Origin of the sequence: Actinomadura sediminis (genome assembly GCF_042675525.1) — a bacterium.
Lineage (GTDB): Bacteria > Actinomycetota > Actinomycetes > Streptosporangiales > Streptosporangiaceae > Spirillospora > Spirillospora sediminis.
On sequence record NZ_JBHTJA010000023.1, the window covers coordinates 1 to 57,671 of the forward strand.

General features: G+C 73.7%; 43 protein-coding genes and 1 tRNA gene (1 of these 44 running past the window's edge). 21 read left to right on the forward strand and 23 right to left on the reverse strand.

The features are described 5' to 3' along the window. The 5 genes from ACFQ11_RS14420 to ACFQ11_RS14440 all read right to left on the reverse strand — a co-directional run. Window positions 1–1,578, reverse strand: a 1,578-nt coding sequence (locus tag ACFQ11_RS14420; protein WP_378298808.1) for a Wzz/FepE/Etk N-terminal domain-containing protein, incomplete at its 3' end; no start/stop codon positions are given. 87 nt (window positions 1,579–1,665) lie between these two features. Further along, window positions 1,666–3,096, reverse strand: a complete 1,431-nt coding sequence (locus tag ACFQ11_RS14425) for a hypothetical protein (RefSeq protein ID WP_378298809.1) — start codon at window positions 3,094–3,096, stop codon at window positions 1,666–1,668. Next, window positions 3,093–3,971, reverse strand: coding sequence for a sulfotransferase (locus ACFQ11_RS14430; RefSeq protein ID WP_378298810.1), 879 nt, complete (start codon window positions 3,969–3,971; stop codon window positions 3,093–3,095). The genes ACFQ11_RS14425 and ACFQ11_RS14430 overlap by 4 nt, the downstream gene beginning before the upstream one ends. Next, entirely contained in the window at window positions 3,968–5,176 is a 1,209-nt protein-coding gene (locus tag ACFQ11_RS14435; RefSeq protein ID WP_378298811.1) for a phosphotransferase, read from the reverse strand. Before ACFQ11_RS14435 ends, ACFQ11_RS14430 begins: the two co-directional genes overlap by 4 nt. Next, entirely contained in the window at window positions 5,173–6,612 is a 1,440-nt protein-coding gene (locus tag ACFQ11_RS14440; RefSeq protein ID WP_378298812.1) for a hypothetical protein, read from the reverse strand. Before ACFQ11_RS14440 ends, ACFQ11_RS14435 begins: the two co-directional genes overlap by 4 nt. Window positions 6,613–6,855: 243 nt before the next feature. On the opposite strand from ACFQ11_RS14440, the gene ACFQ11_RS14445 reads away from it, so the two are divergent. After that, window positions 6,856–9,657 carry a PKD domain-containing protein gene (locus ACFQ11_RS14445; RefSeq protein WP_378298813.1) on the forward strand — a complete coding sequence of 934 codons (2,802 nt, stop codon included), beginning with the start codon at window positions 6,856–6,858 and terminating at the stop codon, window positions 9,655–9,657. Window positions 9,658–9,981: 324 nt separating this feature from the next. Here ACFQ11_RS14445 and ACFQ11_RS14450 read toward each other — a convergent pair whose 3' ends face one another. The 6 genes from ACFQ11_RS14450 to ACFQ11_RS14475 form a co-directional block, all read right to left on the reverse strand. Beyond that, a complete protein-coding gene (locus ACFQ11_RS14450; protein ID WP_378298814.1) occupies window positions 9,982–11,667 on the reverse strand; it encodes a CBM96 family carbohydrate-binding protein in 1,686 nt (561 codons plus the stop codon). A 25-nt stretch (window positions 11,668–11,692) separates the two neighbouring features. Then, a complete protein-coding gene (locus tag ACFQ11_RS14455; protein WP_378298815.1) occupies window positions 11,693–12,952 on the reverse strand; it encodes a delta-60 repeat domain-containing protein in 1,260 nt (419 codons plus the stop codon). 93 nt (window positions 12,953–13,045) lie between these two features. Next, window positions 13,046–13,828 (reverse strand): WecB/TagA/CpsF family glycosyltransferase, encoded by a 783-nt coding sequence (locus ACFQ11_RS14460; protein WP_378298816.1) that lies wholly within the window; start codon window positions 13,826–13,828, stop codon window positions 13,046–13,048. Further along, window positions 13,797–14,744, reverse strand: a complete 948-nt coding sequence (locus ACFQ11_RS14465) for a sulfite exporter TauE/SafE family protein (protein ID WP_378298817.1) — start codon at window positions 14,742–14,744, stop codon at window positions 13,797–13,799. Before ACFQ11_RS14465 ends, ACFQ11_RS14460 begins: the two co-directional genes overlap by 32 nt. Before the next feature lie 158 nt (window positions 14,745–14,902). Then, entirely contained in the window at window positions 14,903–16,372 is a 1,470-nt protein-coding gene (gene cysC, locus ACFQ11_RS14470) for an adenylyl-sulfate kinase (protein WP_378298818.1), read from the reverse strand. 118 nt (window positions 16,373–16,490) lie between these two features. Then, window positions 16,491–17,345: a class I SAM-dependent methyltransferase gene (locus ACFQ11_RS14475; protein WP_378298819.1), complete on the reverse strand. Its 855-nt coding sequence runs from the start codon at window positions 17,343–17,345 to the stop codon at window positions 16,491–16,493. Between the two features lie 214 nt (window positions 17,346–17,559). Here ACFQ11_RS14475 and mfd point away from each other — a divergent pair, with 214 nt between their 5' ends. The 6 genes from mfd (at window position 17,560) to ACFQ11_RS14505 (ending at window position 26,748) form a co-directional block, all read left to right on the forward strand. Continuing rightward, window positions 17,560–21,165, forward strand: coding sequence for a transcription-repair coupling factor (gene mfd / locus ACFQ11_RS14480; protein WP_378298820.1), 3,606 nt, complete (start codon window positions 17,560–17,562; stop codon window positions 21,163–21,165). 40 nt (window positions 21,166–21,205) lie between these two features. Next, window positions 21,206–21,904, forward strand: coding sequence for a hypothetical protein (locus ACFQ11_RS14485; RefSeq protein ID WP_378298821.1), 699 nt, complete (start codon window positions 21,206–21,208; stop codon window positions 21,902–21,904). Further along, window positions 21,901–22,893: a nucleoside triphosphate pyrophosphohydrolase gene (locus ACFQ11_RS14490; protein ID WP_378298822.1), complete on the forward strand. Its 993-nt coding sequence runs from the start codon at window positions 21,901–21,903 to the stop codon at window positions 22,891–22,893. The genes ACFQ11_RS14485 and ACFQ11_RS14490 overlap by 4 nt, the downstream gene beginning before the upstream one ends. A gap of 133 nt (window positions 22,894–23,026) precedes the next feature. Then, window positions 23,027–25,450 carry a penicillin-binding protein gene (locus ACFQ11_RS14495; protein WP_378298823.1) on the forward strand — a complete coding sequence of 808 codons (2,424 nt, stop codon included), beginning with the start codon at window positions 23,027–23,029 and terminating at the stop codon, window positions 25,448–25,450. A gap of 109 nt (window positions 25,451–25,559) precedes the next feature. Further along, entirely contained in the window at window positions 25,560–26,507 is a 948-nt protein-coding gene (locus ACFQ11_RS14500) for an NADP-dependent oxidoreductase (protein ID WP_378298824.1), read from the forward strand. A gap of 43 nt (window positions 26,508–26,550) precedes the next feature. Then, a complete protein-coding gene (locus ACFQ11_RS14505) occupies window positions 26,551–26,748 on the forward strand; it encodes a hypothetical protein (protein WP_378298825.1) in 198 nt (65 codons plus the stop codon). Window positions 26,749–26,822: 74 nt separating this feature from the next. Here the strand turns inward: ACFQ11_RS14505 and ACFQ11_RS14510 are convergent, their stop codons facing one another. Next, window positions 26,823–28,220 carry a sensor histidine kinase gene (locus tag ACFQ11_RS14510; protein WP_378298826.1) on the reverse strand — a complete coding sequence of 466 codons (1,398 nt, stop codon included), beginning with the start codon at window positions 28,218–28,220 and terminating at the stop codon, window positions 26,823–26,825. Between the two features lie 314 nt (window positions 28,221–28,534). Here ACFQ11_RS14510 and eno point away from each other — a divergent pair, with 314 nt between their 5' ends. Genes eno through ACFQ11_RS14530 form a run of 4 tightly spaced genes read left to right on the forward strand, consistent with a single transcriptional unit; the run spans window position 28,535 to window position 31,864 of the window. Then, the gene (gene eno, locus ACFQ11_RS14515) at window positions 28,535–29,818 is read left to right on the forward strand and encodes a phosphopyruvate hydratase (RefSeq protein WP_378298827.1); all 1,284 of its coding nucleotides are present in this window, start codon (window positions 28,535–28,537) and stop codon (window positions 29,816–29,818) included. 13 nt (window positions 29,819–29,831) lie between these two features. Then, window positions 29,832–30,272: an FtsB family cell division protein gene (locus tag ACFQ11_RS14520; RefSeq protein ID WP_378298828.1), complete on the forward strand. Its 441-nt coding sequence runs from the start codon at window positions 29,832–29,834 to the stop codon at window positions 30,270–30,272. Between the two features lie 42 nt (window positions 30,273–30,314). Further along, a complete protein-coding gene (locus ACFQ11_RS14525) occupies window positions 30,315–30,938 on the forward strand; it encodes a DUF501 domain-containing protein (RefSeq protein WP_378298829.1) in 624 nt (207 codons plus the stop codon). Beyond that, window positions 30,935–31,864, forward strand: coding sequence for a Ppx/GppA phosphatase family protein (locus ACFQ11_RS14530; protein ID WP_378298830.1), 930 nt, complete (start codon window positions 30,935–30,937; stop codon window positions 31,862–31,864). Before ACFQ11_RS14525 ends, ACFQ11_RS14530 begins: the two co-directional genes overlap by 4 nt. Window positions 31,865–31,868: 4 nt before the next feature. Here ACFQ11_RS14530 and ACFQ11_RS14535 read toward each other — a convergent pair whose 3' ends face one another. Then, entirely contained in the window at window positions 31,869–32,630 is a 762-nt protein-coding gene (locus ACFQ11_RS14535) for a DUF2510 domain-containing protein (protein WP_378298831.1), read from the reverse strand. Window positions 32,631–32,828: 198 nt separating this feature from the next. On the opposite strand from ACFQ11_RS14535, the gene ACFQ11_RS14540 reads away from it, so the two are divergent. The 4 genes from ACFQ11_RS14540 (at window position 32,829) to ACFQ11_RS14555 (ending at window position 36,305) form a co-directional block, all read left to right on the forward strand. After that, entirely contained in the window at window positions 32,829–33,650 is an 822-nt protein-coding gene (locus ACFQ11_RS14540; protein ID WP_378298832.1) for a uracil-DNA glycosylase, read from the forward strand. Between the two features lie 88 nt (window positions 33,651–33,738). After that, window positions 33,739–35,112 carry an NAD(P)/FAD-dependent oxidoreductase gene (locus tag ACFQ11_RS14545; RefSeq protein ID WP_378298833.1) on the forward strand — a complete coding sequence of 458 codons (1,374 nt, stop codon included), beginning with the start codon at window positions 33,739–33,741 and terminating at the stop codon, window positions 35,110–35,112. Window positions 35,113–35,180: 68 nt separating this feature from the next. Then, window positions 35,181–35,253 (forward strand) — tRNA-Leu (locus tag ACFQ11_RS14550). Between the two features lie 200 nt (window positions 35,254–35,453). Further along, on the forward strand, window positions 35,454–36,305 hold the full coding sequence (locus tag ACFQ11_RS14555; protein ID WP_378298834.1) for a Bax inhibitor-1/YccA family protein: 852 nt from the start codon (window positions 35,454–35,456) through the stop codon (window positions 36,303–36,305). A 180-nt stretch (window positions 36,306–36,485) separates the two neighbouring features. On the opposite strand, the gene ACFQ11_RS14560 is transcribed toward ACFQ11_RS14555, so the two are convergent. The 3 genes from ACFQ11_RS14560 to ACFQ11_RS14570 form a co-directional block, all read right to left on the reverse strand. Then, complete coding sequence (locus ACFQ11_RS14560; protein ID WP_378298835.1) at window positions 36,486–36,713, reverse strand: DUF4287 domain-containing protein; 228 nt, start codon at window positions 36,711–36,713, stop codon at window positions 36,486–36,488. Window positions 36,714–36,910: 197 nt separating this feature from the next. Beyond that, complete coding sequence (locus ACFQ11_RS14565; RefSeq protein WP_378298836.1) at window positions 36,911–38,131, reverse strand: acetyl-CoA C-acetyltransferase; 1,221 nt, start codon at window positions 38,129–38,131, stop codon at window positions 36,911–36,913. A gap of 206 nt (window positions 38,132–38,337) precedes the next feature. Further along, window positions 38,338–39,399 carry an SGNH/GDSL hydrolase family protein gene (locus tag ACFQ11_RS14570; RefSeq protein ID WP_378298837.1) on the reverse strand — a complete coding sequence of 354 codons (1,062 nt, stop codon included), beginning with the start codon at window positions 39,397–39,399 and terminating at the stop codon, window positions 38,338–38,340. A gap of 187 nt (window positions 39,400–39,586) precedes the next feature. Between ACFQ11_RS14570 and ACFQ11_RS14575 the strand changes: the two genes are divergently transcribed. Further along, window positions 39,587–40,996 (forward strand): cystathionine beta-synthase, encoded by a 1,410-nt coding sequence (locus ACFQ11_RS14575; protein WP_378298838.1) that lies wholly within the window; start codon window positions 39,587–39,589, stop codon window positions 40,994–40,996. Window positions 40,997–41,156: 160 nt separating this feature from the next. Here the strand turns inward: ACFQ11_RS14575 and ACFQ11_RS14580 are convergent, their stop codons facing one another. Further along, the gene (locus ACFQ11_RS14580; RefSeq protein WP_378298839.1) at window positions 41,157–43,316 is read right to left on the reverse strand and encodes an MMPL family transporter; all 2,160 of its coding nucleotides are present in this window, start codon (window positions 43,314–43,316) and stop codon (window positions 41,157–41,159) included. 159 nt (window positions 43,317–43,475) lie between these two features. Here ACFQ11_RS14580 and ACFQ11_RS14585 point away from each other — a divergent pair, with 159 nt between their 5' ends. Continuing rightward, a complete protein-coding gene (locus tag ACFQ11_RS14585; protein WP_378298840.1) occupies window positions 43,476–44,624 on the forward strand; it encodes a cystathionine gamma-synthase in 1,149 nt (382 codons plus the stop codon). An 82-nt stretch (window positions 44,625–44,706) separates the two neighbouring features. Beyond that, window positions 44,707–45,855, forward strand: coding sequence for an alpha/beta hydrolase (locus ACFQ11_RS14590; protein WP_378298841.1), 1,149 nt, complete (start codon window positions 44,707–44,709; stop codon window positions 45,853–45,855). 13 nt (window positions 45,856–45,868) lie between these two features. On the opposite strand, the gene ACFQ11_RS14595 is transcribed toward ACFQ11_RS14590, so the two are convergent. Genes ACFQ11_RS14595 through ACFQ11_RS14605 form a run of 3 tightly spaced genes read right to left on the reverse strand, consistent with a single transcriptional unit; the run spans window position 45,869 to window position 49,950 of the window. Then, window positions 45,869–46,396, reverse strand: coding sequence for a hypothetical protein (locus tag ACFQ11_RS14595; RefSeq protein ID WP_378298842.1), 528 nt, complete (start codon window positions 46,394–46,396; stop codon window positions 45,869–45,871). A 26-nt stretch (window positions 46,397–46,422) separates the two neighbouring features. Further along, complete coding sequence (locus ACFQ11_RS14600; protein WP_378298843.1) at window positions 46,423–48,498, reverse strand: vWA domain-containing protein; 2,076 nt, start codon at window positions 48,496–48,498, stop codon at window positions 46,423–46,425. A gap of 42 nt (window positions 48,499–48,540) precedes the next feature. After that, a complete protein-coding gene (locus tag ACFQ11_RS14605) occupies window positions 48,541–49,950 on the reverse strand; it encodes a sigma 54-interacting transcriptional regulator (RefSeq protein WP_378298844.1) in 1,410 nt (469 codons plus the stop codon). Between the two features lie 277 nt (window positions 49,951–50,227). Here ACFQ11_RS14605 and ACFQ11_RS14610 point away from each other — a divergent pair, with 277 nt between their 5' ends. From ACFQ11_RS14610 to ilvA, 3 genes are read left to right on the forward strand one after another with little or no spacing between them, the layout of a single operon-like run. Next, on the forward strand, window positions 50,228–51,391 hold the full coding sequence (locus tag ACFQ11_RS14610) for an FIST signal transduction protein (RefSeq protein WP_378298845.1): 1,164 nt from the start codon (window positions 50,228–50,230) through the stop codon (window positions 51,389–51,391). After that, window positions 51,388–52,347, forward strand: coding sequence for an ROK family protein (locus tag ACFQ11_RS14615; protein WP_378298846.1), 960 nt, complete (start codon window positions 51,388–51,390; stop codon window positions 52,345–52,347). The genes ACFQ11_RS14610 and ACFQ11_RS14615 overlap by 4 nt, the downstream gene beginning before the upstream one ends. 30 nt (window positions 52,348–52,377) lie before the next feature. Further along, on the forward strand, window positions 52,378–53,586 hold the full coding sequence (gene ilvA / locus ACFQ11_RS14620; protein ID WP_378298847.1) for a threonine ammonia-lyase: 1,209 nt from the start codon (window positions 52,378–52,380) through the stop codon (window positions 53,584–53,586). Window positions 53,587–53,601: 15 nt separating this feature from the next. Here ilvA and ACFQ11_RS14625 read toward each other — a convergent pair whose 3' ends face one another. From ACFQ11_RS14625 to ACFQ11_RS14635, 3 genes are all read right to left on the reverse strand, one after another. Continuing rightward, window positions 53,602–55,023, reverse strand: a complete 1,422-nt coding sequence (locus ACFQ11_RS14625) for a M1 family metallopeptidase (RefSeq protein WP_378298848.1) — start codon at window positions 55,021–55,023, stop codon at window positions 53,602–53,604. Window positions 55,024–55,212: 189 nt separating this feature from the next. After that, the gene (locus tag ACFQ11_RS14630; protein ID WP_378298866.1) at window positions 55,213–56,796 is read right to left on the reverse strand and encodes a M1 family metallopeptidase; all 1,584 of its coding nucleotides are present in this window, start codon (window positions 56,794–56,796) and stop codon (window positions 55,213–55,215) included. 66 nt (window positions 56,797–56,862) lie between these two features. After that, on the reverse strand, window positions 56,863–57,671 hold the 3' portion of the coding sequence (locus ACFQ11_RS14635; RefSeq protein WP_378298849.1) for an RDD family protein. It continues 55 nt past the right edge of the window; only the last 809 of its 864 coding nucleotides appear in the window; the start codon falls outside the window, past its right edge; the stop codon is at window positions 56,863–56,865.

Sequence of the window (57,671 nt, forward strand, 5' to 3'; positions counted from 1 at the left end):
GCCCCATTCGCCGGGCGGGCCGGAACGGCGCCGGTCCCCGGCGCCGCCGCCGGGCTGCTGCGGCGCCGCCGGACGCGGCGGGGTGGCGTGCCGGACGGGCCGCGGCGGGACGCCCGAGGTCGACTCGATGACGACGCCCAGGACCGTCGAGCCCGCGTGGACGACCTCCGCGTACGCCTGCTGCAGGTCCTCGCGGGTGGTCACGCCGTCCTGCACGACGAGGACGACGGTGTCGACGAGCGTGCACAGCGCCTGCGTGTCGGCGTCGTGCACGTCGGGCGCGTTGACCAGCACGAAGTCGGCGCGGTCGCGGAGCGTGTCGACGGCGTCGCGCATCCGCGGGCCGCTGAACCGGTGCGCGGCGGCCGCCGGGTTCGCGCCGCGCGGCAGCAGCCGCAGCTGCGAGTCGGCGTGGATGAGCAGCGCCGCCGGGTCGGTCCCCTTGAGCAGGATCTCCGACAGGCCCTTGCCGGGCGGCAGCCCGAACGACGCCGCCGGGTCCGGCTCGTCGGCCGTCGCGTCCACCAGGATCGTGTCGGACCCCGCGTAGGCGAGCGCCACCGCCAGGTTCGTCCCGGTCGTCGACGTGGTCGTCGCGGGGGACGCGCCCGCCACCAGCATCGTGATCGGGGTCGCGTGGATGTTCGCGACGATCCCCGACCGCAGCCGCCGGTACGCCTCGCCCGCCGGGGTGCGCGCCCCGTCCGCCAGCGCCAGCTCCCCGCCCGCGCCGGGCGGCACGATGCTCAGCACCCGCAGGCCCATCGCCTCGACCTGCTCGGCGGTGCGCAGCCGCCGGTCGAGCCGCTCCCGGGTCAGCACCAGCGCCAGGCCCAGCAGGGCGCCCAGGACGAGACCGGCACCGCCGAACATCCCGATCCGCTTGGCGCCCGCGCCGCCCTTCGCCGACGCCGGGTTGATCACCTGGCCCGGCTCCACCGGGGTGCTGCTGACGTCGTTCTTCTGCTCGTCGATCACGCCGAGCTGGTTGGCGTAGGCGGTGATGCGCTGCCCCAGCAGGGTGCGCTGCGCGCTGGACGCGCCCGCGAGCTGCTGGTTGGCCTGCGTCATGTTCTCCTGGACCTTGGCGGCCTGCTCTTCCAGCTTCTTCAGCTTGCCGTCGATGACGGCCTGCGCGCGCTGCTGCCGGTACTTCAGGTACGCCTCGGCGAACGCGCGGGCGCCCTTCTCGGCCGCGTCGCCGCTGCCCGCCGTGTAGACGATGTTCAGGATCTGCGTGTTCGGCGGGACGACCGTCGACACGCTCGACCGCAGCGTGGAGACGTCCTCGCCCTTGAGTTTCTGCTGGACGAGCTCGGCGACCGCGTCGGTCTGCACGAGCTGCGCCTCGGTCTCCAGGTTGATCAGGTCGTCTCCGCGCCCCTCGGGGGAGTAGGGGTTGCCCTCCAGCGGCGACACCAGCACCGACGCCGTCGCCGAGTACTGGGCGGGGAGCAGGACGCCCGCGCCGACGCCGGCCGCCGTTCCCGCGACCACGAGGAAGATGAGCAGGCGCATGCGGCGCCGGAGCACCGCGACCAGTTGGCCGCGCGCCTCCGCCGAGTGCTCAACCGCCACATCGATTCCCTTCGCTCGACTCGCTCGTCCTGAGCCGGGTCGTCAACCCCATGACTTTATCTTCCGTTCACCTACGATGGACCCGTCTCAACGACCGGCGGGCTCGGCCAGAATGAGCCCCCGCGCCGGAACGGCCGTCTCGGCCAGTTCCCTTATCCCGCGCGCCACCTCGACGTCGATCGTCGTCTCCCGCTCCGCGACCACGACGGTCAGATCGCAGAACGTCGCCAGCGTCAAGGTGTCCACGCTGGCCAGTTCGGGACCCGTGACGATCACGATCTCGGCCTCCGCGCGGGCCCGGTCCACGGCCTCCCGCAGGCTCCGGTCGCCGTCGGTGATCCGCACCGTGCGCCGCACGCAGTTCGCCGTCTCCGGGAACGCCCGCGACGCCTGCACGTCCCCGTCCGTCCCGTCCTGACGCAGGACCAGCAACATGGTGGACGCGCCGCCGTTCGCGCACAACCGGGCCAGCTCCCGCGCCACCGGCAGCGCCGCCCCGGCGGGCGCACCGGCCAGCAGGACGCACCGCGCGTCCTCGTCGAACACCAGGTTCCGCAGCCGCCGGCACGTCCCGTCCCGGTCGGCCGCGTCCGGCGCCGTGCGGCCGAACACCGCGATGTCGGTGCGCAGCACGACCGCCTCCTCGTCGCGCACCCGGCGCGGCCGGCGGTCCCGCAGCAGCGCGATGCCGAGCGCGAGCGTCAGGCCCGCCGCCGCGCCGGTGGACAGCGCGACGTCCCGCCGCCGGTTCTCCGTGCGCCGCGGCAGGTTCGCGTACCGGATGATCTCGCCGCTGTCCAGGTCGGCGCCGTCGATCGCGGAGAGCTGGTTGCGGACCTCCTTGAGCTGCTTCTGGACCGCCTGCCGCCGGGTCCGCGTCGTCAGCTGCGACTGCGACGCGTTCTCGTCCGGGAACGTCTTGAGCTGCTCCTCCAGCACCGCCTCGCGCCGCACGAGCGACTCGCGGTTGCGCTGCCGGACGCCGCCGAGGATCTGGTGCCGCAGGTTCAGGTAGGACTCGCCGACGATCGCGGCGCCGTCCCGCGCCTGCTCCGGCGTCGGCGCCACCACGCCGACCTCCAGCACCCGCGTGTTCGACGGCACGGTGATGGAGATGCGCTTCCGCAGCGCCTGCGGCGACGCGCGGAACCCCGGCACCGTCGCCAGCCGCGCGATGACCTCGTCGGACCGGACGAGCTGCGCCTCGGTGTCGACCGTGGACGGCTTCGGCGGGCGCGCCTTCTCCGTGTCGCCCGGCCCCTGCAACTGCCCGATGTGCAGCGGCACGCGCGGCGCCAGCACGTTCACGGTCGACACGTAGCTCTTCGGCGCGAGGATCGCGACGAGCACCCCGCCCGCCCCGAACAGGGCGGGCAGGAGGAGGAACAGCACGAGGTGCCGCCGGGCGAACCGCGCGTACCGGGCCAGCGGTACCGCGTCCGGGTCGCGGACGATCGGTTCCCGGGGCCCGCGGTTCGGCGGCGCCGCCCGCCCGGGACGTCCGCGGCGCGGTCTCATCGCCGCCAGGGCGGCACCTCGCCCAGCAGGTCCGCCAGCCGCTCGTCGTAGGGCAGGAAGTGCTCGTCCAGCCGCGCGCGGAGCGCGTCGGGCATCGGGGAGCGCGGCCGCGCGTTCGTCTGCTCGAACCCGGCCGGGTGGACGCGCGGCAGCCCGAGCCAGTCCATGATCCGGTCGTACACCGGTTCGGGCGTCGCGAAGAAGTCCTCCGCGAAGATCACCATGACGCGGTCGCGGCCGAACAGCTCGAACAGCACCTCGATCTGCTCCACGTACCGGCTGCGGTCCAGGTACGCCTGGTGCCGGTGCGCGTGGCTGAGGTACGCCGGGTCGGCGGCGATCTTCTCGACCTCGCCCTTCAGCCGTTCCGGCTCCAGCTCCAGCGCCCGCTCGAACTCCTCGGTCTCGAACCCGCGCATCAGCTCGTGCCGGTGCGCCGAGTACGCCCGCTCGACCGGGTCGCGCAGCGTCGCGAGCAGCCGCACGCCCGGCAGGTCGTCCGCGATCCGCCGCGGCGCCAGCGGGTGGTGCATGTAGTAGCCCGCGGACTCGAACGCGATCGGCTCGACGCCGTCCAGGCCGGCCGCCTCCAGCCGCTTGCGGGCGGCGGCGCGGCGCGGGAAGTGCCCCTGGTACCAGGCCAGGCCGCGGTGGTACTCGACGTCGAAGTAGTGGACGCCCTTGTGGAAGTTCGGCTGGACGAGCGCGGGATGCTCGGCGAGCGCCCGGAACAGCGACGTCGTCCCGCCGCGCTGGGTGCCGACCATCAGCAGGCCGGGCAGCAGGCGGGAGTCGGCGGTGAGCCGGCCGACCGTGCGGGTCGCGCCGCGTCCGGCCTCCTTGAGCCACTGGGGTGCGTCGCGGCGGGAGATCACGGGTTTCCTCCGGGGGGCTGTGCGGTGTGCTCGGCGAGCAGATCGAGAAGGCCGTCGGCCTGGGCGCGGACCGCCTCGCCGCGCGGCCCCGCCCCGCCCCGCTGGTAGCGGCAGCACAGCGCCAGCAGGTACAGGTCGAGGGTCGCCTCGGCCGCCGCCGCGGACAGCCCGAGCGGGGCGAGCACGGCGGCGGCGTCGCCGGGGCGCCGCGCGTACGGGGACGGGCCGGGGCGGCGCGTCCGCTCCTGCAGGCGGTAGTGCACGAGGTCGAAGCCGACCGGTACGCGCCGCTCGAACCGCTCCCAGTCCCACAGCCGCAGGACGCCCCGGTGCCACGCCATGTTCCACGGCGTCCAGTCGCCGTGCCAGGCGCCGAACTCCAGGTCGAGGGCGCCGTGCCGGGCCTCGACCTCCTTGATCACCGCGCCGAGCCGGGCGGCGCGGGCGGGATCGTCGAGCGCGGCGGGCACGGCGCGGACCGCCTCCCAGAACCCGCTGTCGGCGAGGCGCTCGCGGGCGAGGCCGTCCACCGCCGCCAGCGCGCGCATCGCCTCGACGGGCGCCTCCGCGCGCGGCCGCCGGCCGCGGGCGCTCGTCGGCAGCGGGGACAGCACGAGCAGCGTCATCCCGTTCCACTCGCCGTGGTGCAGGACGCGCGGGACCTCGACGCCCGGCAGCGGGCGCCCCGCGAGGTGCTCGAGCGCGGCGGCCTCGTCGGCGATGAGCGCCCGCGTCGCCGCGTTGTCGCCGACCTTGACGAACGCGGCGGCCCGTCCCTTCGGCGTCAGCGCGTGCAGGATCGGCTTGCGGTTCGCGCGGGCCGCCGGCCCGAGCCCGATGACGACGACGACGTCCCGTCCGAGGATCTCGCCGAGCCGGTCCTCGACGGACGGGCCGCCGCCGCGCACGGTGATCCGGTCGCGGAGCGTCCGGCCGGGCAGCCCGGTGCGGGCCGCCGCGGCGCCCGCGGCGCGGGCCAGCCGCTGCTTGGCGGTCAGGTCGTGGCTGTACCGGCGCAGCGCCGCCGCCGCGACGCCCGGGCGCCCGGCCGGCAGCAGCAGGCGGGGCGCCGCGGCGTTCGGCAGGAACCGCAGTTCGCGATCGGCCCGCCCGGACCCGTCGCCGGGGAAGGAGACCTCCGCCCCCGGCCACAGGTCCGCGACGGTCTCCACCCAGGGACCGGCGGCGTCGCTCGTGCCGCTCATGACGCGGCCTCGCCGCGCTCGGCCGCGCGGGCGTCCCGTTCGGCGCGCCACATCAGCGCGACCGCGATCATCACCGTGTACAGCGGTACCTCCACGATGTCGTAGACGAAGAGGAAGAGCCCGGACGCGACGAGCACGCAGCATCCGGCCAGCGAGTAGGCCGTGTGGTCGCGCCAGTGCCGGGCGAAGCGTCTCAGGAAGAATGCCAGGAAGGCGAGCGTGCCGCCGAGCCCGTGCGCGAACACCAGCAGCCACAGGTGGCCCTGGGTGCCGAGCGGCGGCACCGCGCACGCGTCGCAGCCCGGCCGCGACCCGCCGCCCACCGAGTTGAAGTTGCCCTGGACGTCACGGGTGGAGCCGAACCCGACCAGCGGCGACCCGGTCACGGTGGCCTTCACCGTCTCCACCGCGAGCTGGACCCGGCGGTTGTTGCTGTGCGGGTTGTTCAGCCGGTCGCCGATCATGCCGGGCAGCGGGGAGAACGCCACGACGACCGCGCCGACGGCGAGCACCGCCGCCGCCCGCGTCGCCATCTTCCAGCCGCCAGCGATCACGATGGACAGCGCGGCGTACCCGGCGATCAGCGCGAGCGCCAGCCACAGGCCCCGGTTCAGCGAGTACACGACCGGCCACAGCGACATGACCAGGATCGTGACGCCGGCGGCCCGCTTCGCCCCGCGCGCCCGCGCCACCCACGTGATCAGGAAGAACGGGAGGAACAGCGCGTACGCGGCGCCCCAGGTGTTGGCGTAGGCGAACGGCGCCATCGGCCGCGCCTGCTCGTACCCGAGGATCGCCTCCACCTCGGCCGTCTTCGGGTGGACGATGTCCTCGATGAACGCGTTGGACGCCAGCGAGTTCGGCAGCAGCATCTCCACCGGCGACGTCAGTTGCAGGTTCGGCACCAGCAGGCCGATCATCCCGCCGAACGTCGTCACGATGAACATGACCCCGAGCAGGTTCCCGATCTTGCCCGTGGGCAGGTCCCGTTCCTTGGTGTTGCCGATGTAGAGCAGCACGATCGTGCACGCCAGGTACCACGCGTACCGCCACAGGAACACCAGCAGCCGTCCGGCGCCGCCGCTCTGCTGCGTGCCCGGCACCTCGGCCCACAGCGTCGCCGCGCCGAACAGCACCCAGACCAGGAACAGCAGCCACGGGCCGAAACCGCGCGGGGTGACGATCCGGTCGCGGCGCCGCCACAGGTACAGCCCCATCGGGATCGCCATGATCATGAAGATCAGCGAGCCCAGGCCGAGCAGCCACCACAGCGGGAACAGCAGGAAGATCGCGGTCAGCGGCCAGCCGGGGCTCAGCCGGACGAGCGGCGGGTCCGTCCGCGCGGGCAGCCGGGGGAGGGCCGGGTCCGGCTCGTCGGGAAGGGGCGTTCCCGCGCGCCGCCCGCCGGGGGAACGTCGCGTCACCGTGCCGGCCACGTGTCCCTCCCTTTACCGATGAAGTATTGGATCCTAACCTCCGCGCCGGGATGCGCCGGATGCCCGCATGATGCACGAGCCGTGCCGCCCCGCGTGGCCACCTTCGGGCAACCGGCGGAAATGTGGGGGTTGGCCCGGAACGGCGAGGGTCGCAGGCGGTAGTGTTACCCGGCTTGACGCCCATGAGGCTGGGCGCGTCGGGGGATGTCGTTCGTTCGGCAGTACCGTTTGAGGAGAACACGCGTGCGCTGGAGAAGACTGTGCACCTTTGCCACGGCTACGGCGCTGGTCGCCGCCGGGATCGGTGTCGCCGGAAGCGGGACGGCCGCCGCGGCCCCCGGCGGCTCCCTGGTGAGCGAGAACCCCGTTGATTTCACCCCGCACGTCCAGGACGGATCGGTCAAGTCGATCGTCCAGGTCGGCGACACCATCTACCTCGGGGGCTCGTTCACCCAGGTCAAGGAGGCGGGAGCGAACAAGCCGGTCGTGAACCGCGCCCGGCTGCTGGCGTTCGACGCCGCCACCGGGCGGCTCGACACGGCCTTCGACCCGGTCGTGGACGCGGGCGAGGTCAGCGCGATCCTGCCGGCGCCCGACGGCGAGAGCCTCTACATCGGCGGCAGCTTCAACGCCGTCGACGGCCAGACCCACCGCAAGCTCGCCCGGATCGACGCCGACACCGGGGCACCGGTCGCCGCGTTCCAGCCGGACGTCACCGGCCGGGTCCGCGACCTGCGGATGGCCGGCGGCCGGCTCTACGTCGCCGGGCAGTTCACGCACGTGAGCGGCGTCGCGCAGACCGGGCTCGCCACGCTGAACCCGGCCACCGGCGCCCGCGACGCGTTCTACGACCTGCCCGTCACCGGCACCCAGAACGGCGGCTACACCGCCGTCATCAAGATGGACGTCACGCCGGACGGCTCCCGCCTCGTCGGCGTCGGCAACTTCACGTCCGTCGCCGGCCAGTCCCGCCCGCAGATCTTCATGCTCGACCTGACGGGCTCGAAGGCGGCGCTCGCGAACTGGCACACGGCCCGGTACGCCGACCAGTGCTCCGCGTCGTTCGACACGTACATGCGCGACGTCGACTTCGCGCCGGACGGCTCGTTCTTCGTCGTCACCACCACCGGCGGCCACCGCGGCTCCACCCTGCTGTGCGACACGCACGCCCGCTGGGAGAACGTCGCCAACGGCACCGGCAAGCAGCCGACCTGGACGAACTGGACCGGCGGCGACACCTCCTACGCCGTCGAGGTCACCGACGACGCCGTGTACGTCGGCGGTCACTTCCGCTGGGCCAACAACCCGTTCGCGTCCGACCGTGCCGGCCAGGGCGCGGTCGCCCGCGAGGGCATCGCCGCCCTCGACCCGCTCACCGGCCTCCCGTTCACCTGGAACCCGGGCCGCGCCCGCGGCGTCGGCGTCTTCGACATCCTCGCCACCGGCCAGGGCGTGTGGATCGGCAGCGACACCGACATCGCGGGCGGCGAGACGCACCAGAAGGTCGCGATGTTCCCCGCCGCCGGCGGCACCGCGCTGCCGGTGCTGGAGCCCGGCGAGCTGCCCGGCGAGGTGTACTACGCGGGCGGCATCGGCCTCGGCGCGCAGAACTACCTCAGGCACCGCTCGTTCGACGGCTCCACCGCCGGACCCGTGCAGAACGGCTCCACCGCCGGAGTCGACTGGCGCAACGCCCGCGGCGCGTTCATGCTCAGCGGCCGCCTCTACTACGGCGGCTCCGACGGCGGCTTCTACTCCCGCACGTTCGACGGCACCGCGCTCGGCGCGCAGACCCCGATCGACACCGCCGACCAGCTCGTCCCGATGACCACCTGGCACACGCAGGTCCGCACCATCCAGGGCATGTTCTACTCGGACGGCAAGATCTACTACACGCGCGGCGACGCGGCCCTGCGCTACCGCCACTTCACGCCGGAGAGCGGCGTGGTCGGCGCGATCGAGTACACCGCGACGAACAACCTCCCCGCGGTCGACTGGCGGACGGTCGGCGGCATGTTCGTCTCCGGCGGCAAGCTGTACTACGTCGACAACAACGACGGGAAGCTGCGGGCGCTCGCCTTCGCCGCGGGCGTCCCGGGCGGCACCCCCGTCGTCGTCGACGGCGGCGACTGGCGCGGCCGCACGGTCTTCCTGCACGCCGCCGAGCCCAACGGCAAGCCCGCGGCGGCGTTCACCCGCACCTGCACCGGCCTCGGCTGCGCCTTCGACGGCTCCGCCTCCACGGACCCCGACGGCACGGTCGAGTCCTTCGCCTGGGACTTCGGCGACGGCGAGACGGGGACGGGCGTGACGCCGCAGCACACGTACGCCGAGCCCGGCGACTACACGGTCAAGCTCACCGTCACCGACAACCGGGGCGGCACCGACACCGCACAGCAGACCGTCACCGTCGCCGAGGACCAGGTGCCCGTCGCGTTCCGCGGCACCGCGGGCTACAACGAGAACACCAAGAGCGCCACCGTCACCGTGCCGCCCGGCGTCCAGGCCGGCGACGCGATGCTGCTGTTCGCGACCTTCAACACCGACTCGTCCGACATCACCCCGCCCGCCGGGTGGACCGAGGTCGGCACGCAGACCAACGGCGTCTCCCGCTCGACGCTGTGGCAGAAGGTCGCGGCGGCGGGCGACGCCGGATCGACCGTCACCGTCGGCGTCGGCGACTTCGCCAAGGTCGGCCTGCGGCTCGCCGCCTACTCCGGCACCGCGGCCTCGCCGGTCGCGGCGTCGGCGAAGGCGGTCGACAGCACCGCCGAGCACAGGGCGCCGCAGGTCACGGTCGCCGAGCCCGGCAGCTGGGTCGTGTCCTACTGGTCCGACAAGTCGTCCACGACGACGGCCTGGACGCCGCCGTCGGCCGGCACGCAGCGCGCCGTCAGCATCGGCACCGGCAGCGGCCGCGTCACGTCGCTGCTCGTCGACAGCGGCGGCGCCGTCGCCACCGGCGCCCACGGCCCCCTCACCGCGACGACGAACGCGTCGAGCCGCGGCCTGATGTGGTCGGTCGTCCTGCGCCCCGCGGGCTGACGGACGACCCGTACGCACGGCCCGCCCGGAATCCGTTCCGGGCGGGCCGTCGCCGTCGCGGCGGGCGGCACGCCCCGCCGGCGGGCGTGTGCGGGGCGGAGACCGGCCGTCGAGGGCGTGACCTGCCCAGGCCTCGCCCCGGCGGGCCGTGGCCGTCCCGGTGGCGTGAGGCGGTCGTACACGGGAGGCGCCGGTGCCGTACCGGGCCGTTCGCGGGGCCGGGGTCCGGCGGGCGGCCGGGCCGGGGCATGGGAACGCCGACGGCGGCCGGCCCGGAGCGTCGCTCCGGGCCGGCCGCCGTCGTGTGGAAGGGTCAGGCGGGGGTCAGCAAAAGTCGTTCCACGCCTTGATGCTGGGCGCGTCGAGGAGGCGGTAGTCGCCGGTCGGCCAGTCGAGGTCGAAGTAGGCGACCCACAGGGCGTCGTTCTCCTCCAGGTACCGCGTCATGGACCGCAGCCACGCGGCGCGCTTCGTGCCGTTGTCGCCGGGGATGAGGTGGGCGCCGGTCTCGGCGACGCCGAACGGCAGGTCCTCCTGCTCGCTGACCGCGAGCACCTTCGAGTACATCTCGGCGGGCGTCTGGTACCGGTCCTTGGCGAGGTTGTAGGTGTCCCAGCCGAGGACCTCGATGACGTCCCTGCCCGGGTAGTAGTCGCGCCAGTTCCGCTTCGACTCGGCCTCGAGGCTCCAGCTCATGAGGACGAGCGTGGCCTTCAGGCGCGGGTTGCCGGCGCGGTCGGCGAGGCCCGCGAGGCGCCGCCACGCGGCCCGGTAGTCGGCCGCGGTGAAGTGGCCGTCCGCGATGTTGTCCTCGGGCTCGTGGTAGTACACCCAGTAGACGTCCCGGTCGTCGGGGGCGTCCGCGAACCACCGGGCCATCTTGGAGTCGTACTTCCCGGCGAGGACGTCGCGCGGGTTCATCTTGAACGACACGACGGTCGGGCGCTTGCCGAGTTCGCCGCCGAACCGGCCCGGCCACGCGCCGGGCGCGCCCGGGTAGAAGTTGCGGACCATTCCCAGGCGGCCGTAGCGGCCTTCGGCCTCCGCGAGGGCCTCCAGGTGCGTCTGCCCCTTGTCGACCTCCAGCGAGACGCCGCACAGCGTCCTGGCGTCCGTCCTCGGGGAGCCGCCGCCACCGCCGTCGTCCCCGCCGGACCCGCCGGGCGCGCGCGACGACGGCGCGGGCGCCGGGGCCGCGTCACGGGCGCGCGGAGGCGTGGACGGACGCGCCGTGCGGGACGGGCTCGGCGCGGCGCTCGCCGGCGGCGCGGGCGTCGCGGCGGGCGCCTCCGGGGACAGGACGAGCCGGGGCCCCGCGGCGGTCTCGCCCGCCCGGAACCGGACGGACGTGTGCTTCTGCGGGTTCACGAGCGCGAACGCGTAGTCGCCGGGCCCGCCGACCCAGCGGCTGACGTCGATCGTGACGCGCCCGTCCGTCCCGCCGGGGGCGTCCGGGCGGGGCATCGGCACCTCGGCCAGCGGACGTCCCGGGCCGGGCCGGTTCCGCCAGGTCGTCTCGTGTTCCGACCAGCCGCCGGGCAGCTCCCGCAGCTCCACCCGGTCGGGCAGGTGGTCGAACCGTTCGAGGGTCAGCTCCAGCCGCGCCGACCGGAACGGCGCCGCCGTCGACGGGACGGTGAACGCCACGTAGCCCTCGGTGTGCCAGCCGGGCCACGCGGACGCGGTCACGACGGCGTGCGCGCCGCGGGCCGAGTCGGGCTTCTCGCGGCTGACGTAGGTGTCGGCGGACGCGGGCACGACGGTGATCCGGTCGGTGCCGTCGATCGGGGCCGTCCGGGACAGGTCGCCGGGCGCGAACACCAGGGCCGCGCCCGCTCCGGCGGCGAGGGCGGTGCCGAGCGCCGTCACGCGCAGCGCCCGCCGGGCGCGCGACCGGGCCCGCGCCGCGGAGGCCCGGCGGAGGCGGCGGTTCCGCCCGCGTCGTCCGTCCGGTCCGGCGGGTCGCCCGAAGTTCGGCGGCGCTTCGCCGTGCCGTTCCCACCCCGTCATGCCCGCTCCTCTCGCCAGTGCAGACTTACCGTAGCGGGAACATCCCGATTCGCCCATGGAACTCGCGGCCGAGTTGATCGGTGTCGCTGCCCACCAGCAGCCCCTTGGGGGTCGCGACGAGCGCCTCGACACCGTGGCCGCGGCTGCGGGTCGGGTTCCACGACAGGGCCTTGCCGGTCGCCGGGTTCAGCGCCGCGATCCCGGGACGTGCGACGGCGCCCGGACCAGGGGAGTCGGAACCGTACGGGTTGTCCATCCACCGCTGGTGGCCGCCGACGTAGACGGCGGCGCCGGTGACGGCCGTGGACAGCAGCGTGTCGCCGCCGGTGTGGTTGACCCACGTCGCCTTCTGGCCGGAACCGGTCTTGTTCGCCTCGAAGCGGGCCGCGGTGTCGCACATCTGGCGGGGGCCGTACGGGCCGCCGGTCGTGGTGACGACGAAGTAGGAGCCGTCCGGGGAGAAGTCCATGCCGCGCATGTACGTGTCGAACGCCGTCCGGTTGCACGGCGACGTGTACGCATCGGTCGCCCAGGTCGACAGCTTCGCCGTCTTCGCCGTGTCGATCATCGCGATCTGGTAGCGGCGCTGGCCCTCCGCCCGGGTGAACGTGCCGTTGACGACCATCCGGGTGTCCTGCGGGTTCACGATGAGGTTCTGGACCTTCAGCTCGCCGGCGCGCGGCGCGCTCAGCGTGATGTCGAACGTCGGGTCGACGGCGCCGGTGGCGGCGTTGAGCCGGGCCAGGCCGGTGACCGCGGTCTTGCCGACCTTCGTGAACGTCCCGCCGACGTACAGCCGGCCGTCGCGCCGCACCATGCTGGAGACGCGTCCCCACGGGATGCCGGGCTTGAACGACGTCACGACCTTGCCGGTCGACACCTGGAGCTGCGCGAGGGGCCCGGTCTTGACGCCCGAGGCGTTCTTGAACCGGCCGCCCACGTAGACCGTGCCGTTCGGGCCGGGCTGCAGCGCGTACACGGTGCCGTCGATCTTCGGGACGAACGTCGTGCTGATCTTCCCGGTGGCCAGGTCGAACGCGAACAGGTTCGCGCGGGCCGCCTTCGCGCTCTGCCCCGCGTTCCGCACCTGCTCGAAGTTGCCGCCGGCGACGACCGTGGACCCGACGACCGCGATGGCGCGGACCGTCCCGTCCAGGACGTGCGGCGTCGTGTCCACCGGGTCGGCCGAGACGACCGATGGATGGGCCATGTCGGCCGAGGCCGCGGCCGGGAACAGCAGTGCGGCGCCGAGGAGGGTCGCCGCGGCGGCGGAGCGCTTGCGCATGTCGGTCTCCGGGGGATGGGCGTTGACCCGGCATGTTCTACCACGCGATCGATCACCGCGTCCGGGAATCGCGGACGGCCGTCCCCGTCCGGATCAGGACTGCTTGCCGTGCCGGATCCGGTGCAGGAGGACGCGCCCCAGGTAGGAGCCCAGTTCGATGGTGTAGCGGCGCCACAGCCGGCGGGGTTCGCGGGCGAGCCGGTACAGGAACCCGACCCGCAGCTTCAGGACCCACGGCGGGTAGTACTCGCGGCGCTCGGCGAGATGCTCGAAGTACGCGCCGCACGTGATGATGACGGGCGCCTCGATGCGGTCGCGGTACTCGGCGACGAACCGCTGCTGGAGCGGCGTCCCCAGGCCGACGTGCAGGATGTCGGGCGCCGCCTCGTTGATCTCGGCGACGAGCCGTTCCGCGGTCGCGGGCGGCAGGACGCCGTCCTGCGCCCAGTGCCCGTGCTGCGTGCCGGCGATCGCGAGCCCGGGGAACCAGGCCCGCAGGTTGTGCGCGGCCTCGTCGGCGACGCCGGGCGCGTTGCCGAACAGGTAGACGCGCCAGCCCTCCTCGGCGGGCTGCCCGAACAGGTCGTCGGTCAGGTCGTCGTTCGCCATCCGCCCCGGCACCGGCCGGCCGAAGATCTTCGCGGCCAGCACCACGCCCCACCCGTCCGGCAGGTTGAGGTCGAACCCGTTCATGAGGTCGCGCAGCGCGTGGTCCTTCTGCGCCTTCCGGACGTAGTCGGGGTTCGCGAACGTGATCGTCAGCTTCGTCCGGTCCTTGACGGCGGCGGCGACGAACGCGCGCAACTCGCCGACGCCGATGCGGCTGACGCGCACGCCCAGCACGTCAACGGTCTGGTGCGGCCATCGATCGTCCACGTGCGCTCCGCTTTCCTGTTTCTCCGGCTTCATCCGGCGGCCCGGAGGGCACTGTATCCCGCTTCCTCCGCCCGGCGAGCCAGGTGGCCGCGGCCGCGGCGGCGAGCGCGGCGATCGTCCAGGCCAGCGGGACCACGCCGACGCCGAACATGTTCAGCGCGGAGGCGACCAGGACGAGCACGAGCAGGCGGCGGATGAGCCCGGCGGGGGCTCGGGAGGAGATCCGCGAGCCGAGGTAGACCCCCGGGATCGACCCGACGAGCAGCGCGGCGGTGACCTCCAGCCGGAAGTCGCCGAAGAGCAGGTGCCCGAGCGCGGCGGCGAACACCAGCGGGACGGCCTGCAGCAGGTCCGTCCCCACCAGGTGGTTCGGCTTCAGCGCCGGGTACAGCAGCAGCAGCGCGACGATGATCAGCGAGCCGGACCCCACCGACGTGATGCCCACGACCAGGCCGCCGACGGCGCCGACGAGCACGGTCGGGACGGGACGCACGGTGATGCGGCCCTCGCCGTCGCCGTCCGGGCGCGCGCGGCGCGCCAGCACGGCGCGGACCAGGATCCCCGCGGCGGCCACGAGCAGCGCGATGCCCATCGCCAGCTCGATGAAGTCGTGCACGGCCTCCCCGTCGCCGAGCGCCCGCGGGACGAGCACGCCGCAGAACGCGGCGGGCACCGACCCGGCGCACAGCCAGCCGACGAGGCGCATGTCGACGGTGCCCTGGCGGTAGTGCACGGCGCTGCCGACGGGTTTCATCACGGCGGACGCGGCGAGATCGCTGGAGACCGCCGCGAGGGGGCTGACCCCGAAGAAGGTGACGAGCATCGGCGTCATCAGCGCGCCGCCGCCCATGCCGGTGAGCCCGACGACGATGGCGACCAGGAACGACCCCAGCGCCATCGGCCAATCGAAGTCCATCGCCATGACCTACCAGACATATAGGGAAACTCGTTATTACGGTAGGGGACGCGCCTCCGCCTTCGTAACCCGCCCCGGCCAGGACAAACGCCACACCCCGGCGCCACGTGCGGCGACGGGGCGTGGTGCGGGCCGGATCGGCGGGTCAGGCGGGCGGGTCAGGCGGGGCGGATCCAGTCGCCTTCGGCGAGGAGGGTGAGGACGCGGCCGACGGCCTCGTCGGGGGTGAGGGCCGACGTGTCGATCGTGAGATCGGCGTCGTCCGGCTCCTCGTAGGGGTCGGAGACGCCGGTGAACTCGGGGATGAGTCCGGCGCGGGCCTTCGCGTACAGGCCCTTGCGGTCGCGGCGCTCGCACTCTTCGAGGGGCGTGGCGACGTGCACGAGGACGAAGTCGCCGTGGGCCTCCACCATCCGGCGCACCTCGGCGCGCGTGGCCGCGTACGGGGCGATCGGCGCGCAGATCGCGACGCCGCCGTGGCGGGTGATCTCGGCCGCGACGAAGCCGATGCGGCGGATGTTGAGGTCGCGGTCGGGACGGGAGAAGGTGAGCCCCGCGGACAGCATGCGGCGCACGACGTCGCCGTCCAGGAGGGTGACGGTGCGGCCGCCGCGCTCGATGAGGGCGTCGGCGAGGCCGCGCGCGACGGTCGACTTGCCGGAGCCCGACAGGCCGGTGAAGAAGACGGTGATGCCGCGCGAGCGCTTGGGCGGACGGGCGACGGCGAGTTCGGCGGCGACGGCGGGCGGAGTGAACCAGTCGGGGACGGGCTCGCCCGCGTCGAGGAGCTCGCCGAGGCGTTCGGGGCTCAGCTCGGCCTGGACGTGGTCGGGCTCGATGCGGGCGACGGGGCGCCACACCTCGACGTCGGCGTCGTACGCCCACGGCTCGGGGACGGCGATGGGGATCGGGACGTCCTCGACCTCGCGCTCGGCGAGCAGGTGCGTCGCGCCGTAGGCGGCGGCGACGTGGGCGCGCAGGACGATGTCCCGGTCGTCGTCGCCGCGGTCGGGCAGCGGGACGGGCACCACGCGGACGTCGTCGGGCAGTTCGCGGCGGACGGCGAGCAGCGCGCGCACGAGGGACTCGTCGTGCCCGCCGCCGAGCAGCGGCATCAGCAGGACGCGGGCGCCGAGGCGCTCGGCGACCTGGCGGATCTGGCCGAGCTGGCGGCGGTGCAGGAAGTCGCGGGTGGCGACGGCCAGGACCGGCCCGGCCGCCGGTTCCATCTCGTCGGGGCGGCGGCGCATCGCGTGGAACGGTCCGTGCGCGGGGGCGCGGAGGGCTTCCAGCGGGCCCGCGAGGCGCTGGTCGCCGGACGTCGGGTCCTGCCAGCGCTCCTCCACGGTCAGGACGGCGAGGGGGACGCCCTCGGGGTCCTGCAGGACGAGCCGGTCGTGCTCGGTGAGCTCCTTCGGGACCGACAGGGTGACCGGCACGGGCCACGGCGTGCCGTCGGCCAGCCGGCCGCCGGCGATGACCATCGCCGTGTCGAACGAGCCCAGGAAGCCCTTGAGCGGCCGGTAGACGCCGGCCAGGATCAGCTCCAGGTCGGCGAGCTCCACGGGTTCCGGCGTCCAGGCGGGCAGGTCGCGCAGCGTGTCGGGAAGGCCGGCTTCGGCGGTCACCGCGATCTCCGATCTTGCCCGGGACGGTGCCGGGCTGATCCAGGTGGGAACGTGTTCGCGCAGCAGAAAATACTGTGGCCGCTCGTGTGCCCGCATCTCCGGCGCGCCCGTGACCGCCTCAGATGACCCGGGCGAAACGGTTCTCGGGTTTGCGGATGACCAGCGTCACGTCGCTGTGCGCTGCGGTGAGGCGCCCCCGGGTGCAGACCGCGACGAGCCGGCACAGCAGGTCGGCGGGGCCGGTTCCGGCCCCGAGGCCGTCGAGGGAGGCCCGGGACGTGTACTCCTCGGCGACCACGAGCCCCCGCATCGTGCAGTACCAGCGGAGGCCCCGCCGGGACGCGACCCGGTCGTAGACGGCGGGCGGCGGCGCGGTGAGCGGGCGCGGCGCGGGCGCGGCCTCCTGCCGGGGGTCCTGCCGGGGTTCCCGCCCGGCCTCCTGCCCGGCCTCCCGCCCGGCGGCGTCGGGTTCGACGCGGGCGTGCGCGCCGCGCGGCGCCCGTCCGGGGCGCGCCCGGCGGCGCCGGCGGCCGGGCCGGAGCCGGTTCGGGAGCGTGCGGTCGAGGAAGCCGAACGCGGTGTCGCGGTCGCGCATCCGCACCAGCAGCAGCCCGCCGGGCTTGAGCGCGGCGACGAACCGGTCCAGCACGATCTCCGCGTGCGGGACCCGTTCGATGAGGTAGGACGCGTGGACCACGTCGTAGGAGCGCGGCGGCAGCGGGACGGTGCGCAGGTCGCCCAGGTGCCAGGAGTCCAGGTCGGTGCGCTCGCAGGTGTACGCGCGCAGTTCCGGGACGTCCATGTCGACGCCGGTGACGACGTGGGCGCGGTCGCCGAGGTTCAGCCCCGTGCCCCAGCCGCATCCGGCCTCCAGGATGTGGATCCGCTGCAGGGGCTTCTCGAGGGCGTACTGCCGGGCGCGTTCGGAGAAGAGATCGCCGCCGTCGACCGGCGGCGTACGCAGATCGGTCACAGTTCCGCAGCGTAACCGTCCGGATGCACTCTGTCCGCTATTTGCGTATTCTTGGTAACGGCCGTGTCGCGCTCCGCAATCGGCGCTGGTCGCGCCGGTGGACACGCGGGCGGGTCGGCGGGGCGCGTACCCTGGTAGGCGGTACCGGGTCCACGCGGGATTCCGGGTCTTCGGGCTGCCCTGCCTCGGGGTCTTTGCGATTGAGCGGGCGAACATGACGCTTTCTGGACTTGTCGATCTGGCGTGCACCGATGCCGGGCTGGCACGCGCGCTGGAGCGGGTGCGCACCGACCATCAGGTGGTCGCGCCGCCCGCGCTGTGGCCGGTCCTGGCCGCGGCGCTGAGCCGCCGCGTGTCCGGCGGGCCGGGCGGGACGGGCGGGACCGTGCTGGCGGTGACGGCGACCGGCCGGGAGGCCGAGGACCTGACCACCGCCCTGTCGAGCCTGCTCGACCCGGGACGGGTGGCGCACTTCCCGGCCTGGGAGACGCTGCCGCACGAGAAGCTGTCGCCGCGCTCGGACACCGTCGGGCAGCGGCTCGCGGTGCTGCGCCGCCTCGTCCACCCCGATGCCGACAGCGCCGACCCCACGCCGGACGGCGGGCCCGGCGGCAAGGGCGGGCGCCTGGACGTCGTGGTCACGCCGGTGCGGGCGGTGCTGCAACCGATCGTGTCGGGCCTGGCGGACCTCGAGCCGGTGCGGCTGGCGTCCGGCGTGGACGCCGACATGGACGACACGGTCCGCCGCCTCGTCGACGCCGGGTACCACCGGGTCGACCTGGTGGAGAAGCGCGGCGAGATCGCGGTGCGCGGCGGGATCCTGGACGTGTTCCCGCCGACCGAGGAGCACCCGCTGCGGGTGGAGTTCTGGGGCGACACCGTCGAGGAGATCCGCTACTTCAAGGCGGCCGACCAACGGAGCCTGGAAGTGGCGCAGGGCGGGCTGTGGGCGCCGCCGTGCCGGGAGCTGCCGCTGACCGCGCAGGTGCGGGAGCGGGCGCGCGCGCTGGCCGCCGAGCATCCCGCGCTGGAGGACATCCTCGGCCGGATCGCCGACGGCGACACCGTCGAGGGCATGGAGGCGTTCTCGCCCGTCCTCGCCGACAGCATGGAGCTGCTGACGGACCTGCTGCCGGACGGCTCGGTGCTGCTGGTGTGCGAGCCCGAGCGGATCCGGACGCGCTCGGTCGAGCTCGTCCGCACCAGCCAGGAGTTCCTCGAGGCGAGCTGGGTGAACGCGGCCGCGGGCGGGGAGGCGCCGATCGACCTGGGCGCCGCCGCGTTCCGCTCCCTGGAGGAGGTGCGGCTGCACAGCCGGGAGCTGGGCCTGCCGCGGTGGACGGTCACGGCGCTGACGCCCGGCGCGGCGGACGAGTCCGGCGCGGCCGCGGCGGACGAGGCGCTGCCCGACGACGACGCCGAACTGCTCGACCTCGGGACGCGCGCGGCCGAGGCGTACCGGGGCGACACCGGCCGGGTCGTGGCCGACCTGAAGGGCTGGATCGACGGCGGCTGGCGGGTCGTGCTCGTCACCGCCGGGCACGGCCCCGCGGAACGGCTCGTCCAGCTCGTCGGCGACGAGGGCCTCGGCGCGCGGCTCACCGACGTGGCCGCCGTGCCCGACCCGTCGATCGTGAACGTGACGACCGGGCTGCTGGAGAACGGCTTCACGTGGGAGCACGTGAAGCTCGCGGTGCTCACCGAGACCGACCTGTCGGGGCAGCGGTCGTCCACCAAGGACGCGCGGCGGATGCCGTCGCGGCGGCGCGGCGGCATCGACCCGCTGCAGCTTCGTCCCGGCGACTACGTGGTGCACGAGCAGCACGGCGTCGGACGGTACGTGGAGATGGTCAGCCGCACCGTGCAGGGCGCGACCCGCGAGTACCTCATCCTCGAGTACGCCAAGAGCGACCGGCTGTTCGTCCCGACCGACCAGCTCGAGGAGCTGACCCGGTACGTGGGCGGGGAGGCGCCGAGCCTGCACCGGCTCGGCGGCGCCGACTGGCAGAAGGCGAAGTCGCGGGCGCGCAAGGCGGTCCGGCAGATCGCCGGGGAGCTGATCCGGCTGTACTCGGCGCGGATGGCGAGCCCGGGGCACGCGTTCGGCGCGGACACGCCGTGGCAGCGGGAGCTGGAGGACGCGTTCCCGTACGTGGAGACGCCCGACCAGCTCGCCGCGATCGACGAGGTCAAGGCCGACATGGAAAAGCCCGTCCCGATGGACCGGCTGATCTGCGGCGACGTCGGCTACGGCAAGACCGAGATCGCGGTGCGGGCGGCGTTCAAGGCCGTCCAGGACGGCAAGCAGGTCGCGGTGCTGGTGCCGACGACGCTGCTGGTGCAGCAGCACCTGTCGACGTTCACCGAGCGGTTCGCGGCGTTCCCCGTGCAGGTGAAGCCGATCAGCCGGTTCCAGACCGACAAGGAGATCGAGGCGACGCTGGAGGGCCTGGCGAACGGGACGGTCGACGTCGTCGTCGGCACGCACCGGATCCTGACGTCGCAGACCCGGTTCAAGAACCTCGGCCTGGTGATCATCGACGAGGAGCAGCGGTTCGGCGTCGAGCACAAGGAGGAGCTGAAGCGCCTCCGGACGCAGGTGGACGTCCTCGCGATGTCGGCGACGCCGATCCCGCGGACGCTCGAGATGGGGCTGACCGGCATCCGGGAGATGTCGACGATCCTGACCCCGCCGGAGGAGCGGCACCCGATCCTCACGTTCGTCGGGCCGTACCAGGAGAAGCAGATCGCGGCGGCGATCCGCCGGGAACTGCTGCGCGAGGGCCAGGTGTTCTTCGTGCACAACCGGGTGCGGTCGATCGACAAGGTCGCGGCGAACCTGGCGCGGCTCGTCCCGGAGGCGCGGATCGCGACCGCGCACGGCCAGATGAACGAGCAGCAGCTCGAACGCGTCATGGTCGACTTCTGGGAGAAGAACTACGACGTGCTGGTCGCGACGACGATCGTCGAGTCGGGCCTGGACGTCCCCAACGCCAACACCCTGATCGTCGACCGCGCCGACATGTACGGGCTGTCGCAGCTGCACCAGCTTCGCGGCCGGGTCGGGCGCGGCCGGGAGCGGGCGTACGCGTACTTCCTGTACCCGCCGGAGACGCCGCTGACGGAGACGGCGCACGAGCGGCTCGCGACGCTCGCGCAGCACACCGAGATCGGCGCGGGCATGTACGTCGCGATGAAGGACCTGGAGATCCGCGGCGCGGGCAACATCCTGGGCGCCGAGCAGTCCGGGCACGTCGCGGGCGTCGGGTTCGACCTGTACGTCCGGATGGTCGGGGAGGCGGTCCGGGAGCTGAAGGAGGGCGGCGAGCCGGAGCAGGTCGAGACGAAGGTCGAGCTGCCGGTGGACGCGCACCTGCCGCACGAGTACGTGCCGGGGGAGCGGCTCCGCCTGGACGCCTACCGCCGCATCGCCGCGATCACCTCCGAGGACGAGATCACGGTCGTCCACGACGAGCTGAAGGACCGGTTCGGCCCCCTGCCCGTCCCGGTGCTGAACCTGCTGGAGGTGGCGCGGTTCCGGGCGAAGGCGCGCAAGGCGGGGCTGAACGACGTCACCCTGCAGGGCAACTTCGTCAAGTTCACGCCCGTCGACCTGCCCGACTCGCGGCAGGTCCGGCTGAACCGGCTCTACCCGAAGAGCATCCTCAAGGCCGCGAACGAGACGCTGCTGGTGCCGATGCCGAAGACGAAGCCGCTCGGCGGCCGCCCGCTGCGCGACCAGGAGCTGCTGGCCTGGGCGAGCGACCTGGTGGACGCCCTGTTCCTGGAGTCCTCGCCCGCCGCGGGGTCGGCCAAGTAGGCTGCCGCGACGTATCCGATCACCGAGGAGTGGAGGTCCCGTGCCCGGTAAGTCCCTGAGGCGCGCGCCGGCCGTCGCGCTCGCCGCGTTCCTGGCCGCGGGCGCGATCGCCGGCTGCGACGCGGCACCGAAGGCGGGCACCGCCGCCCTCGTCGACGGCGAGCGCATCACCGTCCGCACGCTCGGCGACACCGTCGAGACCTGGTGGGGGCAGCTCCAGAGCGACCCGGCCGCCGGGCAGATGTGGGCGCGGTCCGGCAACGGCGCCGCCCAGAGCGGCGAGCTCGGCACCGCGCCGGCGGAGCCGGGCGAGGCCGACATGCGGGGCGCGCTGAACCTCCTCGTCTCGTTCCGGATCGCCGACGAGGCCGCCGAACGCGCGGGCGTCACCGTGTCGGGCGGCCGGACCGCCGAGGTCGTCGAGCTGCTGGAGCGCCGCGGCGCCGGCGCCGAGACGATCACGCTCGCGAGCGGCCTGCCGCGCGAGCGCACCCGCGAGTTCGCGCGGTTCATGGCCGTCCAGGACGCCCTGATGCGGCACTTCGGCGCGGACGGCGCCCCGCAGAGCCCCGCGAACATGCGGGCGACGCAGCGGTTCCAGACCCTGCTCGTCGAGACGGCCACCGCGATGGACGTCGAGATCAACCCCCGGTACGGCACGTTCGACCCGCAGCGGGTCGCGATCGGGCCGGTGTCCAACGAGCTGTCGACCCCCGGAACGGGATCCTCCGAAGCATGAGCCTGACCCTGCTGGCCACCACCCACCGCGTCGCGCCCGGCCTGCTGACCTGGCGCGCCTGGGAGCGGCTCCGCACGGCCGCGCGCGTCCTCGCGCCCGCCGGGCACCCGCTGCTGCCGTCGCTCGCCGACGCGGAGGTCGCCGTCGAGGAGGCGCCCGCGCCGGACCCGGCCGCGCTGGTCGCCGCCGCCCGGGCCGCGGACGTCGTGTGGGTGGCGGCGCCCGAGGGCGACGAGGCGCTGCTCCGCGAGATCGGCGCCCTGGTCGTCGCCGACCCGCTGGACGTCGAGGTGCTGCACGGCTCGTACGACCTGCCGGGCGCGCGGCTCCTCGACCTGGTGTCGGTGATGGACACGCTGCGCCGCGAATGCCCGTGGGACCGCGAGCAGACGCACGCGTCGCTCGTCCCGTACCTGCTGGAGGAGTCGTACGAGGTCCTCGACACGGTCGAGTCCGGCGACCTGGGCGCGCTGCGCGAGGAGCTGGGGGACGTGCTCATGCAGGTCGCGTTCCACTCGGTGGTGGCGGCGGAGCGGACGGACGGCACGCGGTTCACGATCGACGACGTCGCCGCGGGCATCGTCGACAAGCTCGTCCGGCGGCACCCGCACGTGTTCGCGGGCGTCGCGGTGAGCGGCGCCGACGAGGTCAACGCGAACTGGGACCAGATCAAGGCGGCCGAACGGGAGGCGAAGCACGGCGCGGACGCGTCCGCGCTCGACGGCGTCCCGATGGCGCAGCCGGCGCTGTCGCTGGCGGCGCAGTTGCAGCGCCGCGCCGCGCGGATGAAGGCGCCCGCCGACCTCGCGCCCGCGTCCGGGGAGGACGGGACGGGCGACCCCGCGGTGAGCGGGCTCGGGGCGCGGCTGTTCGCGCTCGTCGCCGAGGCGCGGGAGGCGGGTCTGGACCCCGAAGCGGAGTTGCGCGCCGTTTCGCGGGTATTCCGTGATCGTGTCCGTGCCTGGGAACGGCGACAGCCGCGCGCCTGACAAGGGGGACTTCGACCGGATACTCCCCGATGGGGTGGTCCGGCGGGGGACGCCCGTCTACGCTGGGCCCGTGCCGGCCGAGACGGAAGTCGACGCGAGTGACCGCAGTGGCGGGAGCGGGAGACTCGTCCCCGTGTCCGGATCCGGCCGCCGGCGGCGCCGGTGGCTGACCGGGACCACCACCCGCGCCGAGAAGGCGCGCGCCGTCCGCGGCCTCGCGTCGCTGAGCGGCCTCGCCGGGCTGCTCGTCGCCCTCATGCTGATCCCCACCGCGTGCACCGCGGGCGTCGGCGCGCGCGACGCGGCCCGCTGGTTCCAGAACGCCCCCGAAGGGCTGGAGGGCCTCGGCGTCCCGCAGCGCTCCACGATCCTCGCCGCCGACGGCTCGAAACTCGCGACGTTCTTCTACCAGAACCGGGTGAACGTCGACCTGGACGACATCGCGCCGATCATGCGCGAGGCGGTCGTCGCGATCGAGGACAGCCGGTTCTACGAGCACGGCGCCCTCGACACCGAGGGGACGCTGCGGGCGCTCGCCGCCAACCTGTCCAGCGGCGACGTGGAACAGGGCGGCTCGGGCATCACGCAGCAGTACGTGAAGAACCTGCTGCTCGTCCAGGCCGAGTCGGACGCCGAGCGGACGGCCGCCACGGAGGTCACCCTCGCCCGCAAGATCCGCGAGCTGCGGTACGCGGTGGCGATCGAGGAACGGCTGTCCAAGGACGAGATCCTCCGCCGCTACCTCAACATCGCCTACTTCGGCGACGGCGCCTACGGCGTCGAGGCCGCGTCCCGCCACTACTTCTCCAAGCACGCGTCCGAGCTGGACCTCGGGGAGGCGGCGCTGCTCGCCGGCGTCATCCGCTACCCGCACGCCTACAACCCCGTCGAGCACCCCGAGATGGCGCGCGAACGCCGCGACGTCGTCCTCGACCGGATGGCCGAGCTCGGCCGGGTCGACCCCGCCGAGGCCGCGAAGGCCAGGGAGCGGCCGGTCGAGCTGAAGCTGGAGGAGGTCGACAACGGCTGCGTGTCCAGCGACGCCCCGTTCTTCTGCGACTACGTGCAGCGCGAGATCCTCACCGACAAGGTGTTCGGGGAGACGGCCAAGGAACGCGAACGGCTCCTCAAACGCGGCGGCCTGACCATCCACACGACCCTCGACCCGAAGGCGCAGCGCGCCGCGCAGCGCGCCGTCGAACGGTTCGTCCCGCCGAAGAACGACGCGCACCTCGCCGCCGCCGAGGCGATGGTCGAACCCGGCACCGGGCACATCAAGGCCATGGTCGTCGGCCGCGAGATGGGCGACGACACCCGGCGCGGCAAGACCTGGATCAACTTCGCCGCCGACGCCAGCCACGGCTCCAGCATCGGCATGCAGGCCGGGTCGACGTTCAAGGCGTTCACGCTGGCCGCCGCGCTGGACGAGGGCATGCCGTTCGGCACCCGCCTCATGGCGCCCCGCACCTACACGCCGACCGGGTTCCGCAACTGCGACGGCGAACGCGTCGGCGACCCGAACGCCGTCCTGCGCAACAACGCCGACGGCGAGGGCGGCCGCCCGTTCAGCCTCGTCACCGGCACCCGCAACTCGGTCAACACCTTCTTCCTCGCCCTGGAGAAGGAGGTCGGCCTCTGCGACACCGTCGAGATGGCCGAGGAACTCGGGTTGAAGCAGGCCGACGGGAAGCCGCTGGAGCAGTACCCGTCGTTCACGCTCGGCTCCAACCCCGTCTCCCCGCTGCGGCTCGCCGCCGCCTACGCCGCGTTCGGCGCCCGCGGCGAGTACTGCGAGCCGGTCGCGATCACGAAGGTCGTGGACGCGTCCGGGAAGAAGCTCGACGTCCCCGACGCCGAATGCCGGCAGGCCATGGACGAGGGTGTCGCCGACGGCGTCAGCCACGTCCTGCGGGGCGTGCTCACCGACGGCACCGCCGCCGGGATGGGCATCGGCCGTCCCGCCGCCGGGAAGACCGGCACCGTCGACGACTTCTCCGCCGCCTGGTTCGCCGGGTACACGCCCGACCTCGCGTCCGCCGTCTGGGTCGGCGACCCGCGCGGCGGCTACGAGCACCCGATGACGAGCGTCTGCCTCGACGGCCGCTGCTACGGCGCCGTCTACGGCGCGACCCTTCCCGCGCCGATCTGGCAGCAGAGCATGCGCGGCGCCCTCCAGGGCACCGAGGCGACCCCGTTCCAGCGGCCCCCGGGGCACTTCTTCAGCAAGGGCAGCGGCCTCGACCGCGTCGACATCCCGGACGTGCGCGGCATGGACCTCGGGGACGCCCTCGACCGGCTCCGGTCCGCCGGGTTCAAGGTCAGCTTCGGCGACCGGATGCCCTCCCGGTACCCGCGCGGGACGGTCGCCGAGATGTCGCCCGGCCCCGGCTCCGCCGAGCCCGGCACCACGATCACCGTCCGGGTCAGCGACGGGCCCGAGGAGGAGGACGACCCGGGCGGCGACGACCCCGGCGGCGCGCCCACGCTCCCGCCCGGCTTCACGCCCCCGCCCGACGCCGGCGGCACGCCGGAGCCGAACGGCCCCGCCGGCGACTGACCCGCGGACGCGGTGACCGCCCGCACCGTGTGACCGTCCGGCCTGCGGGTAGATCGTTTCCCGGGGGTGTGATCCCGCCCCGCACGACCGATCCGGGGGGACGATCGTCATGCGAGCCATCGCCGTGTCCGAGTACGGCGCCACACCGGCGCTCACCTACCTGCCGCGGCCCGAACCGGGCCCCGGCGAGATCCTCGTGAAACTGGTCGCCGCGGGGCTCAACCCGCTCGACTGGCGGATCGCGGACGGCATGCTCAAGGACACCGCCGACGCCGCGTTCCCGCTCGTCCTCGGGGCGGACGGCGCCGGCGTCGTCGAGGACGCGGGCGAGGGCGTCACCCGGCTGCGGCACGGCGAACAGGTCTACGGGGTCTTCACCGACGTCGAGCGCGGCCGCGGCTCGTACGCCGAGTACGCCGTCGTCCGCGAGGACGGGCCCGTCGCCCGCATGCCCGCGTCGATGGTGTACTCGGAGGCCGCGGCGGTGCCGACCGCGTGCGCCGCCGCCCTCGACGTGGTCGAACGGGCCGGGATCGGCGAGGGCCGGACCGTCCTCGTCGCCGGGGCGACCGGCGGCGTCGGGCAGGCCGCCGTGCAGCTCGCCGCTCGCACCGGCGCGAAGGTGATCGCCACCGCCCGCGCGGACACGGCCGGGACGATGCGCCGCCTCGGCGCCGCGCACACCGTCGACCACACCGCGGGCGACATCAACGACCAGGTGCTCGCCGTCCACTCCGCGGGCCTGGACGCCCTCGTCGTCCTCGCGGGCGACACCGCGCGGACCGCCGAGCTCGCCCGCCTGCTGCGCCCCGGCGGCACCTGCGTCAGCACCGTGTGGACCGCCGACCCCGACACCATGGCCGCGCACGGCCTGCACGGCGTCAACTACGACGGCGGCCCCACCGCCGCGGCCCTCGACCGGCTCGCCGGTCTCCTCGACGCCGGGGACCTGCGCGTCCACCTCGAACGCGAGGCGCCCCTGGAGGCGGCGCCGGACGCCCTCGCCCGCAACCGCGCGGGCGGCGCGCGCGGCAAGACCGTCCTGCGCGTCCTGTGACAACAGGCCCGTAGCGGGCATGGGATGACGTATGAGTCAACGGATGAGCGACGAGGAACGCAGCGCGCGGATCCGGGAGATCGACGAGGACCTCGCGCGGATGCGCGGCGACATCGACCCCTCGATCGACGGGCCCCACGACATGGTGGACGCCGGGCAGAACCTCGCGGCCCGGGAGGAGCTCGCCGGCCAGATCGAGGAACTGGAGGCCGAACGCGAACGCCTGATGCGCGGCACCTGACGCACGCGCCCGACGCACGCACCCGACGCACGCGGTGGCCCCTCCGGCGCCGCGGCCGGCGGCGCGGGGAGGGGTCAGCGCGACGAGCGGCCGCCGGGACGCGGGGCGGGCAGGCGCAGCACGAAACGCGCGCCGGTCAGGCCGTCCGTCCGGTCCGTCAGGACCAGCGAGCCGCCGTGCGCCTCCGCGATGTCCCGGGAGATCGCCAGGCCGAGGCCGGTGCCGCCCGCGTCGCGGTGCCGGCCCTCGGCCAGCCGGGTGAACCGCTCGAACACCCGCTCGCGGTCCTGCGGCGCGATCCCCGCCCCGTCGTCGATCACCTCGAGCACCGCCGTCTCCGCCTCGCTCCGCACCACCACCGTCACCTCCCCGGCGGCGTGCCGGTCCGCGTTGTCGAGCAGGTTCGTCAGCGCCCGCGCCAGCTCGGCGCGCCCGCCGTGCACCGCCACGGGACCCTCCGAGAACACCGTCACCCGGCTCCGCCGCGGGCGGCGCAGCACCTCCTGGTCGGTCAGCTCCGCCAGGTCCACCGATTCCCGCTGGAAGGTCCCGTTCGCCTCCAGCCGCGCCAGCGCCAGCAGGTCGTCCGCGACCGCCGCGACCCGGTCGGTGTTCGCCAGCAGCGCCCGCAACGTCGCGGTCAGGTCCGTCGCGTCCGGATCGGCCAGCGCCAGCTCCAGCTCCATCCGCAGCCCCGTCAGCGGGCTGCGCAGCTCGTGCGACACGTCCGACACGAACGCCCGCTGCCGGGCCACCGCCTTCTCCAGCCGGTCCAGCGTCGCGTTCACGCTCTCCGCCAGCAGCGCCACCTCGTCGCGCCGGCCCGGCACCGGCACCCGCCGCTCCAGGTCCGTCATCGTGATCTCGTCGAGCTCCCGCCGGATCGCGTCCACCGGCCGCAGCGTCCGTCCCACCGCGACCCAGGTGCCGTAGCCGGCGAGCGCCGCGAGGAACGGCACGCCCAGGCCCGCCAGGACGGCCAGCGGCGGATGCGGCACCAGCCCCGGCTCCGGCGCCAGCGCGAACACGTAGAACGGCTCGGGCCGCATGTCCGCGCGGTACTCCACGATGAGGAAGCAGTCGCCGCGCGGCGCGTCGACGTCGCAGCTGCGCCCGTCCCGGCGGTCGTCCCCGGGAGGCGGCGGCGGGAACGCCACCGGCGGCCGCCCGCGCATCGCCGGGCTCGCCGCGACCACCCGCCCCCGCGAGTCGACGACCTGCAGCAGGTCGTTGTCGGACGCGAAGATCCGATCGCGGGTCGCCAGCTCCCCGGAGCGGACGACGCTGACGACGCGCCGCCCCTCCCGCGCCAGCTCCCGCTGCATGTCGCCGACCACGTCCCGCCGGGCCGCCACCAGCAACAGCGCAGCCGCCACCGTGGCGAGGACAAGCGTCGCCAGGACCGCCGACAGCGTCACCCGCACCCGGATCTCCGAGTGGTGCACGGCGACCCGCCAGACGCGGTGGGTCACGCTCTCGACGAACCCGCGGAGCCCGACACGGATGACGACCTCCTCGATCGTTCCGCGCCCCGTCCCGGGGCGCTCCGGACGTTGAGCCGGTACCCGATGTTCCTTACCTCACCGGGCAAACGGGACCGACCTCCCCGGGTAAAAAGATCGTGTTGCCGCCGCGCCACCGCGCCGAGCACCCGGATCCCGCGTGCGTCCGGCCCGGTCCCGCGGGGACCGTCTTGCGCCGACGGGGGTTCCAGGGGGTCGCCTCCGCGGGCCGACACGTTAGGCTCGGGAGTCGCACCAGATCATTCCTACGCAGGGGGTTCCCCGTGTCGTCCATCAACGCCGTACTCGCCCGGGAGATCCTCGACTCCCGCGGCAACCCGACCGTGGAGGTCGAGGTACTGCTCGATGATGGGACCGAGGCGCAGGCCGCGGTGCCGAGCGGCGCGTCCACCGGACAGTTCGAGGCGGTCGAGTTGCGCGACGGCGGCGAGCGGTACGGCGGCAAGGGCGTGCGGAACGCGGTCAAGGCCGTCAACGACACGATCGACGAGAAGCTCGTCGGGTGGGAGGCGGCCGACCAGCGGCTGATCGACCAGCGGCTGATCGACCTGGACGGGACGCCGGCGAAGTCGGCGCTCGGCGCGAACGCGATCCTCGGGGTGAGCCTGGCGGTGGCGAAGGCCGCGGCCGAGTCCGCGGGGCTGCCGCTGTTCCGGTACGTGGGCGGGCCGAACGCGCACCTGCTGCCGGTGCCGATGATGAACATCCTGAACGGCGGCGCGCACGCCGACACCAACGTGGACATCCAGGAGTTCATGATCGCGCCGATCGGGGCGTCGACGTTCGCCGAGGCGGTGCGCTGGGGCGCCGAGACCTACCACGCGCTGAAGAAGGTGCTGAAGGGCAAGGGGCTGAACACCGGGCTCGGCGACGAGGGCGGTTTCGCGCCCGAGCTGCCCAGCAACCGCGACGCCCTCGACCTGATCATGGAGGCGATCCGGCAGGCCGGGTTCACGCCGGGCCGCGACATCGCGCTCGCCCTGGACGTCGCCGCGACCGAGTTCCACGCGGACGGCCAGTACACGTTCGAGGGCACCAAGCGCTCCGCCGACGACATGGCCGCCTACTACGGCGAGCTGCTCGGCGAGTACCCGCTCGTCTCCATCGAGGACCCCCTCGACGAGGAGGACTGGGCGGGCTGGGAGGGCCTCACCGCGGCCGTCGGCGACCGGGTGCAGCTCGTCGGCGACGACCTGTTCGTCACCAACCCGGAGCGCCTCGCCCGCGGGATCGAGTCGGGCGCGGCGAACGCGCTGCTCGTCAAGGTCAACCAGATCGGCACGCTCAGCGAGACGCTCGACGCGGTGTCGCTCGCGCAGACCAGCGGCTTCCGGTGCATGATGAGCCACCGGTCCGGCGAGACCGAGGACACCACCATCGCCGACCTGGCCGTCGCGACGAACTGCGGGCAGATCAAGACGGGCGCCCCGGCGCGCAGCGACCGCGTCGCGAAGTACAACCAGCTGCTGCGCATCGAGGAGCTGCTGGACGACGCCGCCCGCTACGCCGGCGCCGCCGCGTTCCCGCGGTTCACGCCGCGGGGCTGACCGAGAGCGGCCGATGGCAGCCGAACACGACCGGCCGCAGGACGCCGCCCGGGGCCGGGTCCCGGGCGGCGCCCGGCGCGGCGCCCACGCCCTGACCAGCCGCGCCGCGATCCTCGCGGTGGTGATGTGCGCGATCGCGCTGAGCCTGGCGTACCCCGTGCGGGAGTACATCGCGCAGCGCCAGGAGATCGCCGAGCTGCGGCAGCAGGAGGCGCTGGCCCGCCAGAAGGTGGAGCGGCTCGAGGAGCAGAAGCGGCGGCTCGGCGACGAGTCGTACATCGAGCGGGAGGCCACGCAGCGGCTCCACTACTGCCGTCCGGACGTGAAGTGCTACATCGTCCTGGACGGCGGCGGCGGTGGGGAGCGGCGGGCCGCGAAGGACGGGGAGCGGCGCACGCCGCCGTGGTACGAGACGCTCTGGCGGTCCGTGGAGGCCGCCGACAGGCCGCGCTGACCGTCCGGGAACGGACGGGACGCGCGGGTGGGGACCGATGACATGATCGACGAACGCGCCGAGCCGGCGGGCGGGGGCATCTCCCCGCGGGACGAGGCCGCGGTGGCGGCCCAGCTCGGCCGGGTGCCGCGCGGCGTCCGCCGGGTGGCCCACCGCTGCCCGTGCGGGAACCCCGCCGTGATCGAGACGGCGCCGCGGCTGCCCGACGGGACCCCGTTCCCGACGCTGTTCTACCTGACGTGCCCGAAGGCCGCCTCGGCGATCGGGACGCTCGAGGGGAGCGGCGTGATGCGGGAGATGCAGGCGCGGCTCGCGGACGACCCGGACCTGAAGGCCGCGTACGTCCGGGCCCACGACGACTACCTGCGGCGCCGCGACCGGGCCGCCCGCGAGGACGGCGTGGAGCCGCTGCCCGCGGGCATGCAGAGCGCGGGCGGGATGCCCGAGCGGGTGAAGTGCCTGCACGCCCTGATCGCGCACGAGCTCGCCGTGCCCGGCGCGAACCCGTTCGGCCGCGAGGCGCTCGACGCGCTGCCGGAGTGGTGGCGGTCCGGGCCGTGCGTCCACCCCGGCGCCACCCCTGACACCGCGGCCACCCCTGACACCGCGGCCACCCCTGACACCGCGGCCACCGAGGACACCGACGACCCCGAGGAGGCCCGGTGACGCGCGTCGCCGCCGTCGACTGCGGCACCAACTCCGTCCGCCTGCTGATCGCCGACATCGACGCCGCGGCCGGCGCCCTCGCCGACGTCGAGCGCCGGATGGAGATCGTCCGGCTCGGGGAGGGCGTGGACGAGACCGGGCGGCTGTCGCCCGCCGCGCTGGAGCGGACGTTCGCCGCGATGCGCGGCTACGCGGACCTGATCGGCCGGCACGGCGCGGCCGGCAAGGTCCGCGTCGTCGCGACGAGCGCGACCCGCGACGCGGCGAACCGGGACGAGTTCGTCCGCGGCGTCGTCGACATCTTCGGCGTCGTCCCCGAGGTGATCACCGGGGACGAGGAGGCGGAGCTGTCGTTCACCGGCGCGACCCGCGAGCTGGCGGAGCTGCGCCCGGCCCGCCCCTACCTGGTCGTCGACATCGGCGGCGGCTCCACCGAGTTCGTGCTGGGCAGCACGTCGGTGCGGGCGGCGCGGTCCATCGACATCGGCTGCGTGCGGATGACCGAGCGGCACCTGAAGGACGGGGACCCGCCGTCGCCGGAGCAGATCGCGGCGGCCGTCGCCGACATCGACGCCCAGCTCGCGGCCGTCCGGGAGGCGGTGCCGGTGGACGAGGCGCGCACGCTCGTCGGCCTCGCCGGGTCGGTGACGACGGTGTCGGGCATCGCGCTCGACCTGCCCGAGTACGACCCGTCCCGCATCCACCTGTCGCGGATCACGGCGGCGCAGGTGCACGAGGTGACGCGGCGGCTGCTGCACGCGACGCGGGACGAACGCGCCCGGTTCGGCGTCATGCACCCGGGCCGCGTCGACGTGATCGGCGCGGGCGCCCTCATCCTCGACCGGATCATGCGCGAGTACGGGTTCGGGGCGGTCGTGGTCAGCGAGCACGACATCCTCGACGGCCTCGCCTGGTCGCTCGTCTAGCGGGTCAGCCCTTCAGCCGGTCGAGCAGCGCCGGGATGAGGACGGCGTTCGGGTTCTGCTGCGGCACGTAGAGGACGGCGTCGCGGCCGGTGGCCTGCCTGATCCAGACCCGGCCGCCGTCCACGACGGCCCCGGAGATCGCCGACCAGCCCAGCGACACGCGCGCCCCCCGCACCCCGCCGGGGTGGACGGTCAGCCCGGCGGCGACGTCGACCGACTCGCCCGCCCGGACGTGCTCGGCGAGCTGCGCGACGATGCGGGGCTCGGCGCGGACCTGGCACAGCCGGATCAGCCGGCCCCAGAGCCCGTCGGGGCCGCCGGCCGCACCGGGCGCGTGCCGCGGCACGGACGCCTCGTCCAGCACCACCTCGACGCGGGGCCCGCCGTGGAACGGGTGCCGCCCCACCTGGAAGATCCATTGCGCGGGACGTCCGGAGCCGTCGGCGGCGTCGGCCGTCCAGTAGGCGACCCATTCGACGTACTGCCAGATCAGGGACTCGTCGCCGAACGCGACGCCGTGGTCGTCGGCGCGCAGCCGCAGCCCGTGGACGACGGTGTCGATCGCGTGCTCGGCGGGCGGGGCCTGCCAGGAGCGTTCGGCGTGCGGGGCGGCGTGGGCGGCGCCGCCGGACGGGTGGCGCCGGGGGAGCGGGGTCCGGGTGGGCGCGGCGGGCTCGGGGTTGAGGCGGTCGCTCCAGTTCCGGCCGTCCCACCAGCGCAGGCTGCCCGTCCCGTAGGGGTCCGGGTACCAGCCGGGTTGCGACAATGCAGACTCCGTTCGCGAAAGGGCGACGACGCGCCCGTTCTCCCCGATCGGCGAACGCATCGTACCGACGCGGCCCCCGGTTCGGCGGGCGATGGTCGGAACCGGCCATGGCGGCACGGTCGGAACCGGCCATGGCGGCACGGTCGGAAACCGCACGGTCGGAACCGGCCTTGGGGTCGCGCATGCGAGGATCGGGGCATGCCCACCGCCAACGCCCCGTTCGTCCCGCCCGGTTCCGGCTGGCCGGAGGATCCCGCGAGCCCGGACACGCCCGTCGCGCACGGCGCCGGCGAGGTGGTCGAGCTGGCCGGGAGCTCCCCGGACCTGGACGAGCTGTGCGCGCGGCAGTCGGTGTGCCGGGCGTGCGAGCGGCTGGTGGAGTGGCGCGAGCAGGTCGCGGTGCGGCGGCGCCGGGCGTTCGCGGACGAGGAGTACTGGGGGCGCCCGGTGGCCGGGTGGGGCGATCCGGAGCCGCACATCATGATCGTCGGGCTGGCGCCGGCGGCGCACGGCGGCAACCGCACCGGCCGGATCTTCACCGGGGACCGGTCGGGGGACTGGCTGTTCGCGTCGCTGCACCGGGTGGGGCTCGCGGCGCTGCCGACGAGCGTGCGCGCCGGGGACGGGCAGCGGCTGATCGGCGCGCGGATGGCGGCGACGGTCCGCTGCGCGCCGCCCGACAACAAGCCGACGCCGCTGGAGCGCACGACGTGCCTGCCGTGGCTCGCGCGCGAGGTCGCGGCCGTCGCGGCGTCCGTCCGGTGCATCGTGTGCCTCGGCGGGTTCGCCTGGCAGGGGGTGTGGCCGGCGCTGAGGCAGGCGGGGTACGGCCTGCCGCGCCCGCGCCCGAAGTTCGGGCACGGCGCGGAGGTCGAGCTGGCGCCGCCGTCCGGGCATGCCCGCCGGGATCCGGTGCTGCTGCTGGGCTCCTACCACCCGAGCCAGCAGAACACGTTCACGGGGCGCGTCACGGAGGAGATGCTGGACGCCGTGTTCGTCCGGGCCCGCGATTACGAATAGCCGAGGGCCCGTAGATAACGAAGCGCTCGGAGAAGCGGCAAAAGCGGCAGATACGTGAGTAGGCGCCGAATGCGGGTACCGGCCCGGTATGTCTTCCGAGCGCACCGCGGATTCCGCGAAGCACATCGTGATCGTCGGCGGCGGGTACGTCGGGATGTACACGGCGCTGCGCCTGCAGCGGAAGCTGCGGGGCGAGATGCGCCGCGGCGAGGTCGCCGTCACCGTCATCGACCCGCAGTCGTACATGACCTACCAGCCGTTCCTGCCCGAGGCGGCGGCCGGGAACCTGGAGCCCCGGCACGTGGTGGCGCCGCTGCGCCGGGTCCTGCCGCGCTGCCGGGTCGTCAACGGGTACGTGACGAAGATCGACCACGCCAAGCGCCGGGTGACGCTCTGCCCGGCCGGGACGACCACCGCGGGCGTGCCCGAGCGGAACGTGTACTACGACCGTCTCGTCGTCGCCGCCGGCTCGATCTCCAAGACGCTCCCGATCCCCGGCCTGGCGGAGTGCGGCATCGGGTTCAAGACCATCGAGGAGGCCATCTTCCTGCGCAACCACGTCATCCACCAGCTCGACATCGCCGAGTCCAACCCGGACGACGAGGAGGTGCGGCGGCGCGCGCTGACGTTCGTGTTCGTCGGCGCCGGGTTCGCGGGCGTGGAGGCGATGGCGGAACTGGAGGACATGGCCCGCATCGCCTGCCGCTGGTACCCGCACATCGACCCCGCGGAGATGCGCTGGGTGATGGTGGAGGCCACCGACCGGATCCTGCCGGAGGTCGGCCCGGAGATGGGCCGCTGGACGGAGGACGCGCTGCGCGCGCGCGGCATCGAGGTGAAGCTGAACACGCTGCTGAAGTCGGCGCAGGGACGGCACATCGTGCTGAGCGACGGCGAGGAGTTCGACGCCGGCACGCTGGTGTGGACGGCGGGCGTGAAGCCGCACCCGGTCGTCCAGGACAGCGACCTGCCGCTCGACGAGCGGGGGCGGATCAAGGCCACCGCCGAGCTGACCGTGGACGGCGCCGAGCACGCCTACACCGCCGGGGACAACGCGGCCGTCCCCGACCTGACCGACACCGGCGAGTTCACGGCGCCGAACGCGCAGCACGCCGTCCGGCAGGCCAAGCGGCTCGCCGACAACATCGTCGCGGACATGCGGGGCCGCCCCCGCAAGCCCTACCGGCACGCCTACGTCGGATCGGTGGCGAGCCTCGGGCTGCACAAGGGCGTCGCGAACGTGTACGGGATGAAGCTGCGGGGCTGGCCCGCGTGGCTGATGCACCGCACCTACCACCTGTCGCGGATGCCGACCGTGAACCGCAAGTTCCGGATCACCGCGGACTGGACGCTCGCCATGTTCTTCCGCCGCGAGATGGTCTCGCTCGGCGAGCTGGAACGGCCGCACGAGGAGTTCGAGCTGGCCGCCGGGCGCCCGAAGGAGGTCCCGGTGCCGCATTGAGCGGCCGGGGCGCGCCGTACGGATTGTTTTCCACCGGGCGGCTCATGTGCTCCCGGTATGATTACGCCGCCCCTGTAGCCCAATGGCAGAGGCGGGCTCCCTAAAAGAGCTTTTGTGTCGGTTCGAATCCGACCAGGGGCATGGGCGGCGGGCCGGCGTCCGGACACGGGCGCCCGGCCTCCCGTATCCGCACACGCGCGTCCGAGTCCGCGCGTCCGAGTCCGTGCATCCGAGTCCGCGCGTCCGGGCGAGCGTGTCCGGGTACTCCGTGATCAGAGCTGGGGACGGCGGGTACTCCGCGTTTAGACTGGAGTCCGGTTCGATCAACGTGGAGGCTCCGAATGGAGAGCAGGAACCCGGCATTCCGGGGCCGTTCCTTCCAGAAACGCGCGGACGGCGCCGCGTACGGCGCGCCCGGGCACTACGGTGCGCCGGGCATGGAGCAGGGCTACGGCGCCCCTGGGCAGGGCGGTTCGGGGTACAGCGTGCAGGCGCCGCCCGCCGCCCCGCCGGTCACCCGTCCGATGACCATCGACGACGTCGTCGTCCGCGGGTTCATGACGCTGGCCACCCTGGTGGTCACCGGGGCGCTGGCCTGGATGCTGGTGCCCGTCGAGCTCGCGACGCCCGTGCTGGTCGTCTCGCTCATCGCGATGATCGGCGTCTGGGCGTTCATCACCTTCGGCCGCAAGGCCAACGCGCCGGTGGTGCTGGCGTTCGCCGCGCTCTACGGCGTCGCCGTCGGCATCATCAGCCACGCCTACAACGACCTGTACCACGGCGTGGTGTTCCAGGCCGTGATCGGGACGGCGCTCGCGTTCGGCGCGACGCTCGCCGCGTACGCGCTGCGGATCGTCCGGGTCACGCCGAAGTTCGTGAAGTTCGTCATCGCGGCGGGCGCCGCCCTCATCGGGCTGATGATCGTCAACCTGCTGGTGTACGCGTTCGGCGGGGACGGCGGCATCGGCATCCGCGACCCGGAGAACCCGCTCGCGTACGTGTTCAGCGTCGCCGCGATCCTGGTGGGCTGCTTCTTCCTGCTGCTGGACTTCGACTCCGTCGAGGAGGGCGTCCGGGCCGGCGCGCCGGAGAAGTTCGCCTGGTACTGCGCGTTCGGCCTCGTGCTGAGCCTGGTGTGGATCTACCTGGAGATCCTGCGGCTGCTGTCGTACTTCTACGCGTCCCGCGACTGACGCGGACGCCGCCGCGACGGACGTCCGTCCCGCGGGCTCGCGCAAGAATCAGCCCCTCGCCGCTCCGGTGAGGGGCTGATTCGCCTGGGATCTCTGCGCCGGAGGCGCGACGGCTCGGGCGCCGCGCCGGCGGGGATGTGCCGTGGCGGGATCCCAGCGGGTCCGGGTGTGCCGGGCTCTTCAGTAGTGACGGGCGCGGCGGGCGCGCTCGTGCTCGCGCACCAGCGCGGCGGCGTAGCCGTGGGAGAGGTTGTGCTCCTCGGCCAGCCAGCTGCTGCGTTCCTCGCAGCGGGAGAACGACGGTCCGTTCTCGATCGCGGTGAACCACTCGGGAAGGTCACGTCCGGTGACTTGCGGGATACGGGCGATGAGCTTGCTGTGCGTTTCCGGCGAGTGGTTCAGTGACAATTGGCACCTCCAGGTCGCGGGGCTCTTCCTCGCACTGTGCAACACGTGCCCGGATGTGACAAGACCCTAACGGGGACCTATCCGTTGCGTAACGTAGATCATTCATGACGGTGACCTGCGGATGAACGGGCGAACGGCCCGTGCGGCGGGCGCCGCGGCGCCCCGCACGGGCCGTTCGGCCGTCCGGGAGGACGGGTCTAGGAGAGGCGCTCGAGCACCATCGCCATGCCCTGGCCGCCGCCGACGCACATCGTCTCCAGGCCGAACTGCTTGTCGTGGAACTTGAGGCCGTTCAGCAGCGTGGAGGTGATGCGGGCGCCGGTCATGCCGAACGGGTGGCCGATCGCGATCGCGCCGCCGTTGACGTTCAGCTTGTCGTGGTCGACGCCGAGGTCCTCGGCGGACGGCAGCACCTGCGCGGCGAACGCCTCGTTGATCTCGACGAGGTCGATGTCGCCGATCGTCATCCCGGCCTTGGCGAGCGCCTTGCGGGACGCCTCGACCGGGCCGAGGCCCATGATCTCGGGGGACAGGCCGGTGACGCCGGTCGACACGACCCGCGCGAGCGGGGTGATGCCGAGCTCGGCGGCCTTGGTGTCGCTCATGATGACGACCGCGGCGGCGCCGTCGTTGAGCGGGCAGCAGTTGCCCGCGGTGACCGTGCCGTCCGGCCGGAAGGACGGCTGGAGCTGCGACACCTTCTCGTAGGTGGTGCCGGGGCGCGGGCCGTCGTCCTTCGACACGACGGTGCCGTCCGGGAGCGTCACCGGGGTGATGTCCTTCTCCCAGAAGCCGTTGGCGATGGCCTTCTCGGCGAGGTTCTGCGAGCGGACGCCGAACTCGTCCTGCGCCTGGCGGGACACGCCGCGCATCGACGCCACGTTCTCGGCCGTCTGCCCCATCGCGATGTAGACGTCCGGGATCTGGCCGTCCTCGCGCGGGTCGTGCCAGACGCCGGCGCCGCCCTCGGCGGCCTTGGCGACGCGGGCCTGCGCGTCGGCGAACACGGGGTTCTGGGTGTCGGGCAGCCCGTCGCTGCTGCCCTTGGCGAAGCGGCTGACGGTCTCGACGCCGGCCGAGACGATGACGTCGGCCTCGCCCGCCTTGATCGCGTGCAGCGCCATCCGGGTGGTCTGCAGCGAGGACGAGCAGTAGCGGGTGATCGTGGCGCCGGGGACGTCGTCCCAGCCCAGCAGGACCGACACCACGCGGGCCATGTTGTAGCCCTGCTCGCCGCCGGGCAGGCCGCAGCCGAGCAGCAGGTCGTCGATCTGGGACGGCTGCAGCTGCGGGACCTTCGCCATCGCGGCGGTGATCATCTGCGCGGTGAGGTCGTCGGGACGGATGTCCTTCAGCGACCCCTTGAAGGCGCGGCCGATCGGTGAGCGAGCGGTCGCGACGATGACTGCCTCGGGCATGTGCGGGTCTCCTGTCTCGAGCGGCCGGTCGGCGAACCGGCGTCCCCTGCGGGCGGTTGCGGCGGACGGTGTTACTCGCCGGTCATCAGCAATCTAGCCCCACGTCCTCCGCCCGGTACACGGCGGGGGGCCGGGTATGTTGACGAGGAGTCAGATAAGTAATGACTTACTCCGATGTGCGCAATTCGCGCCCCCCGGTTGCGCGTTCACGACGTTGCGGCGTCCGGCTCCGTCCGCGTTCCCGCGAGCTCCTCCGGCCCGGCCTCCGGTCCGCCCGCCGCGGACCGCCGCCGCAGCAACCGGGCCCACCGGCCCCGCGGCCCCCGCTCCCGGCCCGCGACCGACGCGCCCGACACCTCGGTGCCGGCCCGCTCCGCCGCCGCGGCCGCCGCCAGGTACACCGGCAGCACCCCGTCGCCGATCCGCGTCTCCACCGGCCAGGACTCCAGGTCGGGCTCCAGGTCCAGCGCCGACGCCAGCGACGGCAGCAGCGCCGCCGCCGCGGCCGCGTAGCCGCGCGCCGACGGGTGGTACCGGTCCGCGCTGAACATCGAGTGCGGGTCCGCCGCGAACTCGCGCCCGAGCAGGTCGCCGATCGACACCGACCGTCCGCCCCGCTCCACCACCGCGATCGTCTGCGCCGCCGCGAGCTGCCGGCTCGCCCGCCGCGCGATCCACCGCAACGGCTGCATCAGCGGCTTCACCGACCCGAGGTCCGGGCAGGTGCCCGCCACCACCTGCGCGCCCGCCGCCCGCAGCCGCGCCACCGCCTCCGCCAGATGCCGGACGGACTCCGCCGCGGGCACCCGCGACGTGACGTCGTTCGCCCCCACCATGATCACCGCGAGGTCCGGGCGGACCTCCAGGGCGCGCTCCACCTGGTCGCCCAGCGCCGCCGACCGCGCGCCCGGCCGGGCCACGTTCGTCAGCCGCACCGGCCGTCCGGCCAGCTCCGCCAGCCCGCCCGCCAGCACCGCCGCGGGCGTCTCCGCCGGGGTGTGCACCCCGAGCCCCGCCGCCGTCGAGTCGCCGAGCACCACCAGCGACAGCGCCGGCGGCGCCGCACCGCGCCCGACCCGCCCGTACTCCTCGCCGTACAGGCCGTCCGCGGCCGGCGGGTCGCCGTTCGGCGTCGCCGAGATGATCTTCCGTGCGAGCCGCGCCTCCACCATGACCAGCGCGAACGTGGCGCCGCCGAGGGCGGTGATGCCCCCGCCCCCGTAGGCCGCCGCCGCCGCGATGCGGCGTGCCGTGAACGCTCTCAGCATGGCCCCACTACCCTCCGTGCCCGCTGCATACCCGCCGCCCATCGTGTTGATGCCCGCTCCGGCCGATCTCGGCTAACGTCGGAAACGGAGATCTAACCGGGGCCGTACCAGGTCGTCCGCGTGAACCGCGGTCCGATCCGGCAGGCGGAACACCCGGACCGACACGCGGAACGACAAGGATGTCGCGGTGCACGTACACGATTCGCTGGTCGAGCTGATGGGCAACACCCCGCTCGTTCGGCTGCGCAAGGTGACCGAGGGCTTCACCCGGGACGGGGGCCCGCAGGTGCTCGCCAAGGTGGAGTACTTCAACCCGGGCGGCTCGGTGAAGGACCGCATCGCCGTCCGGATGATCGACGCGGCGGAGGCGTCCGGGGAGCTGCGGCCCGGCGGGACGATCGTCGAGCCGACGTCCGGCAACACCGGGGTGGGGCTCGCCATCGTGGCGCAGGAACGCGGCTACCGCTGCGTCTTCGTCTGCCCCGACAAGGTCGCCAAGGACAAGGTCGACGTCCTGCGCGCCTACGGCGCCGAGGTCGTGGTGTGCCCCACCGCCGTGAACCCCGAGCACCCCGACTCGTACTACTCCGTGTCGGACCGCCTCGCCGCCGAGATCCCGGGCGCCTGGAAGCCGAACCAGTACGCGAACCCGCAGAACCCGGCGTCCCACTACGCGACGACAGGGCCCGAACTGTGGGAGCAGACCGAGGGCCGCATCACGCACTTCGTCGCGGGCATCGGCACCGGCGGCACGATCAGCGGCGCCGGGAAGTACCTCAAGGAGGTCTCCGGCGGGCGCGTGCAGGTGATCGGCGCCGACCCCGAGGGCTCGGTGTACTCCGGCGGCAGCGGCCGCCCCTACCTGACCGAGGGCGTCGGCGAGGACATCTGGCCCGAGACCTACGACCGCGAGATCTGCGACCGGGTCATCGCCGTGTCCGACAAGGACTCCTTCGTCATGACCCGGCGGCTCGCCCGCGAGGAGGCCCTGCTCGTCGGCGGCTCCTGCGGCATGGCGGTCGTCGCGGCGCTGCGCGTCGCCGCCGAGGCCGACGACGACGCGGTGATCGTCGTCCTGCTGCCGGACGGCGGCCGCGGCTACCTCTCGAAGATCTTCAGCGACGAGTGGATGCACCAGCACGGCTTCAGCGAGGACCGCACCACCGAGCCGACGGTGGGCGACGTCCTGGCGCAGAAGGCGGGCGCGCAGTCGGAGGGCATCCCGAACTTCGTCCACATGCACCCGACCGAGACGGTCGGGGAGGCGGTGAAGGTCCTCAGGGAGTTCGGCGTGTCGCAGATGCCGGTCGTGTCGCCGGGCGCGGGCCACCCCGACGTGATGGCGGGCGAGGTGATCGGAGCGGTCGAGGAACGCGTCCTCCTGCACGCCCTCTACGCCGACCACGCGGGCGCCGAGGACCCGCTCGAGAAGCACATGAGCCCGCCGCTGCCCGTCGTCGGGTCGGGCGAGCCGGTGGCGCGGATGGTCTCCGTCCTCGAGAACCGGGACGCGGTGGTCGTCCTGGTCGACGGCAAGCCCTCGGGCATCGTCACCCGCCAGGACGTCCTGGCCTACCTCGCCCCCTCCGCCGGCTGACCTCGCCGCCCCGACCACGGGCACCGCCGCACCCCGGAAACGGGCGAGGCCCCCGGCTCTCGACGAGCCGGGGGCCTCGCTCACACGAGGGAGCCGGGTTGCGGGGCGGTCCGTGGGCGGCTTTTCCGACCGCCCCGCAACCCGGCGTCTGGGGGAACCGCTACGAGCGGGTTCCGGACGGTGCGTACTGGTCCTCGACCGGGTCCACCGGGCCGGACGCGGGTTCCTTCGGACCCATGCGGCCCGGCCACCAGGCGCGGTGTCCCAGCAGGGCGGTGACGCCCGGCACCAGGAAGATCGCCATGACGAACGCGGAGAGCGCGATGCCGAGCGCGATCGAGAAGCCCATCTGCTGGAGCATCGAGACGCTCGCCAGCAGCATCACCGAGAACGTCCCGGCCAGGATCAGGCCCGCCGCGGCGACCGTCGGGCCGCCGTGCTGGACGGCCAGCGCCGCGGCCTTGCGCGGCTCGTGCCCCTCCTTGGCCTCCTCGCGGAGCCGCGCGGTCATCAGGATGTTGTAGTCGGTCCCGATGGCCAGCACGAACAGGTACAGCATGATCGGCAGGTGGAAGATCTCTCCCGGTTCGCCCAGGAGGCCCTGGAAGACGAACACCGCGGAGCCCAGCGTGGCGGCGAAGCCCAGCAGCACCGCCGGGACCAGGTACAGCGGCGCCACCACCGAGCGCAGCAGCACGAGGAGGATCAACGCGATCAGCACCCCGGCGACCGGGAGGATCACCGACAGGTCGCGGTTGACGACCTTGTTGATGTCGGCGTAGATCGCGGCCTCACCGCCGACGTACACCTTGGTGCCCTCCGGCGCGATGTCGTGCACCGCCGGGTTGAGCTCGTCCTTCACCATGTTGATCGACTCGTTGCTGACCGGGTTGCCGTCCAGCAGCAGGTTGACGCGGCCGACGGACGGGTCCTCGCCCAGTTCGGCGGGCCCGACGCCGCCGACGCCGGGCAGCGACTTGGCCTCCTGCCCGAAGGCGTCCAGCTCGGCCTTCGTCAGCGGCTGCCCGTCGGTGGACTGCACCATGACCTCCACCGGCCTGGTCTGGCCGGCCGGGAAGCCCTTCTGCATGTCCTTGATGGCCTGCGCGGACTCGGTGTCCTGCGGGAAGCTGGACTGGAAGTCGTAGTTCGACTTGAAGCCGAACACGCCGGTCGCCAGCGCGATCATCACCGCGGCCGCGGCCAGCGCGACGATCGCCGGGCGCTTGCCGACCAGCGCGCCGAGCTTCGTCGACACGGTGCCCTTCGGCTCCTTCTTCCACGCCTTGGACGGCCAGAACACCGCGGTGCCGAGCACCGACAGCAGCGCCGGGAACACCGTCAGCGACGTGATGCCCATGACCAGGACGCCGATGGCGAGCGACGGGCCCCACGCGGCGAAGATCCCGAAGGACGCCAGCATCAGCACGACGAAGGTGGCGGCGATCGCGGCGGCCGCGGAGGTGATGACCTCGCCGACCCGCTCGACCGCCTGGATCAGCGCCTCCTTGCGCTCCACGCCGGCCCGCAGCCGCTCCCGGTAGCGGAACAGCAGGAACAGGTAGTAGTCGGCGCCGACGCCGAACAGCACGATCGTCAGGATGATCTGCAGGCTGTCGTCACCGGAGAAGTCGAGCACCTTGGACGCGGCGCCGATCAGGCCCATCGACATCTGCTCGGTCGCGATGATCACGATGATCGGCAGGATGGCGGCCAGCGGCGCCCGGAAGATCAGCAGGATCAGCCCGATGATCAGGGCGAACGTGGCGATGGTGATGAGCGCGAAGGACTGGGTGAACGAGTCCTCGTTGTCCACGAACATCGCGATGTCGCCGCCGACCTTGGCCTCCAGGCCGCTGCCGAGGACTTCGGGCAGCTTCTCGCGGAGGTCCTTGATCGCCTGGCTCTGGTCCTGGGCCTCGGCCCCGCTGGCCATCTCCATCGGCACGTTGATCAACTGGATGGACTTGTTGGGCGCCACCGCCTCCGGGCCGGTGACGAACCCGCGGACGGTCGGGTAGTTCTCGGCCGTCAGCGCCTTGGCCGCCTCCGCGATCTTGGCGCTGTCCTGCGGCGTGATCTGTCCGCCGTCGGAGCGCTGCACCACGATCAGCGAGCTGGCCTCGGCCTGCTGCGGGAACGCGTCCGAGGCGAGCTCGGCCGCCTGGACGGACTCGTACCCGGACGGCAGGAACTCGCCCTGGTCGGACTCGGTTGTCAGTTTGGGGGAGAAGGCGATGATGACGACTGCCGCCGCCAGCCAGGCCACGATCGTCCACCACGGGTGTCTCACGACGAAGCGTGCGAGCCCAGCGAACATGCGTCTTCCTTCGGTTCAGAGGGATACGTGCGGATGCGTATCAAACGGTAGAGATCCGGCGCCCCTCTGAGGTCACCCCGTGCGCCGAAATCGGAGGTGATACCTCGGGGGGAGCCTCTCCTCCTTCAGGAGGGCGCAGCGGCGGATAGCCTCGTTCCCATGGACAACGACGTTCACCTGGGTTTCGAGACGGTGGCCATCCACGCCGGCCAGGAGCCGGACCCCGTCACCGGGGCGGTGGTACCGCCGATCTACCAGGTCTCGACCTATAAGCAGGACGGAATCGGGGGGCTGCGCGGAGGCTACGAGTACTCCCGGTCGGCCAACCCGACGCGTACTTCGCTGGAGGTATGCCTCGCCGAGATCGAGGGCGGCGCCCGCGGCCTGGCCTTCGCGTCCGGGCTCGCCGCCGAGGACGCGCTGCTGCGCACCGTCTGCCGCCCCGGCGACCACGTGATCATCCCGAACGACGCCTACGGCGGCACCTACCGGCTGTTCGCGAAGGTCGCCGAGCCGTGGGGCGTCGCGTTCGACCCGGTGCCGCTCGGGGACGTCGCCGCGGTGCGGGCCGCCGTCCGCCCGGAGACGAAGATCATCTGGGTGGAGACGCCGACGAACCCGCTGCTCGGCGTGGCCGACATCGCGGTGCTCGCGTCGATCGCCCGGGACGCCGGCGCGCTCCTCGTCGTCGACAACACCTTCGCCTCGCCCTACCTCCAGCGGCCGCTGGAGCTCGGCGCCGACGTCGTCGTGCACTCCACCACCAAGTACATCGGCGGGCACTCCGACGTCGTCGGCGGCGCGCTGATCGCCTCCGACCCCGAACTCGGGGAACGGCTCGCGTTCCACCAGAACTCGATGGGCGCGGTCGCGGGGCCCTTCGACGCCTGGCTGACGCTGCGCGGCATCAAGACCCTCGGCGTCCGCATGGACCGGCACTGCGCGAACGCCGAACGGATCGTCGACATGCTCACGCGGCACCCGTCCGTCCGGCGGGTCCTCTACCCGGGGCTGCCCGACCACCCGGGGCACGAGATCGCCGCCAAGCAGATGAAGGGGTTCGGCGGCATGGTCTCCTTCCGGATGGAGTCGGAGGAGGCGGCCGTCCGCGTCTGCGAGCGGACGAAGCTGTTCACGCTCGGCGAGTCGCTCGGCGGCGTCGAGTCGCTCATCGAGCACCCGGGCCGGATGACGCACGCGTCCGCGGCCGGGTCGCCGCTGGAAGTGCCCGCCGACCTCGTGCGGCTGTCGGTCGGGATCGAGGACGCCGCCGACCTCCTGCGCGACCTCGAGGACGCGCTGGGCTGAAGCGAAACACCCTTCCCGCGCGTACTAGATCAAAACCTCTTATGATGAGCGCGCCAGGTTTCCGTGTGCGAAGGGGTCCCGGGTGCGCAAGGCAGTGGTGTTCAGTGCGGCTCTCGCCGCGACGTGCGCGTCGGCCGTGGCCGTCCCCGTGACGGCGCGGGCCGCGACGCCCGCACCGACCTCCTCGCCCACGCCGTCCACCCCCGCACCGGACACCGGCGCGGACGCCCCTGCGGACGCGCCGACGACCCCGCAGGGCTCCCCGTCCGACGCGGCCGGCGCCGCCGACGGCACCGTCACCGCCAGCGCCGTCATGGTGACGCCCGAGCTGCCGAGGACCGAGACGTACTCCTACGGTCCCGCCGACCTGCAGGAGGTCGACGCCTACTGGACGACCGCCGAGCGCGGCACCGCGCCGCGCCCGGCCGTCCTCGTCGTCCACGGCGGCTACTGGCTGCAGGGCGACAAGAGCGGCTGGGAGTACTTCGCGCGCCGCCTCGTCGCCGACGGCTACGTCGTCCTGTCGGCGAACTACCGGCTCGCGCCCGCCGCGCAGTGGCCCGCGCAGCGGACGGACGTGCTCGCGGCGCTGAACTTCCTCAAGGCCAACGCCGCCCGCTGGAACGCCGACCCCGAACGCGTCGTGGTGATCGGCTCGTCCTCCGGCGGGCACCTCGCCACCCAGCTCGGCACGTACCGCGACGGCGGCGAGCGGGTCCGCGGCGTGATCGCGCTGTCGCCGCCCAACGACCCGGAACTCGCCTACGCCGACGGCGCCGCGCCCACCGCGAACCATCAGCAGAAGAAGCTGCGCCGCGCCGTCATCGACCTGCTCGGCTGCGACCCCGCCGACGCCGTCGCCGGGTCGCGCTGCTGGCGGGTGCTCGAGGACAGCAAGTCCGCGACCCACGTCGGCGCCGAGGACGCCCCGATGCTGTTCATGCACGGGACGAGCGAGTTCGTGCCGGTCTCCGAGAGCCGCGGCCTCGCGACCGCGCTGCGCGCCGCCGGGATCGAGGCGACCATCAAGACCGTCGAGGGCTCCGCGCACGCCTCCGCGCTGCTGAACCACCCCGACACCTACCCGACGATCACCGAGTGGCTCCGCGAGCGCCTCGCCCCGGGGGCGTCCGGCGGCGGCGCGGGCCGCGAGGACGACGAGGGCGGCGAGCCCGAGACCCCCGTCGAGCTCCCGAGCGCCCTCCCGACCCAGCGCGCCACCGACGACTGACGGCCGCTCCCGGTCAGCCGTTCCACACCATCAGCACGAGGATCACCAGCCAGATCAGCGCGATGACGCCGGACAGCGCCGCGATCCGGCCGCGTTCCACCTGCGCGACGTCCCCGGCGGGCGCGGCGGGCGCGGCCTCGGCGCGTCCGTCCTCGTCGTGGCCGGCCTTCGCGTCGGCTGCGGCCTCCCCGCCGCCGGCCGCTTCCGCGGCCGCGGCGCCGGCCGTCTCCAGCAGGTGCACCGCCCGGCGCTGGTCGCGGTCCACGATCAGCAGCAGCACCAGCGCGACGATGAACAGCGTCATCGACGCCGACAGCCACATCTGGTCGAACCGCCCGCTCGCCAGGAACATCCCGAACAGGAAGACGCCCAGGCACGCCACGCCGTAGATCTGCGTGGTCCGGTTCAGGTACCGCACGACCGACGTGTTGCGCTTGCGGATGTAGCGGGGCGTGGACATCGTCGCGGCGGTCAGCGGCCCCAGCGTGAAGATCGCGAAGCCGATGTGCAGGATCAGCAGCAGATGGTCGGAAGTCGACATGACGCCGACCCTAGCCCCCGCGGGCGCTACCTGCGGCCCCGCCGCACCCGCAGATAGTCGCTGACGACGTACTCGCCGAGGCGCTGCGCGTCCGGGGCGAACACCCGGCCGCCGTTGCGGCGCGCGACCTCCTCCACGAAGGACACCAGCCGCCGGTCGTCGGCCAGCATGAAGAAGTTCATCCCCGCGCCGCGCCGCGTCATCTTGTCGACCTCCGCGAGCGTCAGCACCAGCGTCTCGGTGGACGGCGGGTAGTCGAACAGCGAACGGCCGTCCGGGCGCAGGTGCGCGGTCGGCTCGCCGTCGGTCACGACGAGCACGATCGGCTCGAAGTCGGGATGCCGGTCCAGATGGCGGCCCGCGATCATCAGGGCGTGGTGCAGGTTCGTGCCCTGCACCATGTCCCAGTCGAGCCCGGCCATCTCCGTCGGGTGCAGCGTCCGCGCGTAGTTCGAGAAGCCGATGATCTGGATCGCGTCCTGCGGGAACTTGCTGGTCACGAGGGTGTGCAGGGCGAGCGTCGTCTGCTTGGCCGCCGCCCACGTCCCGCGCAGCACCATCGAGTACGACAGGTCGACCAGCAGGCAGACGGCCGCGCCCGTGCGCCGCTCCGTCTCGTGGACCTCGAAGTCGTCCACGCCCAGCCGCACCGGACGCGGCCCCGGCACCCGCTCACCGGCCACGGGGCCACCGGTCAGGGGGCCGGCGGGCGCGGCGTCCGCGCGCACGCCGTTCGCGATCGGGTCGGCGGGGGCGGGCTCGGTGACCCGCGCGACGGGCCCGGCCATCGCGCTGCGCCGCACCGCGTTGCCCACCGTCCGGACGACGTCGAGGGGCTGCTCGTCCCCGAACCGCCACGGGCGGCTGGAGCCGGTCAGCTCGCCCGCGTGCCCGGCGTCGCGCTGCTCGTGGTCGCCCGGCCGGCCCGACGCGAGCTGCGAGAACACCCGCCGCAGCGCCGTCTCGCCCAGCCGCCGCACCGCCTTCGGCGTCAGCTCCAGCCTGCCGCGGTTGCGGCGCAGGTAGCCCTGCCGTTCCAGCTCCGCCTCGATCCGCCGCAGCGCTCGCAGGTCGTCGACCGCGCGGCGGCCCAGCGCGCGCCGGACGGCGTCCTCGTCGATGTCGTCCAGCCGCGCGCCCGGGTAGTCCTGCCCCAGCGCGGCCTCCAGTTCCGCGAGGTCGGCCAGTTCCGCCAGCGCGGACGTCGCGTCGCCCATGCCGAGCGGATCGTCGCCGGTCATCTGCTCGGCGCCGCCCCACCCGAGGTCGGGACGGCGGGTGCGCAGCGCGTCGCCCAGCCGCGTCATCTCCATCGCGAGGCCCGCGTCCTTCATGGCCTCGTCCATCAGCCCCGCCAGTTCCGCGCGCTGCTCGGGGCTGAGCGACGCCAGCAGCCGGTCCATCGCGGCGGCGCGCCGCGCGAGCGCGTCCACGAGCTCCTCGAGGTTCTCCGGACGGTCGGGGAAGAACTCCCCGTACTCGTCCATGAAACGGTCGAAGTCCTCCTGGGTGTGCTCGCCCCGGGCGTCCTTCTCGAGCATCCCGTTCAGCGCGGACATCATGTCCTTGACGCGCTGCATCTGCGCCGGGTCCCGGCTCCGCAGGGCCTGCTTCATGCCCTGGAACTGCGCGTCGAGCACCTCGCTGCGCAGCAGGTCCTTCAGCTTCTCGAACGTCGCCCGCGCCGCGTCCGACCTCCACTCGTAGTTCGACAGCCGCCGCACCGCCTGCGACGTGTCGTCCGGCAGCGCGTCCAGTTCGGCCTCGCGCAGCCGCGCGTCGTCGCCCGGGTCGGGGAACAGCTCGGCGCGCTCCTGCCCGATCGCGGTGTCGAGGAGCGCCCGCGCCTGCTCCAGGGTGCCGTCCAGCCGGCCCCGGTCGCGCAGCGCGCGGCGCCGCTCCCGCACGTCGCGCAGCAGGTCGTCCAGCCCGCGCCCGTCCCGGCCCGGCAGCCCGCGGCGCAGCAGGTCGCGCAGCGCGTCGCCCGGCCGCGTCCCGTCCAGGACCGCGTCGCCCACCGCGTCGAGGGCGCCGCGGACGTCGTAGGGCGGGGCCAGCGGGTCGGGCCCGTCCTCGTACGCGCCGTACCGGTATCGGCTCACAGTCGCGCCCCCAATCGGTGGCCCTCAGGTGCGGTAGGTGCGTCAGGTTCGGTAGGTGGACGTCCCGTCGGCGGCGTCCTTCGACAGCCGCCGGGTGAGGAACAGCCCCTCCAGGGCGAACTCCAGCGCGGCCGCCGCCTGCCCGGGAGACTCCCCGGACATGCCCAGCCGCTCCATCATCCGCGCGAGGCCGGGGACCTGCCCGACGCGGCGCAGCAGCTCCGACGCCGGCACCAGCTCGCCCGTCTCCACGCTGTCGCCCGCGTCGAACTTGTCGAGCAGCCCGCTCAGATCGGCGGCGCCGAGCGTCCGCCGGTAGGTCTCCGCGACGGCCCGCCGCAGCAGATGCTCCAGCACCTCCTGCTCGCGGCCCTCCTCGCTGACCTCGAACTCCACCTTGCCCAGCAGCGCGGGCACCACCGCGGGCAGGTCGCACACCCGCGCGACCGCGCGTTCCTCGCCGGTCAGCGCCGCGCGCCGCACCGCGCCCGCCGCGACCGTCTCGGCGCCCGCCAGCGCGAACCGCGCCGACACGCCGGACCGCGCGTCCACCGCCGTCGACTCGCGCACCAGCCGGGTGAACCGCCCGATCACCTCGACCAGGTGGTCGGGCACCTCGGCGGGCACCCCGCCGAGGTCGGCGAAGTCGGACTCCTGCCGGATGAGCTGCAGCTCGGCGTCCAGCTCCAGCGGGTAGTGGGTGCGGATCTCCGCGCCGAACCGGTCCTTCAGCGGCGTGATGATCCGGCCGCGGTTGGTGTAGTCCTCCGGGTTGGCGCTCGCGACCAGCAGCACGTCCAGCGGCAGCCGCAGCGCGTAGCCGCGGATCTGGACGTCGCGTTCCTCGAGCACGTTGAGCAGCGCGACCTGGATCCGCTCGGCGAGGTCGGGCAGCTCGTTGATGGAGAAGACGCCCCGGTTCGTCCGGGGGACGAGACCGAAGTGCACGGTCTCGGGGTCGCCGAGCGTCCGCCCCTCGGCGACCTTGATCGGGTCGACGTCGCCGATGAGGTCGCCGACGCTCGTGTCGGGCGTCGCGAGCTTCTCCCCGTACCGCTCGTCCCGGTGCTTCCACGCCACCGGCAGCCCGTCGCCGAGCTCCTCGGCGAGCCTGCGGCAGCGCACGCACACCGGCGCGTACGGATGGTCGTTGATCTCGCAGCCGGCGACGACCGGCGTCCACTCGTCCAGCAGCCCGGCCAGGGTGCGGATCAGCCGCGTCTTGCCCTGCCCGCGCTCGCCCAGCAGCACCAGGTCGTGCCCGGCGAGCAGCGCCCGTTCCAGATGGGGGAGGACGGTCTCGTCGAACCCGAGGATCCCGGGGAACCGCGGCTCGCCCGATCTCAGCCGGTCGAGCAGGTTGTGCCGGATCTCGGTCTTCACCGAACGCTGGACGTGACCGCCGTTGCGCAGCTCGCCCACCGTGGTCTCGCGGGGTGTGGATGCACGCACGAGATCGACACTACGTGATTAATCGAGAGTGCGACCCCCCGACTTTTCCGCGGGCTCGCGGGCCGGCGGCGCGAAGGACCGGGGACGGGGGCGGCGACCGGAGGGTGCGTACGATGACCGCGCGGAACATGCCGCGCGGAACATGCCGCCTTGCGCCGGGCCGCGAGGACGCCGCCACCGCGGCGGGGGTTCCAGAAGGTCGCCCACTGGGCTAACACAGCGGTTCGGGGGGAGACTGGGAGGGTGAACCGAGCCCGAAACACGAGGAGGCGGCGCTATGGCTCGATTCGGTGATGGGCTGGCGGTCGGCCCGGATCTGTCCAGTGCCGCCGTGGCGGCGGTGGAGGAGGCGCTCGCGCCGCTGAGCGCGGCGCCGGATCTGGTCTGCGTGTTCATCAGCGGGGACGACCCGGACGAGATCGAGGCGGCGGCGCACGGTGCGGCGCTGGCCGCGGGGCCCGCGGTGATGATCGGGTGCAGCGGCGCCGGCGTGATCGGCGCCGGGCGCGGCGTGGAGGAGACGGGGGCGGTGAGCGCGTGGGCGGCGGTGCTGCCCGGCGCGCGGATCGACCCGTTCCGCCTCGAGACGCTGCGGTCGGACGACCGGCTGATCGTCGTCGGGATGCCCGAGGGGCAGGACGACGACGTGGTGGGCGTGCTGCTCACCGATCCGTACAGCTTCCCCGTCGACGCGTTCGTCGAGCGTTCGGACGACGCCCTGCCGGGGCTGCCGCTGGTCGGCGGGCTCGCGGAGGGCACCGGGCCGGGGACGGTGCGGCTGTTCGTCGACGGCGAGGTCCACTCCGACGGGGCCGTCGGCGTGGTGATCGGCGGGTCGGTGACGGCGGCGACGCTGGTCAGCCAGGGGGCGCGGCCGATCGGGCCCGACATGGTCGTGACCCGCGCCGAGGAGAACGTCCTCTACGAGCTGGCGGGCACCCCGGCGCTGGAGAAGCTCGAGGAGATCGTCGTCGGGCTGCCCGAGGACGAGCAGGAGATGGCGGGCCGCGGGCTGCTCATCGGCGTCGCGATGGACGAGTACGCCGACGAGCACGAGCACGGGGACTTCCTCGTGCGCGGGGTCGTCGGGGCCGACACGGAGAACGGCGCGATCGCCATCGGGGACGTCGTCGACGTGGGCCGCACGGTCCGGTTCCAGGTGCGGGACGCGGGCGCCGCGGAGGAGGACCTCGCGGCGCTGCTGGAACGGTTCGACATGGCGCCGGTCGAGGGCGCGCTGCTGTTCTCCTGCAACGGCCGCGGGAAGGCGATGTTCGCCGACTCCGACCACGACGCGAAGGTGCTCGACCGCGCGTTCGGGCCGGCGGGCGTCGGCGGGTTCTTCGCGGCCGGGGAGATCGGGCCGGTGTCGGGACGCAACCACGTGCACGGGTTCACGGCGTCGATCCTGGCGTTCGGCCGGGCGGAGGACCGCGCGTGACCGACTCCGCGGACCGTCCGGTGCTCGCGATCGACATCGGCGGGACGAAGCTGGCCGCGGCGCTCGTCGAGGAGAGCGGCCGCATCACCGCCTACGACCGGGTCCCGACGCCGAACGAGCCCGGCCGCGACGCCGAGGACCTGTGGCGGGCGCTCGACGCGCTCCTCGGCAAGGTCGTCGCGGAGGGCGGCGCGCCCGGCCTCGCGGGCGTCGGGGTGGGGTGCGGCGGGCCGATGACGTGGCCCGCCGCGGAGGTGTCGCCGCTGAACATCCCCGCGTGGCGGGGGTTCCCGCTGCGCCAACGGCTCCGCGAGCGGCACCCGGGCCTGCCCGTCCGGGTGCACAACGACGCGATCTGCGTGGCGGCCGGGGAGCACTGGCTGGGCGCGGGGCGCGGCCGCGCGAACGTGCTGGGCATGGTCGTGTCCACGGGCGTCGGCGGCGGGCTGGTCCTCGGCGGGCGGCTCGTGGACGGCGCCAGCGGCAACGCGGGGCACATCGGGCACGTGATCGTCGAGCCGGACGGCCCGCCGTGCGGCTGCGGCGGGCGCGGGTGCCTGGAGGCGGTCGCGCGGGGGCCGGGCCTGGTGGCGTGGGCGCGCGAGCAGGGCTGGCGGCCGGGGGAGCCGAGCGGCACCGGGGTCGAGCTGGCCGCGGACGCCCGGGACGGCGAGCCGGTCGCGGTCGCGGCGATGCGGCGGGCCGGCCGGGCCCTCGGCATCGCGATCGCGTCCGCGACGCACCTGTGCGACCTCGAGGTCGTGGCGATCGGCGGCGGCGTGTCGCAGACCGGGCCGCCGCTGTTCGACCCGCTGCGGGACGCGTTCGACGCGCACGCCCGGATGGAGTTCGCGCGCCGGCTGGAGATCGTCCCGGCGGCGCTCGGGCAGCCCGCGGGCCTCATCGGCGCCGCCGCGCTGATCTTCGCCCCCGGCCGTTACTGGAACGCGGACTGAGCCGTTACCGGGCCGTGGGAAGATCGGCCCATGGCTCCCGTGACCCTCGACGACGTCCGTGCCGCCCGGGATCAGCTCGCCGACGTGATCGCCCCGACGCCGCTGATCCGGTCCCGGGCGCTGTCCGAGGCGATCGGCGGCCCGGTGCTGCTGAAGTGCGAGAACGTGCAGCGCACCGGCTCGTTCAAGATCCGCGGCGCGTTCGTGCGGATCGCGCGGCTGAGCGACGCCGAGCGGGCGCGCGGCGTCGTCGCGGCCAGCGCGGGCAACCACGCGCAGGGCGTGGCGCTGGCGGCGTCGATCCTCGGCTGCCGGGCGACCGTGTTCATGCCGGAGGGCGCCCCGCTGCCGAAGGTCGCCGCGACCCGCGGCTACGGCGCCGAGGTGGTCTTCCCGGGCCCGACCGTGGACGACTGCCTCGTCGCGGCCGACACGTACGCGAAGGAGCACGGCGCGGTCCTGATCCACCCGTTCGACCACCAGGACGTCGTCGCCGGTCAGGGCACGATCGGCCTGGAGATCCTGGAGCAGTGCCCGGACGTCCGCACGGTCGTCGGGCCGGTCGGCGGCGGCGGGCTGATGGCGGGGGTCGCCACCGCGATCAAGGCCGTGGAGAAGGACGTCAAGGTGGTGGGCGCGCAGGCGAAGCGGGCGGCGGCGTTCCCGCCGTCGCTGGCCGCCGGGCGCCCCACCCGCATCGAGACGCAGGCGACGATGGCGGACGGCATCGCCGTGGGCCGTCCCGGCGACCTCACCTACGAGCTGTTCACCGAGCTGGTCGACGCGGTCGTGACCGTGTCGGAGGAGTCGATCTCGCAGGCGCTGCTGCTGTGCCTGGAGCGGGCGAAGCAGGTCGTCGAACCGGCGGGCGCGGCGGGCGTCGCGGCGCTGCTCGAACACTCCTACGCCGTCCGGACGCCGGTGGTGGTGCTGCTGTCGGGCGGCAACATCGACCCGCTGCTGCTGTCGAAGGTGCTGCGGCACGGCCTCGCCGGCGCGGGCCGCTACCTGGTCGTGCGGTGCCGCCTCAAGGACCGTCCCGGCGCCCTGGTGACGCTGCTCGGCGAGCTGGCGGAGCTGGGCGTCAACGTCCTGGACGTGATGCACGAGCGGATGGCCGCGCGTCTCCACGTGGAGGAGGCCGAAGTCCTCATGCACCTGGAGACGCGCGGCGCCGACCACTCCGAGGACGTGATCGGCCACCTCCGCGAGAAGGGCTACACCATCACCCTGAGCTGACCCGCGGGCGCCGGTCTACAGCTCCGGCTTGCCCGGCGAGTACAGCCACGTCTTCGCCCACGCGTCGAGGTTCTCGTGCGAGACCCGCTCGGCGAACCGCACGAAGTCCTCGGTGGACGCGTTGCGGCCCTCGTACGCGGACGGCCACGCCTTCAGGAACCGGAAGAAGTCCCGGTCGCCGATCGCCTCGCGCAGCATGTGGACGGCCATCGCGCCCCGGTCGTACACGGCGCCGTGGAAGATGTTGTCGCGGCCCGGGTCGGACACGACCGGCTTCCACAGGTCGTCGTCCGCGGGCGTCGCGTACACCTCGTCGAACGACTTCTGGACGGGCGTGTTCCCGAACTCCTCCGCGTACAGCCACTCGGAGTACGTCGCGAGGCCCTCGTTCATCCAGATGTCGGCCCAGCGCTCCGGCGTCACCGAGTCGCCGAACCACTGGTGGGCCTGCTCGTGCGCGACGAGCCCCGCGCTCGGGATCGCGCCCGGCCGGTGCCCGAGGTCGTACACCGGCCGTCCCTGCGTCTCCAGCGCGTACCCGAAGCCGCCCTTGACGACGATCCCGCCGGTCGAGCCGAACGGGTACCGCCCGTACATCGTCGACTGGAAGTCGAGGACGTCGCCGGTCAGCTCGTGGAACTTCTTCGCGTTCTCCGGCGAGACGCCCTGCCGCCGGTCCGTCGCCGTCAGGTTCGGGACGCCCGCGTCCGTGCGGCCCTTCAGCACGTCGTACTTCCCGATCGCGATCATCGTCAGCTCGCTCGCCATCGGCGACCGCATGTCCCAGCGGGTCGTCGTCTTCCCGTGGCGGGTCCAGGTGCCGCGCAGGTCCCCGTTCGACAGCGTCGTCAGGTCCTTCGGCGCGGTCAGCGTGAACGTGTAGGACGCCTTGTCGGTCGGGTGGTCGTTCACCGGGTAGACCGTCGCGGCGCCGAACGGCTGGTTCACCATGACCGCGCCGTCCGCCGTGGGGATCCAGCCGGACGTGCCGAGCGCCGGGTCGTCGATCGGCTGCGGGACGCCCGCGTACGCGATCGTCACCGTGAAGCTCCGGTTGCGCCGCAGGCCCCGGTCCGGGGTGATCTCGAGCTCCTGCGCGCCCGTCCGGTCGAACGAGGCGTCCCGTCCGTCCACCTTCACCGAGGAGATCTTCAGCGGGCCGAGGAAGTCGAGGTTGAACCGGGACAGGTTCTGCGCGGCCTTCGCGCGGATCCGGGTGACCGCCTCGATCCCCTTCGTCTTCGGGTCGTACTCCAGCCGCACGTCGTAGTGCCGGACGTCGTAACCGCCGTTGCCCATGTCGGGGAAGTACGGGTCGCCCGCCCCGGGCGCGCCGGGCGCGAACCGGGCGTCGGCGCCCGCGGGCACCGCCGTCATGAGGACCGCCGCCGCGGCGCCCAGCGTCACGGCCGTCACGGCTCTGCGCGCTCTGTTCATGGACTTCGCCTTCCTTCGACGCCACTGTCGCGATCAAGAATTTCCTCGTCAGGGCACCGGATCAAGCGCGGGACGATCTCAACTTGCGATCATCGCGGCCGGGAAAGGCCAGGGCCGGGCCGGTGAACGGCCCGCGAAAGGGCCGGCGAAAGGGCCGGTGGAGGACCTGCGAAGCGGCGGTGCCGGGGGTCAGCGCGGCGGACGGCCGCGCTCGTAGAGCCACGCCTGGAACAGCGAGTCGAGCCGCTTCCCGGAGACCCGCTCCGCCGTCGCGACGAACTGCGGCGTCGTGGCGTTCGCGTTCTTCTTCTCCCGCGTCCACGTCTTGAGGATCTCGAAGAACGCGGCGTCGCCGACCTCGGTGCGCAGCGCGTGCAGCGTCATCGCGCCCCGGTCGTACACGGACCGGTGGAACATGTCCTTGCGGCCGGGGTCGCCCGGCGGGACGTCCCACAGTTCGCCCCCGCCGGTCTCGTACAGCCGGTCGAAATGGTCCCCCGGCGCCGGGCCGCCGGACCGTTCGCCCCAGATCCACTCCGCGTAGGTGGCGAAGCCCTCGTTCAGCCAGATGTCCTTCCACCGCGTGACGCTGACGCTGTCGCCGAACCACTGGTGCGCCAGCTCGTGCGCGATTAGCGTCGGCGTGACACCGTACGCCCCGTACACGGGCCGCGTCTGGGTCTCCAGCGCGAACCCGACGTCCGCGTTGTCGACGATCCCGCCCGACGACGCGAACGGGTACGGCCCGAACAGCTTCGAGAACTCCTCGGTGACCTGCGTGTTCGTCCGGTGGAAGGCGTCCAGGCTCGTCGGCGTGGACGGGTCGGCGGCGGAGATCACCGGGACGCCCGAGGGGGTCTCGCCGTTCCGGAACGCGAACCTGCCGACCGTCACCGTCGCCAGATAGGTCGCCATCGGGTTCTGGACGTGCCACTTCGACGTCGTGGTGGCGCGGGCGCCGATCGGGCTGACCGCCGGCCCGGGCCCGCCGCCGGGCGTCCCGGGCTCGCCGCCGGGCGTTCCGGGCTCGCCGGGCGTTCCGGGGCCCGGTCGCGGCGCCCCGGGCGTCCCGCCGGGCGACCCGCCGCCGGGCAGCGACTCGGGGACGCCGTTGGCGACCGCCGTCAGGCCCGCCGGCACGGTGATCTCGAAGTCGAACAGGGCCTTGTCGGACGGGTGGTCGTTGCTCGGAAACCAGGTCTGCGCGCCGCTCGGCTGGCACGCGACGAACACGCCGTCGGGCGTCCGGATCCACCCGTACGTGCCGAGGACCGGGTCGTTCACCGGTTCCGGCGTCCCCGAGTACGCGACGACCGTGGTGAACTCCGCGCCCTTCTGCAGCGGCTCGGCCGGCGTGACCTCCAGCTCGCCCTGGGCCCGCTGGGTCCGCGCGCGCTCGCCGTTCACCGTGACCTCCGCGACCTTCAGGCCGGTGAGGTCGAGGTTGAACCGGGCGAGCCGCGCGGTGGCCTCGGCGGTGATCGTCGCGGTCCCGGAGAGCTGCTCGGCGGCGTCCGGCATGATCGTCAGCTTCAGCCCGTAATGCCGGACGTCGTACCCGCCGTTCCCGTCGCCCGGGACGTACGGGTCCCCGGCGGTCGTGGGCCCCGCGGGGCCGGTCACGGCGGCGCCCGGCGCCTCCTGCGGATCGTCCCCGCCCGGGAGCTGGCACGCGGTCAGCGTCCCGGCGGCGGCGAGGACGGCCGCCCCCGCGACGCCCCGGAGTGCGGCGCGCGCGCCCGGGCGGCGGAGGCTGCGGTCGTGTCCGGCCATGTTCACGCCGTCCAGCCTGCCCGGACGGGACGCGCCCGGCAACTCGGATACGCCCGGGATCGCCCCTCAGCGCGTCTCGTAGGGGTTCGGCGCGTGCGTGCCGGCCTTGACGACGACCGTCCGGGCGATCTTGTCGTGGAGCGCCTGCTTGCGCCGGTCCCACAGGATCCACAGGACGTCGATGAACCCGATGCACCCGCAGATCCCGCCGAGCACGCTGTAGAACGCCGCCCGCGCCGCCGCCTGGCTCCTCGCGACCGGCCCGCCGTCCTCCTCCCGCACGACCCGGATCCGCAGCAGCATCTTCCCGAGCGTCTGCCCCCACTTGGCGTGCATGAGCCAGAAGTAGAGGAATCCCACGATGATGGCGATCATGTTCGTCCACGCCTGGGCGCCGTTGTAGGCGTACTCGCCGGGATCGGGATCGACGACGCTCTCCCAGTTGACGAACGGCAGCGAGATCAGGCCGGAGACGATCGACAGGACGAGGAGGTCCACGATGCCCGCCGCGAGCCGCGCCCACCGGCTCGCCAGCCCCGCCGACGGGTCGATGTACTCGTCGGGCCCGCCGCCGTATCCGGGAAGCCCGCCGTACTGCTCGCCGCCGTACTGCCCGCCGCCGTAGGCCCCCGGGTACGGCGGAGGCTGCTCGCCGTACCCCTGCTCCCCGTAGCCGGGTTGGCCGTAGCCGGGTTGGCCGTACGGTTCCTGGCCGTAGCCGGGGCCGCCGTACCCGGGCTGTCCGTACCCCGGTTGCCCGGAGCCCGGTTGCCCGCGGCCCGGTTCCCCGTAACCGGGCTGCCCGGGGCGGGGCTCGCCGGGCTGCTCGGGCGGGGGCTGTCCGTGCCCCTGCCCCTGCGGCCGCTGCTCGGGCG

What these genes read in the sequence shown, in the direction of transcription:
- ACFQ11_RS14425 (WP_378298809.1), bottom strand. Translation starts at nt 3,096, where the DNA reads ATGAGACCGCGCCGCGGACGTCCCGGGCGGGCGGCGCCGCCGAACCGC.
- ACFQ11_RS14435 (WP_378298811.1), bottom strand. Translation starts at nt 5,176, where the DNA reads ATGAGCGGCACGAGCGACGCCGCCGGTCCCTGGGTGGAGACCGTCGCG.
- ACFQ11_RS14450 (WP_378298814.1), bottom strand. Translation starts at nt 11,667, where the DNA reads ATGACGGGGTGGGAACGGCACGGCGAAGCGCCGCCGAACTTCGGGCGA.
- ACFQ11_RS14455 (WP_378298815.1), bottom strand. Translation starts at nt 12,952, where the DNA reads ATGCGCAAGCGCTCCGCCGCCGCGGCGACCCTCCTCGGCGCCGCACTG.
- ACFQ11_RS14465 (WP_378298817.1), bottom strand. Translation starts at nt 14,744, where the DNA reads ATGGACTTCGATTGGCCGATGGCGCTGGGGTCGTTCCTGGTCGCCATC.
- mfd (WP_378298820.1), top strand. Translation starts at nt 17,560, where the DNA reads ATGACGCTTTCTGGACTTGTCGATCTGGCGTGCACCGATGCCGGGCTG.
- ACFQ11_RS14490 (WP_378298822.1), top strand. Translation starts at nt 21,901, where the DNA reads ATGAGCCTGACCCTGCTGGCCACCACCCACCGCGTCGCGCCCGGCCTG.
- ACFQ11_RS14500 (WP_378298824.1), top strand. Translation starts at nt 25,560, where the DNA reads ATGCGAGCCATCGCCGTGTCCGAGTACGGCGCCACACCGGCGCTCACC.
- ACFQ11_RS14505 (WP_378298825.1), top strand. Translation starts at nt 26,551, where the DNA reads ATGAGCGACGAGGAACGCAGCGCGCGGATCCGGGAGATCGACGAGGAC.
- ACFQ11_RS14520 (WP_378298828.1), top strand. Translation starts at nt 29,832, where the DNA reads ATGGCAGCCGAACACGACCGGCCGCAGGACGCCGCCCGGGGCCGGGTC.
- ACFQ11_RS14525 (WP_378298829.1), top strand. Translation starts at nt 30,315, where the DNA reads ATGATCGACGAACGCGCCGAGCCGGCGGGCGGGGGCATCTCCCCGCGG.
- ACFQ11_RS14540 (WP_378298832.1), top strand. Translation starts at nt 32,829, where the DNA reads ATGCCCACCGCCAACGCCCCGTTCGTCCCGCCCGGTTCCGGCTGGCCG.
- ACFQ11_RS14545 (WP_378298833.1), top strand. Translation starts at nt 33,739, where the DNA reads ATGTCTTCCGAGCGCACCGCGGATTCCGCGAAGCACATCGTGATCGTC.
- ACFQ11_RS14555 (WP_378298834.1), top strand. Translation starts at nt 35,454, where the DNA reads ATGGAGAGCAGGAACCCGGCATTCCGGGGCCGTTCCTTCCAGAAACGC.
- ACFQ11_RS14565 (WP_378298836.1), bottom strand. Translation starts at nt 38,131, where the DNA reads ATGCCCGAGGCAGTCATCGTCGCGACCGCTCGCTCACCGATCGGCCGC.
- ACFQ11_RS14570 (WP_378298837.1), bottom strand. Translation starts at nt 39,399, where the DNA reads ATGCTGAGAGCGTTCACGGCACGCCGCATCGCGGCGGCGGCGGCCTAC.
- ACFQ11_RS14580 (WP_378298839.1), bottom strand. Translation starts at nt 43,316, where the DNA reads ATGTTCGCTGGGCTCGCACGCTTCGTCGTGAGACACCCGTGGTGGACG.
- ACFQ11_RS14585 (WP_378298840.1), top strand. Translation starts at nt 43,476, where the DNA reads ATGGACAACGACGTTCACCTGGGTTTCGAGACGGTGGCCATCCACGCC.
- ACFQ11_RS14595 (WP_378298842.1), bottom strand. Translation starts at nt 46,396, where the DNA reads ATGTCGACTTCCGACCATCTGCTGCTGATCCTGCACATCGGCTTCGCG.
- ACFQ11_RS14610 (WP_378298845.1), top strand. Translation starts at nt 50,228, where the DNA reads ATGGCTCGATTCGGTGATGGGCTGGCGGTCGGCCCGGATCTGTCCAGT.
- ilvA (WP_378298847.1), top strand. Translation starts at nt 52,378, where the DNA reads ATGGCTCCCGTGACCCTCGACGACGTCCGTGCCGCCCGGGATCAGCTC.
- ACFQ11_RS14625 (WP_378298848.1), bottom strand. Translation starts at nt 55,023, where the DNA reads ATGAACAGAGCGCGCAGAGCCGTGACGGCCGTGACGCTGGGCGCCGCG.
- ACFQ11_RS14630 (WP_378298866.1), bottom strand. Translation starts at nt 56,796, where the DNA reads ATGGCCGGACACGACCGCAGCCTCCGCCGCCCGGGCGCGCGCGCCGCA.